The organism is Rathayibacter sp. AY2B5, assembly GCF_002931645.1.
Classification (GTDB): Bacteria; Actinomycetota; Actinomycetes; order Actinomycetales; family Microbacteriaceae; genus Rathayibacter.
This window is the reverse complement of the sequence record NZ_PSUE01000026.1, coordinates 1-49,421: the sequence shown is the minus strand read 5'-3', so window position 1 is coordinate 49,421 and position 49,421 is coordinate 1. Positions and strand designations below refer to the sequence as shown.

The following is a 49,421-nucleotide window of genomic DNA, read 5'->3' as shown; positions in this document are numbered from 1 at the left end:
GAGCGCACGGGAGACTCGCAGCATGACAGGACAGAGCACGACCCCGCCGGGCTCCGGGATCCGTCCCGATCGGCGTCGTCGCTGTGCCTGCCGCCTCCGTGCCGTCCGGCTCCCCGGAGCCCGGCGGGGTCGTGCTCTGTCCTGTCATGCTGCGAGTCTCCCGTGCGCTCCACGGCCCGGACCATCGGGGGAACCCCTGATCCGACCCCGAGAGCACCCCCGATCGTGCGGCCGACCTGTTTGGATGCAGGGGTGAGCACAGTCCCCGGCACCGCCGTCCGCCCCCCGCTGCAGCGGCCGCGGACGATGCTGCTCGGCGGAGTGTGCACCGCGGTCGCCGACCACCTCGGCTGGAGCGTGCGGAGGACCCGCCTCCTGGCCGCCCTCACGACCGCGCTCGGCGGGGGCGGCGCGCTCCTCTACCTCTGGCTCTGGGCCCTGGTGCCCCTCGCGCCGCTCGACTCGCGCGACGCGGATCCGGCCGTCCGCCGCTCCGCTCCCGTGGCCGGCCTGCTGACCCTCGCCGCCGCCGTCGCGGCGCTCGCCGTGCTGATCGCCGTCGACAGCGGCGACGACGCCGACATCACGCGCGCGCTCGTCGCCGTCGGCCTGCTCGCGGGAGGAGCCGTCGGCTGGAGCCTCGGGCTCGACCGCGGCGACGCCGTCCGCCCCGCCCGGTACGGCTCCGCAGTGCGCCTCGCCTCCTGCGCGCTGCTGGTGCTCGCCGGAGCGGCCGTGCTCACCGGCCGCCCGAGCGCGCTCAACGCGGTGCTCGCCGTGGGCGTGCTGCTGATCGCCGCCGGCGTGCTGGCCGCGCCCCGGGTGGTGACCCTCTGGTCCGAGCTGATGGGCGAGCGCGCCGCCCGCGTGCGCGAGGAGCAGCGGGCCGAGATCGCCGCGCACCTGCACGACTCCGTGCTGCAGACCCTCGCGCTCATCCAGAACCGCGCCGGAGCCTCGAGCGAGGTCGCCCGCATCGCCCGCGCCCAGGAGCGGGAGCTGCGCGACTGGCTGTTCGAGCGCGACGTCCCGGTCGCCAACGACCTGGCCGCCGAGGTCCGGGCGATCGCCGCCGCCGTCGAGCTCGACTACCCCGTGCACCTCGAGGTGGTGGCTGTCGGAGCGTCCGTCCCCGGCGCCGCCGCGCTCCTCGCCGCGACCCGCGAGGCCGTGCTCAACGCGGCCCGGCACGCGGGCGGCGACGTCTCGGTGTACCTCGAGTCCTCCGTGCAGGGCGTCGACGTGTTCGTGCGCGACCGCGGCCCCGGCGTCGTCCTCGACGAGGTGCCCGGCGACCGCCTCGGCATCCGCGAGTCGATCATCGGCCGGATGGCGCGCGCGGGCGGCAGCGCGACCGTGCGCCCCGGAGTCGGCGGCACCGGCACCGAGGTGCATCTGCGGCTCCCCGCGGAGGTCGAGCGGTGACCCGCGTGCTGCTGGTCGACGACCACTCCATCTTCCGCTCCGGCCTGCGGGCCGACCTCGCCCCCGAGCTCGAGGTCGTCGGGGAGGCGGCCGACGTCGACTCCGCCGTCGGCCTGGTCGCCTCGCTCGCGCCCGAGGTGGTGCTGCTCGACGTGCACCTGCCGGGCGGTGCGGGCGGAGGCGGGGCCGAGGTGCTGCGGCGCAGCGCCGGGTCGTCGTCGCGCTTCCTGGCGCTCAGCGTCTCGGACGCCGCGGAGGACGTGGTCGGCGTGATCCGCGCGGGCGCCCGCGGCTACATCACCAAGGCCAGCTCCGGAGCCGAGGTGAGCCGGGCCGTGCTCGCGGTGGCGGGCGGGGACGCCGTGTTCTCGCCGCGCCTGGCCGGCTTCGTGCTCGACGCCTTCGGGGCGCTGGCGGGCGAGCAGGCGGAGTCGGTGGACGAGCTCGACCGGCTCTCGGCCCGCGAGCGCGAGGTGATGCGCCTGATCGCCCGCGGCTACGCCTACAAGGAGGCGGCCGCCGAGCTCTTCATCTCGGTCAAGACGGTCGAGTCCCACGTCTCCGCCGTCCTCCGCAAGCTGCAGCTCTCCTCCCGCTACGAGCTCACCGCCTGGGCCTCCGCGCGCCGCCTGCTCTGAGGCGCGCGCGAGCAGTCAACCCCGTCCCTCCTCCCGCTCCTGCCGTCCGACACTGTCGGGACACGACAGGAAAGGACGACCCGATGGTGACCACCACCCCCGCTCTCCCGACCCTGGCCGAGCTCCTCCGCGACTCCCGGCCCGTGTCGCAGCTCTACGTCGACCTCGCGATCGACTCCGGCGATCCGCCGGACATCTCGCTCGAGCGCGCCACGTCCCTCGGAGACGAGCTCGCCCGCCAGGGTGCGCCGCAGGCCGACATCCGGGCCCTCACCGCTCTGCTCGAGGGGGCCGGGCGCCCCCAGGGCGGCTGCTGCCTCTTCGCGGTCGCCGTGGACGGGAGGGTCGTGCTGAACGAGGTGCTGCCGGGTCGGCCGGTCGCGCCCGAGGGCGTCTCCTACAGCCCGCTCCCCGACATCGTGCCGCTGCTGCAGCACCGGCCCGACCTGCGCGTCCTCGTCGTCGAGACCTCGCGGGACGGCGGCGACATCCGCCTGCACCGCCTGGGCGCGCAGCGACCCGAGGCCGAGCAGGCCGTGCAGGGCCGCACCGACACCCTCCACAAGGCGCAGGCCGGCGGCTGGCGGCACGACCGGTTCCACCACCACGCGGAGGAGATCTGGCGGCGCACGCAGGCCGAGCTCGCCGCCGCGGTGGACGAGCTCGTGCGCGTGCACCGGCCGTGCCTGCTGGTCGTCGCGGGGGACATCCACGCCCGGCAGCTGCTCGCGCAGCAGCTCTCGCCGAGCAGCGCCGCGATCCTGGCCGTCGAGCCCGTGAACACGCGGGCCGCCGGCAGCGAGGAGGGGGCGCTGGAGCGGTTCGTCGACGAGCAGCTCGACCGCATCCTGTTGCGCGAGAAGGAGGACGTGCTCGACGCCCTGCGATCGGGGAGCCGCGCCGCACCGTCGAGTACTCGCTCGGCGCGATCGTCACGGCGCTGGCCTCGGCACAGGTCGAGACGCTGGTGCTCGACCCCGGCCGGCTGCGCGAGCGCGCTCTGCTGGCGCTCGCCGCGGAGCCGTGGGTCGCGTCGGCCCCGGAGGAGGCGCTGGGCGCCGAGGTGATCGACTCCGTCGACGCCGCCCTCGCGCTGGCCCGCGCCGCCGTGCTCACGGACGCGCGCGTGCTCGTCACCGACTCCCGCACCGCTCCGGAGGGGGTCGACGTGGTGACGCTGCCGCACGACGCCGACGCCGCGGCGATCCTCCGCTGGCGCACCGGCCCGCCGGTCCCGGGGGCCTGAGCGGCGGGTCCCCGAGCGTGGCAGGGCCCGGGCCCCGATCCTGTGATCGGTCCCGGGCCCTGTCCGGCCTCACGCCTGCTGGTCGTCCTCGCCCTCGGCGGCCGCGCGGCGGCGCGCTCCGAGTCCGAGCGCGGTGGCGCCCGCGGCCAGGAGCGCGGTGGCGCCCGCGATCAGGCCGACGCTCTCGACTCCGGTCGAGGCCAGCCCGCCGCCCGAGCCGCCGACGGGCAGCGGGGTCGGCGTGCCGGTCGGCGCGGTCGTGGGCACCGGGGACGGAGCAACGGTGGGCGCCGCAGTCGGCCCGGCGGTCGGTGCCGTGGTGGGAGTCGCCGTGGGCGCGGTGGTCGGCGGGGTCGTCGGTGCCGTGGTCGGCCCGGCGGTCGGCGTCGGAGTCGGCGCCACGACCTGCGACGCCGGCAGGATCTGCACGATGGTCGGACGCGGTGCCGCCACCGCTCCCGCCGCCGTCGATCCGTAGTCCGGGAAGAACGAGGTCGGCGCCTCGAAGGTGCCCTCCTCGCCCGGGTGCTGCACCGCCACGAACACGTGCTGGTCGAGGTCGTGGACGATCGGTCCGCAGGTCTCGGCGTCGCGGGGCACCGAGAGGAACTGCTCCACCCTGCCGCGCGTCGCGCCCTCGAGCGCGACCTTGAAGAGCCCGTCGTTGTAGCCGATGCCGCTCGGGGCGCCGTCGGTCGAGATCCAGAGGTTCCCTACCGAGTCGAAGGCCAGGTTGTCCGGGCACGAGATCGGCGAGACCTGGTCCGCCGGGAAGCCGGAGAAGTAGACGACGTCGCCCTGCGCCTGGTCGCCGCAGAGCATCAGCAGGTTCCAGGTGAAGGTGCGGCCGGTCTGGTCGCCGCCGTCCTCGATGATCTCGACGATGTGGCCGTCGCGGTTCTCGGTGCGCGGGTTGACCTCGGTCGCGCCCTCCTTGCCGCCCTCGGTGCCGCGGGCGGAGTTGTTGGTGCAGGCCACGTAGATCCGGCCGCTGACCAGGCTGGGCTGCACGTCCTCGCAGCGGTCCATCTTGGTCGCGCCCGCGGCGTCCGCCGCCTGGCGGGTGTGGACGAGCACCTCGGCGACGCTCATCCCGGCGATCGTCGAGGCGCCGTTCAGCACCAGGGGCAGCCACTCGCCGATCCCGTCGAAGCCGCCGTCCGAGGGGACCGCCCCGGTGCCGGTGATCTCGGCCACGGGGGAGTCGCCGGTGAAGCGGGCGACGTAGAGGTCGCCCTCCTCCAGCAGGGTCTTGTTGTGGGCGCGGTCGCCCTCGATGTAGCGCTTCGTCGAGACGAACTTGTAGAGGTAGTCGAAGCGCTCGTCGTCCCCCTGGTACGCGACCACGCGGCCGTCCGGGGCGATGATGACGTTCGCGCCCTCGTGCTTGAGCCGGCCGAGCGCCGTGTGCTTCTTCGGCGTGGAGTCGGGGTCGAAGGGGTCGAACTCCACGATCCAGCCGAAGCGGTTCGGCTCGTTCTCGTAGCCCGGGGTGCGGGCGTCGAAGCGGGGGTCGTCGAGCTCCCAGAGGCGCGAGGTCTCGGAGTCGGCGAGGCCGTAGCGCTTCTCGGCGTCGCTCGTGCCGACGGCGCGGAAGTAGCCGTTGAAGTTCTCCTCGCCCGAGAGGATCGTGCCCCACGGCGTCGTGCCCCCGGAGCAGTTGCCGAGCGTGCCGAGCACGGTGCGGCCCTCGGGGTCGGCGACCGTCTTCAGCAGGTCGGTGCCGGCGGCGGCGCCGGTCACCTCGTAGGGGGTGTCGAGCAGGTAGCGGCGGTTGCGCTCGCCCCCGCGGACGTAGGCCCACGGGCGGTCGACCGCGGTGCGGACCAGCTCGACGACGCTGAGGCCGTGGGCGGCGCGGCCGACGGCCCGCACGCGCTCCGGCTCCGCCTCGAGCTGCGCGGCCGGGAACATGATGCTCTCGTTCGTGTACTCGTGGTTCACGACGAGCAGGGCGCGGAGGCGCTTCGAGCCCGGGATCTCGACGATGTCGGTGTAGTCGTTGTTGTAGCCGAACTGCGCGGCCTGGGCGGCCTCCGTCTGGTCGGCGATGTCGAAGGCGGGGCTGTCGGCGAAGAGCGGGTCGCCCCAGCGGATGATCGGCTGCCAGGCGAAGCCCTCGGGGACGGTGAACCGGTCGACCGTGTACGGCACCGGAGCGATCGGAGTGAAGGCGAGCGGCGAGCCGTCGGCCGAGGTCGCCACGGCCGCCTCGGCGGCGGGCGCTCCTCCGGCGGAGGCGACGGCGACGGTGACCGCGCCGGCCAGGCCGAGGCCGAGGGCGCTGCGGCGGGAGAGCTGCGACGAGACGATGTCGCGGAAGTAGCTGTTGTGCGACGTGTTGCAGGTCGCGGTGGAGCAGGCGTTGGCGCACTTCAGCGCGCAGGTGACGGGGCTGCGCTTGCCGCGCACGTGGCCGGCCATCGGGAGGAGGAGCGGGCGGCGGGCGGCGTCTGACATGGAGGTCCTTCGATCACGAGCAGGAGACGCGATCGAGGCAAGCAGGGGGAGGGGGCGCCGATGCCGCCGGGTGGAGGCTCCTCCCTGAACGGATTGTGAACGTTCTCACAAGAAGGTGAGGCTCACCTTCCCTCCCGGCGGCCCTCCGAGCGCGCCTCCAGGACCGCCCCGACGTTCCCCGCGATCCACTCGACGACCGGCAGCAGCCGATCCGCCAGCTCCGCTCCCAGCGGCGTCAGCCGGTACTCGACGTGCGGCGGGACGACCGGCCGCGCCTCGCGGTGCACGAAGCCGTCCTCCTCCAGGATCCGCAGCGTCTGAGCGAGCATCTTCTCGCTGATCCCGCCGATCCGGCGCCGCAGAGCGCCCCAGCGCAGCGTGCCCGGAGCGAGCGCCGCGAGCACCAGGACGCCCCACTTGCTGGTGACGTGGCCGAAGACCTCGCGGCTCGGGCAGTCGGCGGAGTAGACGTCCCCGGCGAGCAGGGAGGAGTCGGCGATCGTCATGGGTGCTCCTCGGGACAGGGGTGATGACAGTACTAACGAAATAGTGGGTACTGCATTCCGGGAAGCAGGAGGAGGATGCGCCGGTTGCACCCTCCTGGCGGCGGACCCCGCCCGCCCCACCCGTCAGGAAGGACCCCTCATGACCCTCGTCGTCACCGGAGCCACCGGCCACCTCGGCCGTCTCGCCGTCGAGCACCTGCTCGCCCGCGGCACCGCCGCCTCCGACATCGTCGCCACCGGCCGCGACGCCGCGAAGCTCGAGGCGCTCGCCGCCGACCTCGGCGTCCGCACCGCCGTCGCGGACTTCGACGACCCCGCCTCGCTCGACGACGCCTTCTCCGGCGCCGAGGCCGTCCTCCTCGTCTCGGGCTCCGAGGTCGGCAGGCGCGTCGCGCAGCACACCGCCGCGATCGACGCCGCCGTCCGCGCCGGCGCGCGCCTGGTCTACACGAGCGCCCCGAAGGCGACCACGAGCGCGCTCATCCTCGCCCCCGAGCACAAGGCCACGGAGGAGGCGATCGCCGCCAGCGGCGTCCCCGCCGTCGTCCTCCGCAACGGCTGGTACAACGAGAACTACGAGCAGACCGTCGCCGAGCTCGCCTCCACCGGCAGCACCCTCTCGAGCGCCGGCGAGGGCCGCGTCGCCAGCGCCGCGCGCACCGACTACGCCGAGGCCGCAGCGGTCGCCCTGACCGACCCGTCCCTGGTCGGCACCGTGCACGAGCTCTCCGGCGACACCGCCTGGAGCTTCGACGAGCTGGCCGCGATCGTCGCCGAGGTCGCCGGACGCGACGCCGCGATCAGTCACGTCTCCTCCGACGAGCACGCCCGCGTCCTCACCGGCGCCGGCGTCCCCGAGGGCGGAGTCGGCTTCGTCGTCGGCCTCGACGCGAACATCGCCGACGGCCTCCTCGGCGGGACCGACGGCTCGCTCGCCCGCCTGATCGGGCGGCCGACCACGCCGATCCGCGCGTACGTCGAGGAGCAGCTCGGGCGCTGACGCTCCGGCGTCCCCGTCGGCCACCGTCCGGCTCGCAGGAGCAGTCCGCCCCCGCGAGCCGGACGGTGGCGCGCCCGGCCCTCCCGCGGCTCCGCGCCCGCCCTCCGCGGCTCCGCGCTCGACCCGCCGCACCTCGCGCCACCGTGTCGGCGCCCCGACGTAGGCTGTCCGCCATGACCTCGACGACGCCTCGCTCCGGTATCGACCGCTCCGAACTCGACCCCGCGACGCGCCCGCAGGACGACCTCTACCGGCACGTCAACGGGCTCTGGATCGACCGCACCGAGATCCCCGCCGACAAGGCGCGCTACGGCTCCTTCCACCTCCTCCAGGAGGAGGCGGAGAAGGCCGTGCGCGACATCATCGTCGAGGCGCAGACCGCGCAGCACGGCACCGAGGAGCGCCTGTTCGGCGACCTCTACGCCTCCTTCATGGACGAGGAGCGGGCCGAGGAGCTCGGCGCCGCCCCGATCGCCGACGACCTCGCCGCCGTGCAGCGGGTCGACTCGATCCCCGGCCTGCTCCGCGCGGTCGGCGCCTTCGAGCGCACCGGCGTCCCCGGGCTCTTCGGCCTCTTCGTCGACAACGACCCGGGAAGCCCTGAGCGCTACCTCGTCTTCGTCAACCAGGGCGGCCTCGGCCTGCCGGACGAGAGCTACTACCGCGAGGAGGAGTTCGCCTCCGTCCGCGAGGCCTACACGCCGTTCGTCGCGCGGATGCTGGCCCTGGCCGGCATCGACGCCGCCGAGGCCCGCGCCGAGCGCATCGTCGCCCTCGAGACCGACCTGGCCGCCGCGCACTGGGACAAGGTCCGCAGCCGCGACAGCCAGGCGACCTACAACCTCCGCTCCTGGTCCGAGGTCGAGGAGCTCGCCGCGGGCGTCGATCTCGGCGTCTGGCTCACCGCGATGGGCGCTCCGGAGGGGGCGCTCGCCGAGGTGGTCGTCCGCCAGCCGAGCTTCCTCCAGGGCCTCGCGGGCCTGCTCACCGAGGACCGCCTCCCGGCCTGGCGCGACTGGCTGTCCTGGCAGGTGATCCGCGGAGCCGCGGCCTACCTGTCCAGCGGCTTCGTCGACGCCAACTTCGACTTCTACGGCCGCACCCTCACCGGCACCCCGCAGAAGCGGGAGCGCTGGAAGCGCGCCGTCTCGCTCGTCGAGGGGTCGCTCGGCGAGGCGGTCGGCCGCACCTACGTCGCCCGCCACTTCCCCGAGACGGCGAAGGCCGCGATGGACGTGCTGGTCGCGAACCTCATCGAGGCGTACCGCCGCTCCATCGTCGACCTGGAGTGGATGAGCCCCGCCACCCGCGAGCGCGCGCTCGAGAAGCTCGCGAAGTTCACGCCCAAGATCGGCTACCCGGTGCGCTGGCGCGACTACTCCGCCCTCTCGATCGACCCGGCCGACCTGCTCGGCAACGCCCGCCGCGTGGCCGAGTTCGAGTTCGCCCGCGAGCTCGGCAAGATCGGCCGCCCGCTCGACCGCGACGAGTGGTTCATGACCCCGCAGACGATCAACGCGTACTACAACCCGGGCTTCAACGAGATCGTCTTCCCGGCCGCGATCCTGCAGTTCCCCTTCTTCGACGAGGCCCGCGACCCCGCCGCGAACTACGGAGCGATCGGCGCCGTCATCGGCCACGAGATCGGCCACGGCTTCGACGACCAGGGCTCGCGCTTCGACGGCGACGGCCGCCTCACCGACTGGTGGACCGAGGAGGACCGGGCCGCGTTCGAGGAGCGGACGAAGGCGCTCATCGCGCAGTACGACGCGCTCGCTCCCGCGACCACGCCCGGGCACCACGTGAACGGCGCCCTGACCATCGGCGAGAACATCGGCGACCTCGGCGGTCTCGGCATCGCCTGGAAGGCGTACCTGCTCTCGCTGGACGGCGAGGAGCCGCCCGTCGTGGACGGCCTGACCGGCGCCGAGCGCTTCTTCCTCTCCTGGGCGCAGGCCTGGCAGCAGAAGTCCCGCGACGAGGAGACGATCCGCCTCCTCGCCATCGATCCGCACGCTCCGGCCGAGTTCCGCTGCAACCAGATCGTCCGGAACATCGACGAGTTCTACGCTACTTTTGACGTCTCCGAAGGCGACGCCCTCTGGCTCTCCCCGAGCGAGCGCGTCACCATCTGGTAGTCGCCGCCGACCACCTCCGCAGCACGGACGAGGAGCCCCGGGCATCGAGAGCCGACCGATGCCGCGGGGTCGTCCGTCGATCGCGCGTCCTGCCGGCGCGTGAGGACCCAGGTCCCCCCTCCGCACGACCGCACTCCCGACCCGTAGAGGGGCCGTACCCGTGGTGATCCCCACCAGCGAGACCCGCCGTGAGAGCCGACGCAACCGCCGGGGGCGCCACAAGGGCGGCGGTGACCGCGAGAACTTCCAGCGCGGCTTCGACGCCCTCGGCCGTCTCGCGATCGACGGGGTCGTCGTCTCGGCGCGCGCCGTCGACCTGGCGACCGGCCGCACCCTGTTCGCGGTCGACGACTCCGTCTCGATGCCCACCGCCTCCCTCGGCACTGTCGTGCTGCTGATCGAGGTCGCCGCCCGGCTGGCGAACGAGCCGCAGGAGAACCTGCGCCTGGTCGACCGGACTGCAGCGGACGCGGTCTCGGGCTCCGGGCTCTGGCAGCACCTCCAGGTGCCGTCGATGCCGATCGCCGACCTCGCCGCCCTCGTCGGGGCCTCGAGCGACAACCTCGCGACCAACGTCCTGCTGCGCCGCGTCGGCCTCGACGCCGTGCGCGAGCGGGCGGAGGCGCTCGGCCTCTCCCGCACCGCCCTGCTCGACGTCGTGCGCGACGAGCGCGGCCCGGACGACGCGCCGCAGCTCTCGATCGGCTCCGCCCGCGAGCTGACCTGGCTGCTCGCCACCCTCGCGAACGGCGAGATCGTCGACGCCGCCGTGAGCTCGCGGGTGATCGGCTGGCTCTCGCTCGGCACCGACCTCTCGATGGTCGCCGCCTCGTTCGGGCTCGACCCGCTCGCGCACCGCCACCCCGACCACGGCGTCCTGCTCGTCAACGCGACCGGCACCGACGTCGGCGTCCGCGCCGAGGCGGGCGTCCTCCGCGGCCCGCGCGCCGGAGTCGCCTACGCGGTCGCCACCCAGTTCGACGACACGACCCTGCACTACCGCCTCGCGGTGCTGGAGGGCATGCGCACCCTCGGAGCCGACCTGCTCGAGTACGTGCACTGACGGCTGCCGGGGCGGAGGCTCCTCCGGAGCAGGCCGACCCCGCGGCGCCCCTCGGGTGCCCCGTCAAGTCCGTGACCGCCTCCGGGGGCGCGACCTAGGCTGCCCGCAGCGGCGCCGCCTCCCGGGCGCACCGCGGAGAGGGAACCTTGAGCAGCTTCGGCTTCGACGCCCCCGAGGACGTCACCGACACCACCCGCCCCGACGGCGACTCCCTGCCGGTCCCGCCGGAGGACCCGGCCGAGATCGACGACCCCGAGTCGATCGACGAGGCGCTCGACCAGGGCGCCGACGCCCGCCTCGGCGACGACCAGGACCCGCCGGAGCACCCCTTCATCCCGTCGCCCAGCTGATCGGCCGGCCGGGCGCCCCAGCGGCGCCCGGCCTTGTCCGACCTGGCTGCTCCTCCGAGCCGACTACTCCTCCGAGCCGACTACTCCTTCGACCCCGGCTTCAGGCGACTCGCGAGGCGCTTGATCGGGTGGGCGGGCTCGCGCTCCGCCGGATCCTCGACCTCGAGGCCGTAGAACGTGCCGATGTCGCCGACGAACGCCTTGCGGCGGGCCTTGTCGTAGGCGCGGATCTCGCGGCGGAAGGCGATCACCGTCGCGACGCACATCAGGATCATCACGACGCTGAACGGCAGGGCCGAGAGGATCGCGGCGGTCTGCAGGGCGTCGAGGCCGCCGGCGACCAGGAGCGACAGGGCGAGCAGAGCGGTCGCGACGGCGAAGAACACGCGGATGCGGTTGCGCGGCTCCGGCTCGCCGCCGGTCGCGATCATCGACATCACCAGCGCTCCGGAGTCGGCGGAGGTGACGAAGAAGACGCCGATCAGGAGGATCGCGCCGATCGTCAGCACCGAGCCCGCGGGCAGTCCCTGCAGCATCGAGAAGAGCGCCAGGTTGGTGTCCACCGAGCCGTCGGCGCCGACGAGGCCGCCGTCGCCGTAGAGCTCCCGGTAGATGGCGGTGCCGCCGAGGACGCTGAACCAGAGGAAGGTCATGATCGTCGGCACGAGCAGCACGCCGCCGACGAACTCGCGGACCGTCCGGCCCTTCGAGACGCGGGCGATGAAGATGCCGACGAACGGCGCCCACGACATCCACCAGCCCCAGTAGAACGTGGTCCACGAGGCCTGCCACTGCTCGCCCTCGCGGCCGGCGTAGGCGCTGACCGTGAAGGTCAGGCCGATGAAGTTCTGCAGGTAGTTGCCGAGCGACTGCACGAACTCGCGGAGGAGGAACTGGGTCGGGCCGGCGACGAGCACGAAGACGAGGAGCGCGGCGGCGAGCAGCAGGTTGCCGGTCGAGAGCCACTTCATGCCCTTGCCCACGCCCGAGATCAGCGAGAAGACGGTCAGGCCCGTGACCACGGCGATGACCACGATCTGCACGGTGAGCGACGACTCCACGATGCCGCTCGCCTCCAGGCCCGCCGAGATCTGGGTGACGCCCAGGCCGAGCGAGGTCGCGACTCCGAACATGGTGCCGACCAGGGCGACCACGTCGATCGCGTTGCCCCAGCCGCCGCGGACCCGGCGGCCCAGCAGCGGCTCCAGCGCCCAGCGGATCGACACCGGCCGCTTGCGGCGGTGGATCGCGTACGCGAGGGCGAGGCCGACCACCACGTAGATGGACCAGGCGTGGACGCCCCAGTGCAGGTAGGTCTGCGAGATCGCGCTCTGCGCGAGCTGCGTCTCGGTGCCGGTGACGCCCGGGCGCGGAGTGGCGAAGTGGGTGAGCGGCTCCGCGACGCCGTAGAAGACGAGGCCGATGCCCATGCCGGCGGCGAAGAGGAGCGAGATCCAGGCGAGCATCGAGAACTCGGGCTCGTCGTCGTCGGCGCCGAGCTTGATGTCGCCGAAGCGGCTCACGCCCATCCAGATGGCGAAGGCCACGAAGACCGCGGCGATCAGAACGTAGTACCAGCTGAACGTGTTGACGACGGTGGTCTGCAGTGTCGAGAACACGGAGGTCGCGGCGTCGGGCGCGAGGATCGCGAAGGCCGCGATCGACAGCGTGAGGACGGCGGCGGGCCAGAAGACCCACCGCGCGAGGCGGTGCGGAGGGGCGGTCGTGCCCGCGGTGGCGGGGGCGGTGTCCGGGGAGGACGGGTGCTCGGACATGGGGTCCTCTCGTCGGCGGCAACCGTCCACGGTACACGGGGGCCCGTCGGCGGCCCCGGCCGGGGGAGCCGGGCTGGCATGATCCGGCCCCGGTGCGGGAGGCTGGACCCGTGCAGTTCAGAGTCTTCACCGAACCCCAGCAGGGCGCGAGCTACGAGGACCTCCTCGCCGTCGCGCAGGCCGCCGAGAGCCTCGGCTACGACGGCTTCTTCCGCTCCGACCACTACCTCCGGATGGGAGACGGCGACCCCGGCGTGGGCCCGTCCGACGCGTGGACGACGCTCGCCGGCCTCGCCCGCGAGACCGAGCGGATCGCGCTCGGCACCCTCGTCTCCTCCGTCACCTACCGGCCGCCGGGGATCCTCGCGATCCAGGTCGCCCAGGTCGACGCGATGTCCGGGGGCCGTGCCGAGCTCGGCCTCGGCACCGGCTGGTTCGAGGAGGAGCACGCCGCGTACGGCATCCCCTTCCCTCCGCGCCGCTTCGACCTCCTCGAGGAGCAGCTCGAGATCGTGACCGGCCTGTGGTCGACGCCGGTCGGCGAGCGCTACTCCTTCGCCGGCGAGCACTACACGCTGACCGACTCCCCGGCCCTGCCCAAGCCCGCCCGCCTGCCGCTGCCGGTGATCGTCGGTGGCGGCGGCCCCAAGCGGACCCCGGCGCTCGCGGCGCGGTTCGCGAGCGAGTTCAACCTGCCCTTCCCCGAGTTCGATGCGATCCCGGGGGCCTTCGAGCGCGTCGACGAGGCGTGCCGGGCGATCGGGCGCGAGCCCTCGTCGCTCGTGCACTCGGTCGCGCTGATCGCGGTCGGCGGAGGCGACGAGGCGGAGTTCACGCGCCGTGCCGCGGCGATCGGCCGCGAGCCCGCCGAGCTGCGCGAGCACGGAGTGGCCGGCGGCGTCGACGAGGCGGTCGACCGCCTCGAGTCCCTCCGCGAGGCCGGCTGCGAGCGCGTCTACCTGCAGTTCATGGACCTGCAGGACCTCGACCACCTCGACTTCTTCGCCCGGGAGGTCCTGCCGCGCCTGTCGGCGTAGGGCGGGCGCCGCTGCTGACTCTGCTCCGACCGTCCAGGAGTCGTCGCACTCGCGCTCGACTGCGACGACTCCTGGCTTCTCGCGGTCTCGTCCTCGCGGCTCCGCGCCGAGTGCGACGACTCCTGGTCACTCGCGGGCTGCGGGCAGCACGCTCCGGCCCGCGCGCCCGGGCGTCCGTCCGCGCTGCGGCCTACGCTGGAGGGATGGCGGACACGATCGAGCGCGCGGACGAGCGCCTGGCGACCCGCTCGGCGGCCGAGGTCCCGTGGATCGTGCTGGTCTGGGACGATCCGGTCAACCTGATGTCGTACGTCTCGTACGTCTTCCGCAGCTACTTCGGCTTCGGCCGGGCCGAGGCGGAGCGGCTGATGCTGCAGGTGCACACCGAGGGGCGCGCGGTCGTCGCGACCGGCAACCGCGAGGAGATGGAGCGGCACGTGGAGGCGATGCACGGCTACGGCCTGTGGGCGACGCTGCAGAAGGCCGACGCGTGAGCGCCCCGCTGCTCCCCGCCGCCGCGGAGACCGGAGAGCACCCCGCTCGCGGCATCCGAGGACTCGGCTGATGCGCGCGTTCCGCCGCGACTCCTCCGGAGCGGCCGTCGCCCGCTTCGACCGCGAGGAGGCCGGGATCCTCCGCCACCTGGCCGGCGAGATGCTCGAGCTGCTCGACCGCGGGGCGTCCTCGGAGGAGGCCCGCTCCGATCCGGCGCTCGCGCGCCTCCTGCCCGACGCCTACCGCGACGACGCCGAGGCGGCCGACGAGTTCCGCCGCTTCACCGCTCCGGACCTCGCCGCCCGCAAGATGGACGACGCCCGCGCCGTCACGGCGGCCCTCGACGCCGGCGACGGCACGAGTCACGGCCGGATCTTCGAGGGGCTGGGCGAGGTCGCGGTCCGTCTCGAGGAGCCGCAGGCGATCGCCTGGCTCCGCGCACTGACCGACATGCGGCTCGCTCTGGCCGTGCGGCTCGGCATCGACGACACCGACGACGTCGTCCCGGAGGAGGGGAGCGCGGCCGCGATCCGCAGCGTCTACGACTGGCTGGGCGGCGTGCAGGACGGACTCGTCCGCGCCGTCGACGTGTGATCCGCTCGTCCCTCCAGCGATTCCACAGCTGTGGACAACCCTGTGGAAAGGTGTGGAGAACCGGCTCCGGGAGCACCTCCGAACGGCGGAGCGCCGGGCGCGGGGGTGTGGAAACGCGTAGCGTCCACCCTGTGAACACTCCGAGCACCGCCGACGCCCAGCGCACCGCCGACGACATCCAGGACTCCCGGGCGGTGCGGACCCTCGCCCGCGGCGGCTTCGCGGCGAACGGCCTCGTCCACCTCCTGATCGGAGTGATCGCCCTCGGCGTGGCCCGCGGCGGCGGAGGCGAGGCCGACCAGAGCGGTGCTCTCGGCGCCCTCGCGGCGCAGCCCGGCGGTCTGGTGATCCTCTGGATCTGCACGGTCGGCCTCTTCGGCCTGGCGCTCTGGGGGCTGCTCGAGGCGTTCCTCGTCCGCCCGCGCGAGAGCGCCCTGAAGACCTGGGGCAGCCGGCTGAAGGAGGCGGGCAAGGCCGTCGTCTACGGCGCCCTCGGCGTGACGGCGCTGAAGTTCGCGACGGGCGGCGGGTCGAGCTCGTCCGAGTCGTCCGAGAGCGCGAGCGCGCAGGTGCTCTCGGCGCCGGGCGGAGTCGTGCTGCTCGTGATCGCGGGACTGGCCGTCCTCGCGGTCGGCGGCGTCTTCGTGTACCGCGGAGCGAGCAGGAAGTTCCTCGAGAACGTCGCGGAGCCGGGCGGTACGGCGGGCACCGTCGTCACCGTGCTCGGCGTCGCCGGCTACGTCGCCAAGGGCGTGGTCCTCGGCGCTCTCGGCGTGCTGCTGATCGTCGCCGCCGTCACCCATGATCCGGAGCAGGCGGGCGGGCTCGACGAGGCGCTGAAGTCGCTCGTGGAGCTGCCGGCAGGTGTGCTCCTCCTCGGCTTCGTCGCCGTCGGGCTCATCGCCTACGGGCTCTTCTGCTTCGCCCGCGCGCGCTGGCCGCGCCTCTGATGTCGGATAGCGGATCCGCTCCTTACATGTCACCCCCCTTCCGCGCAACTGGTCCCGCCGTCCCGGAGTCGGTGACACGCTGAGGCCTGTGAGTGCTGGAGGCGAGGACGCGACCGGAGGACGGGTGCGTCCGCCGCTGACGCAGGACGCCGCCCGTCTGCTGGCCCGCTCCGCCACGGGGGACGCCTCCGCTCTGGGAGAGCTCGTCGACCGCTTCGGCGGCCTCGTCTCGGCGTGCGTCGGCACGGTCCAGGCCGACCCGGCCGGCCGCGACCGGCTCTGCACCGACGTCTTCACCGCCGTCTGGCGCCGCTCCCGCGAGGGCGCCCGCTCGCCGGAGCCCGTGCTGTGGGTGCTCGAGGTCCTCTGCGAGACCCTCGGCACCGCGCACGAGCTCGCCCGGCGTCCGCTCGGCAGCGGCCTGCTCGCCCTCGACTGCCCGGACCGCGAGCTCCTGCTGCTGGCTGCGGCCGGCGGCTTCTCGCAGGCCGAGATCTCGGCGCTGACCGGGATCGACGAGTTCCGGCTGCGCTCGATCCTCCGGAACGCGCTCGAGACGCTCCAGGGCCGCGACAGCGATCTTCTGACGGCCTGACCGCCGGAGCCGTCGCGGGAGTAAAGTTGAGTCCGTCGAACTCAACTTTCGAGCCACGGAGGAGACCACCATCATGCAGGCCGGTCGGATGCCCCAGCAGGACGAGAAGTCCGCACTCGAGCAGTACGGCGTCAACCTGACCGCCATCGCGGCGAGCGGCAAGCTCGACCCGGTGATCGGGAGGGACGCCGAGATCCGGCGCGTCAGCCAGGTGCTCACGCGCCGCACCAAGAACAACCCCGTCCTCATCGGCGAGCCCGGCGTCGGCAAGACCGCCGTCGTCGAGGGGCTCGCCCAGCGGATCGTCGCGGGCGACGTCGCCGAGAGCCTCAAGGGCAAGCAGCTCGTCAGCCTCGACCTCTCGGCCCTGATCGCCGGAGCGAAGTACCGCGGCGAGTTCGAGGAGCGGCTGAAGGCCGTGCTCCAGGAGATCGAGGAGTCCGACGGCCGGATCATCACCTTCATCGACGAGCTGCACACGCTGATGGGCGCGGGCGGCGGCGAGGGGTCGGTGGCGGCCGCGAACATGCTCAAGCCCATGCTGGCGCGCGGCGAGCTGCGGATGATCGGCGCGACGACGCTCGACGAGTACCGCCAGTACATCGAGAAGGACGCCGCTCTCGAGCGCCGCTTCCAGCAGGTCTTCGTCGGCGAGCCGACCGTCGAGGACACCGTGGCGATCCTCCGCGGGCTGAAGGAGCGCTACGAGGCGCACCACAAGGTGGCGATCGCCGACTCCGCCCTGGTCGCCGCCGCGTCGCTCTCGAACCGCTACATCACCTCCCGCCAGCTGCCGGACAAGGCGATCGACCTGATCGACGAGGCCGCGTCGCGGCTGCGCATGGAGATCGACTCCGCTCCCGTCGAGATCGACGAGCTGCGCCGCTCCGTCGACCGGCTGAGGCTCGAGGAGCTGGCGCTGAAGAAGGAGAAGGACGAGGCCTCGAAGGCGCGGCTCGAGAAGCTGCGCGAGGACCTGGCCCGCCGCGGCGCCCAGCTCGAGGAGCTGCAGGAGCGGTGGGAGCGCGAGCGCGCCTCCCTCAACCGCGTCGGCGAGCTCAAGAACCGGCTCGACGCCCTGCGGATCGCCGCCGAGCGGGCGCAGCGCGAGGGCAAGCTCGAGCGCGCGTCGAAGCTGCTCTACGGCGACATCCCGGTGATCGAGCGCGAGCTCGCGGCCGCCGAGGCGGAGGAGGAGCCGGCCGAGGGCCGCATGGTCAACGAGCAGGTGACGGCCGACGACATCGCCGCGGTGATCGCCGCCTGGACGGGGATCCCCGTCGGGCGCCTCCTGCAGGGCGAGACCGAGAAGCTGCTGCACCTCGAGACCGAGCTGCACCGCCGACTGATCGGCCAGGACGAGGCGGTGTCGGCCGTCGCGGACGCGGTGCGCCGCACCCGCGCGGGCATCTCCGACCCCGACCGGCCGACCGGCTCCTTCCTCTTCCTCGGGCCGACCGGCGTCGGCAAGACCGAGCTGGCGAAGGCGCTCGCCGACCACCTCTTCGACGACGAGAAGGCGATGGTCCGCATCGACATGTCGGAGTACGGCGAGAAGTTCGCCGTCTCGCGGCTGGTCGGCGCCCCTCCCGGCTACATCGGCTACGAGCAGGGCGGCCAGCTCACGGAGGCGGTCCGCCGCCGCCCGTACTCGGTGGTGCTCCTCGACGAGATCGAGAAGGCGCACCCCGAGGTGTTCGACGTCCTGCTCCAGGTGCTCGACGACGGCCGGCTCACCGACGGCCAGGGGCGGACGGTCGACTTCCGCAACACGATCCTCATCCTCACCTCCAACCTGGGGTCGCAGTTCCTCGTGGACCCGGCGCTGTCGCGGCCGCAGAAGGAGGAGGCGGTCCAGCAGATGGTGCGCCAGGCCTTCAAGCCCGAGTTCGTGAACCGGCTCGACGACATCGTGATCTTCGACGCGCTCGACCGCACCGAGCTCGGCGAGATCGTGTCGCTGTACGTCGACCGGCTGTCGAGGAGGCTCTCGGAGCGACGGCTCGACCTGGCGGTGACGCCCGCGGCCCGCGGGTGGCTGGCCGAGCGCGGCTACGACCCGCAGTACGGCGCGCGGCCGCTGCGCCGGCTGATGCAGCGGGCGATCGACGACCAGCTGGCGACGGCGCTGCTCGGCGGCACGGTGCGCGACGGGGACGTGGTGCTGGTGGACGTGGCGCCGGACGGCGAGAGCCTGTCGGTGACGGCCGGGATGCCCGCGTCGGACTGACCGGGGTGCTCGACCCCTGTCGCGAGTCCGCAGAGGTCGCGGTGGTCGCGGTCGACGCCGACGTCTAGGGGGACGGGAAGGAGCGCGCCGGCGGTGACGGGAGGTCCCTCCACAGGGCGCTCGCGGGCGGTACTCGTCCACAGTGGCGGGATCCGCGGGCGGCGCGTCCGGCGGGCTCCGTAGCGTCGGCGGCATGTCCTTCGAAACGCCCGGCCCCCGCATGGCCGACCTCCCTCCCGAGGAGCGGCCGAGGGAGCGCCTCCGCGCCTACGGACCGGAAGCGCTCACTGACGCCGAGACCCTCGCCGTGCTCATCGGGGCCGGCGTCCGCGGCGCCAACGCGACCGTCGTCGCGCAGCGCCTCCTCGCGCGCTTCGGCGGCATCGACGCCGTCGCCCGGGCCGGGGTGGGCGATCTGATGCGGCACCGCGGAGTCGGCGAGGTCGCCGCCTGCCGCCTGGTCGCCTCCTTCGAGCTGCGGCGGAGGATGAACCGCGCCTCGCGCGCCGCCCGCGTGACCGACGCCGCCGGCCTGGCCGGGCTCGTCGCTCCGCTGCTGGCCGCCCGGCCGGTCGAGACCGTGCTGGCGGTGGCGCTCGCCGAGTCCGGAGCCGTCCGCGACGTCCTGACGCTGGCCGACGGAGCCCCGGCGCACGCCGAGATCCCCGTCGCCGCCGTGCTCGCCGAGGTGCTGGCGCGCGGCGCGGCGGGCATCGGCCTGGCGCACAGCCACGCGGGCGAGGCCGTGGTGCTCCCCTCCGACCGTGCGGCGACGCGGGCGGTCGCCGACGGGGCAGAGGCGTGCGGCCTGCGGTTCCTCGCGCACGTCGTGATCGGGCGCGACGGCTGGGCGGAGGCGCAGCCGTGACGCGGCGCAGGGCTGCTGCGGGGCTGCTCCGTTCCGGCACGACGCCTCCCGCCCCGCGCCGGACCGCCCCCGGCCGTGCCCCGGCTCTCCACCCGTGCCGCGTCGGCGCGCGTTCGTGCAAGCCCCCGCCTCTCCGGCACCCGCGGCCGGTCGCGGGCGTACCGTGGACGCCGACCCCACCCCCCTCCCGACCAGGAGCACCCATGCGAGCAACACTCATCCACGGCGAGCGCGACATCCGACTCGAGGAGGTCCCCGACCCGCAGCTCTCGACGGGGCGCGACGCGATCGTCCGCGTCACCGCGGCCTGCGTCTGCGGCTCCGACCTCTGGCCCTACCGCGGCGTCACTCCCACCAAGGAGGCGCACCGCATCGGCCACGAGTTCGTCGGCGTCGTCGAGGAGATCGGCGACGACGTGCACGACGTCGCGGTCGGCGACTTCGTGATCGCCCCGTTCTACGTCTGCGACGGCACCTGCGCGAACTGCGCCAACGGCGTCTCCACCTCGTGCCTCACCGGCGGCTGGTGGGGCGCCGAGGTCCGCGAGGAGGGCTTCGCGGACGGCGCCCAGGGCGAGAAGGTGCGCGTGCCCCTCGCCGACGGCACGCTCTTCCGCGTGGGCATCGATCCGGACCCGGCGCTCATCCCCAGCCTGCTCACCCTCGCCGACGTGATGGGGACCGGCCACCACGCCGCGGTCTCGGCCGGCGTCACCGCTGGCTCGACCGTCGCGGTCGTCGGCGACGGCGCGGTCGGCCTCTGCGCCGTCCTGGCGGCCAAGCGCCTCGGCGCGACCACGATCATCGCGATGTCGCGGCACGAGTCGCGGCAGAACCTCGCCCGCCGCTTCGGGGCGACCCACATCGTCGAGACCCGCGGCGACGAGGGCGTCGCGCGCGTCCGCGAGCTGACCGGCGGGATCGGCGCCGACTGCGTGCTCGAGTGCGTCGGCACCAAGGAGTCGATGCAGCAGGCCCTCGACTCCGCCCGCCCCGGCGGCATGGTCGGCTACGTCGGCGTCCCCAACGGAGGCCCCGAGCTGCCCGTCCGCCAGATGTTCGGCTCGAACGTGGGCGTCAACGGCGGAGTCGCGCCGGTCCGCGGCTACATGGCCGAGCTGCTGCCCGACGTGCTCAGCGGCGCGATCGAGCCCGGTCTGGTCTTCGACCTCGAGCTGCCCCTCGAGGAGATCGCCGAGGCGTACGCCGCCATGGACGAGCGCCGCGCGATCAAGACCCTCGTGCGTCCGTAGTCCCGCCGAGGGGCGCCGGCACGGTCGCGAGGAGTAGCCTCCCGCGCATGACCGCGTCAGCCCGCACCGCCGCGACGGCGCCCCTCTTCCACCCCGACCTCGCGCTCGGTCGCTTCCTCCCACCGATCGTCCTCGGCCCGCGACTGCTGCGCCTCGCCACGCGTCGCGTCGCCGAGGGAGGTGAGGCTCCGCCCGACATCGTGGTCGACGACCTCGAGATCCCCGTCGCCGGAGCCGCTCCCGTCCGGGCCCGCAGCTACCGGCCGAGCATCCTCCGCGGTACCGCTCCCGCGCTCCTCTGGGTGCACGGCGGTGGCATGGTGCTCGGCAGCCACCTCCAGGACGAGGTGTCCTGCATCGACGTCGCCCGCACCCTGGGCATCACGGTCGTCTCCGTCGACTACCGCCTCGCGCCCGCGCATCCGACCCCGGCTGCCGTCGAGGACGTGCTGGCCGCGTTCGACTGGCTCGTCGAGCACGCGCAGGAGCGCGGCGTCGACCCGGCGCGCATCGCCGTCGGAGGCGCGAGCGCGGGCGGCGGCATCGCCGCGGGTGCGACCCTCCTCGCCCACGACCGCGGAGGAGCGCAGCCCGCGTTCCAGCTGCTCGTCTACCCGATGCTCGACGACCGCACCGTCACCCGGCCCGGTCCTCCTCCGCGCGGAGTCCGCGTCTGGACCCCGGGCAGCAACCGCTTCGGCTGGACCGCCTACCTCGCCGGCGAGCCCGGCGGCCCCGGCGTCACGGCCTACGCCGCCCCCGCCCGCCGCGACGACCTCACGGGCCTCCCGCCGGCCTGGATCGGCGTCGGCGGCCTCGACCTCTTCCACGACGAGGACGTCCGCTACGCCGAGCGCCTGCGCGCGGCCGGAGTGCCGTGCGGGCTCGAGATCGTGGAGGGCGCCTTCCACGGCTTCGACGCCCTGTTCCGCCGGACCGGCGTGGCGAAGCGCTTCTGGGCGGCGCAGGCCGCGGCGCTCGGCCAGGCCCTCCTCGCCTGACCTCCGCGTCGACCCGCCGGGCCGATTCCGTCTCCGGCGCTCGGCACTGCGAGGCTGACGGGCGACGGCCGCCGCCGCCCGCGCATCACCCGTGCCGCACCTGCCGCGCATCCGTTTCCGCCCAGCCCCGCCCCGTCTCCCGGAGGACCCATGGACATCGACCGCCTCGCCACCCGCTACGAGATCGCCCTGCCCGCCTGGATCGGTGACGCCCTCCGCGACGTCCCCGAGGTCCTCCCGAGCCTCGAGGACCGGATGGCCCTCGTGCACGCGCTCGCCGACCGCAACTTCCGCGAGGGGAACGGCGGCCCGTTCGCGGCGATCGTCGTCGAGCGCGACTCCGGTCGTCTCGTCTCGGTCGGAGTGAACGTCGTCCTCGGCAGCGGGGTCTCGTCCGGCCACGCCGAGGTGACGGCGCTCGGTCTCGCGCAGACCGCGCTCGGCACCTGGGACCTCGGCGGCGAGGGCCTCCCCGCTCACGACCTGGTCGTCAACTGGCGCCCGTGCGTGCAGTGCTACGGAGCGACGATGTGGTCGGGGGTGCGCCGCCTGGTCGTCGCGGGCTCCGGCCCCGAGCTCGAGGAGATCAGCACCTTCGACGAGGGGCCGATGCGCGAGGACTGGGCCGCCCAGTTCGAGGCCCGCGGGATCGAGGTCGTCGACGGCGTGCTCCGCGACGAGGCCCTCGACGTGTTCCGCGCCTACCGCGCCTCCGTCGACTCCGGCGAGGTGCTCGTCTACAACGCCCGCGCCGACTCCTGATACCGCCGCGGGTCCGGTCCTCGCATCGGTTCCGCGCCGGACGCACGGGAGCCCCGCCTCAGCGGGGCCCCGTGCGGTCCTGAGCTGCCGGCCGCTGGAAGCGGTCAGCGGCGGCTCAGCGCCACCAGTCGTCGAACATCGACAGCGGCACCTGGCGCTTGTGCTCGGTCGCGGCGTACCGCGCCTCGATGGCCTCGGCGACGGCCCGGTCGACCTCGCCGCCCTCGAGGTACGTGTCGAGGTCGGCGTAGGTGAGCCCGAGGTTCGTCTCGTCGGTCTGGCCGGGGTTGTCGTCGAGCAGGTCCGCCGTCGGCGCCTTCTCGTAGAGCCGGGCCGGTGCGTCCAGGTGCTCGAGGAGCGAGCGCCCCTGCCGCTTGGTGAGGCCGGTGAGCGGGAGGACGTCGGCGCCGCCGTCGCCGTACTTCGTGAAGAAGCCGGTGACCGCCTCGGCCGCGTGGTCGGTCCCGACGACGAGCATCCCGGCCTGGCCGGCGATTGCGTACTGCGCGATCATCCGCATCCGCGCCTTCACGTTGCCCTTCACGAAGTCGCTGATCGGCTCGTCGACCGCGTCGCCGAACGCTGCGGCCACGCCGTCGACGCCCTGGTGGATGTCGAAGACGACCTGGCGGTCCGGGCGGATGAACGTGAGGGCGAGCTGGGCGTCCTCCTCGTCGGCCTGCACCTTGTACGGCAGGCGGACCGCGATGAAGGAGGCGTCGCCGCCGCTCCCGCGGACCTGCTCGACCGCGAGCTGGCAGAGGCGCCCGGCGAGGCTCGAGTCCTGGCCGCCGCTGATGCCGAGGACGAGGCCCTTCGCGCCGGTGCTGCGGAGGTAGTCGGCGAGGAATCCGCTGCGCCGTTCGACCTCGACGGCCGGATCGACGGCGGGGGAGACGTGGAGCTCGGAGATGATCTGCTGTTGGACGTCGCGCACGGCTTCACGCTACTCCGGATGCTCCCCGGCGGCCCCTCCTCGCCGCGGACGCGCAGGCTCCCGACGCCTCCCCGAAACAGGGTCCGCCCGCCGCGTCCGACTGGCGCGGCGCCTACCCGCGCTCGGCGACGATGCGGGCGATGCGCGCCGGGACGGTGTCGTCCTGGAGGCTCGTCACGTCTCCGAGCGGGCGGCCGTCGCGGATGTCGCCGAGCAGCCGCCGCATGATCTTGCCGGAGCGGGTCTTGGGCAGATCCGGCACCACCACCACGTCGCGCGGCTTGGCGATCGGACCGATCGCGACCGCCACGTGGTCGCGCAGGAGCACCGAGAGCGTCGTGCCGAGCGCGGCCCAGTAGGCCGGGTCCTCCTCGCTGCGGTCGACGGCCTCGTCGGAGGGGATGACGAACGCCGCGATGGCCTGGCCGGTCGTCGCGTCGGCGACTCCGACGACTCCGGCCTCGCCGACGGCCGGATGGGCGACGAGTGCCGACTCGATCTCGATCGTGGACAGGCGGTGCCCGGAGACGTTGATGACGTCGTCGACGCGGCCGAGCACCCAGACGTCGCCGTCGGCGTCGTACTTCGCGCCGTCCCCGGAGAAGAACCACCCCTGGGACGCGTAGCGGGCCCAGTAGGAGTCGCGGTACCGCTCCGGGTCGCCCCACACGGTGCGGGCGAGCGCCGGCCCGGTCCGGTCGACCACGAGGTAGCCGCCGGAGCCGTTCGGCACCCGCTCGCCGTGCTCGTCGACCACGAGGACGCCGAGCCCGGGCAGGGCTCCGAGAGACGAGCCCGGCTTGAGGGTCGAGACGCCCGGCAGCGGGCACATCACCGCGGCGCCGGTCTCGGACTGCCACCAGGTGTCGACGATCGGGCAGCGTCCGCCGCCGATCGCCTCGTGGAACCAGACCCAGGCCTCGGGGTTGATGGACTCGCCGACGGTGCCGAGCAGGCGCAGGCTCGACAGGTCGTACCGGGCGGGCACGCCCTCGGGGAACCAGGTCATCAGCGTCCGGATCAGCGTCGGCGCCGTGTAGTAGACGGTCACCCCGTACCGCTCGATGATCTCGAAGTGCCGGGCCGTGTGCGGGGTGCTCGGGGTGCCCTCGTAGATCACCTGGGTGAGCCCGTTCGAGAGCGGTCCGTAGATCTCGTAGGTGTGCGCGGTGACCCAGGCGAGGTCGGCGGTGCACCAGTGCACGTCGTCCGGCTTCGCGTCGAACACGGCCCAGTGCGTCCAGGAGGCCTGCGTGAGGTAGCCGCCGCTGGTGTGCACCAGCCCCTTGGGCTTCCCGGTCGTGCCGGAGGTGTAGATGATGAACAGCGGCGTCTCGGAGTCGAAGGCCTCGGCCTCGTGGACGTCGCTCTGCGCATCGACCAGCTCGTGCCACCAGACGTCGCGGCCCGGGGTCCACGGGACGTCGGTCTCACCGGTGCGGCGGACGACGAGGACGTGCTCGATCGACGCGACGCCCTCGACCGCCCGGTCGGCGCTCGCCTTGACCGGCACCGCCGCTCCGCGCCGGAACTGCCCGTCCGTGGTGACCAGGAGCTTCGCGCCGGTGTCCTCCACGCGGAACCGCACCGCCTCGGCGGAGAAGCCGCCGAAGACGAGCGAGTGGATCGCGCCGATCCGCGCGATCGCGAGCGTGATGGCGATGGTCTCGGGGATCACCGGGAGATAGACGACGACGCGGTCGCCCTTCCCGATCCCGAGCGCGGTCAGCGCGTTCGCGGCGCGGGAGACCTCGCGCTGGAGCTCGGCGAAGGTGATCGACCGCCGGTCGCCGCGCTCGCCCTCGAAGTGGAGGGCGGTCTTCGCGCCGCGTCCCGCGTCCACGTGGCGGTCGACGCAGTTGACGGCCACGTTCAGCCGTCCGCCCTCGAACCAGGTCGTGCGCGGCACCGAGAGCGAGCCGTCGGGCAGCGGAGCGGCAGGCTCCCAGCTGTGGGCGGTGTGCCACGGCTCCGCCCACTCGAGGCGGCGGGCCGCCTCCTCCCAGAACGCGACCGGATCGGCGGCGGCGCGCGAGTACTCCTCCGCGCCCGCGTTCGCCTGCGCGGCGAAGGCCGCGGGCGGGGGGAACCGGCGGTGCTCGTCGAGCAGGTTGGCGATCGTCCCGCTCACGCTCGGAGCTCCCTCCCCGGCGCTCACGCCCACTTCCTCACGGCGTAGCGCTGGAACACGCCGACGACGGCATCGGTGAGCTTGCCCAGCACGGCCAGCAGGACGATCGCCAGGAACACCCGGTCGATCCGGCCGTTGTTCTGGCTGTCGATGAGGCGGAAGCCGAGGCCCATCGAGGAGGCGATGAGCTCGGAGGCGACCAGGAACAGCCACGACTGGGCGAGCGCGAGGCGCAGCCCGGAGATCACGGAGGGGATCACCGCGGGCAGCTGCACCGTCGTGAAGAGCCGGACGCCCGAGAGGCCGAAGGCGCGGCCCACCTCGACGAGGTGCCGGTCGACGTGGCCGAGCGCCGTGGCCACCGTGGTGAAGACGGGGAAGAACGCGCCGATCGTGATCAGCGTGATCTTCGACTCCTCGCCGATGCCCATCCAGAGCAGCAGCAGCGGGACCCAGGCCAGCGACGGGACCGCCCGGATCGCGCCGAGGGTCGGCCCGAGGACGACCTCCCAGACGCGGGAGAGCCCGAAGAGCGCGCCGACCACGAGCCCGAGCGCCGAGCCGAGCGCGAACCCGATGAGCACGCGCTGCGTCGAGATGGCGACGTCCTGGCCGAGGTCGCCGCGCTGGGCGAGGTCGACGCCGGCCGCCCAGACCATCGCGGGCGAGGGGAAGACCGCCACCGAGACCATCCCGGTCGTCGTCGCGATCTGCCAGGCGGCGAGCAGCAGCACGGGCAGGACCGCGCCTCCCGCGACCACGAACCACCGTCGCGTGGTGAGCGGGTGGGAGCGGTCCTCGCGGAGGCGGCGCTGGGAGGCCGCGACCGACGGGCCCGCCGTCACGAGTCCGGGCTCACCCGGCATCGGCGCGGACAGCGCGCTCCGCCGCAGCACATCGGCGTCGGTCGCGGTGTCGTCGTCGCGGATCGTCATCGTCGGTCTCCTCGGATCACGGGGTCGGGGGCGGAGGGCCGGACCCTCAGGCGCCGATGGCGCTCGGGTCGGCCGCCGAGGCGTAGGTGTCGTCGAGCAGCGAGTCGAGCGCGTCGTCGACCTGCTGCTGCGAGGCGACGTCGCCGTTCTCGACGAAGATCGGGCCGATCACGGCGAGCACGTCGGTCTGCGCGGAGCCGGGGACGTTGTCGACGTCGAGGTTGCTGCGCTCGGTGATGACCGTCGTCGCCACCGCCACGTCGAGGCCGGCGACGGAGGCGAGGATGCTCGCCGTCTCGTCCTGGTTCTCGAGCGCCCAGGCGCGGGCGTGCTCGTACGCGTTCACGACGGTCTGCGCGAGGTCCGGCTTCTCGGCGAGGAAGCTCTCGGTCGCGTTGAGCAGACCGTAGGAGTTGAAGTCGACGTTGCGGTAGAGCAGGGTCGCCCCGGCCGCCTCGGCGCCGGCCATGATCGGGTCCAGGCCCGCCCAGGCGTCGACGGAGCCGTTCTGCAGCGCCGCCCAGCCGTCGGCGTGCTGCAGGTTCTGCACCGTCACGTCGCCGATGCCCAGCCCGGCGGCCTCGAGCGCCTGCACCAGGAAGAAGTACGGGTCGGTGCCCTTGGTGGCCGCGATCTGCTTGCCCTTGAGCTGCTCGACCGACGTGATCGCCGAGCCGGCGGGGACGACGAGGGCCGACCACTCCGGCTGCGAGAAGATGTCGATCGTCTTGATCGGCGAGCCGTTCGAGCGGGCGAGCAGCGCGGCGGAGCCGGCGGTGGAGCCGACGTCGATCGCTCCGGCGCGCAGGGCCTCGTTGGCCTTGTTGGAGCCGGCCGACTGCACCCAGGCGACGGTGACCTGCTGCTCGGCGAGGGCGGCCTCGAGCCAGCCCTTCTCCTTGATGACCAGGCTCAGCGGGTTGTACGTCGCGAAGTCGAGCGTGAGCGTGCCGCCCTGAGTTCCTCCGGAGGCGGCGTCGGCGGTCGCGGCCGCCGCTCCTCCTCCGCCCTCGCCCTGCACGCAGCCCGCGAGGAGCGGGACGGCGGCGGCGGTGAGCAGACCGGCGAGAGCGGTGCGGCGGGTGAGCGGGGAGCTGGTGAACGACATGGGGGCCTCGGCTTCGGGGATGCGGTGACAGCGAGTGTGGACGCTGCAGGGGAGGGGCGGTGCGGGGAGGTGCTCGTGCGGTGGAGAGCGGGAGGAGGAGGCGGCTGGGGAGGGAGGTCGTGCCGCCCGGACCGTGCCGCCCGGACCGTGCCGCCCGGGTGGAGGGATGCGGGTCGATCCGCCCGGGGTCAGTGCCGCTCGATGCCCAGCCCCGCGAGGAGCTCGGCCCGGTGCTCGGCGAGCTCCGCCGAGCCGCGGTCGCGCGGCCGCGCTCCGGGGACGGTGACGATCCGCTGGATGCGCGAGACGCCTCCGGGCTCGTCGCGCCCGAGGAGCACGATGCGGTCGGCCAGCTGGAGGGCCTCGTCGACGTCGTGGGTGACGAGCAGGATCGTCGCCGGAGCCGCCGCGTGCACGTCGAGCAGCAGGTCCTGCATCCGCAGGCGGGTCAGCGCGTCGAGCGCCCCGAAGGGCTCGTCCAGGAGGAGCACGCCGGGGTTCCGGGCGAGGGCGCGGGCGAGGGAGGCGCGCTGGGCCATGCCTCCGGACACCTCGCGGGGCCGCGAGCGGGCGTGCGCGGTGAGGCCGACCAGCGAGAGCAGCTCGTCGACGGCGGCGCGGGCCGCCGGGCGCGGGGTGCCGCGCGGCAGGCCGAGCGCGACGTTGTCGGCGATGCTCCGCCAGGGCAGCAGCCGCGGCTCCTGGAACGCCACCGCGCAGCGCGGGTCGATGCCGGAGACGGGGGCGCCGTCGATGAGGACGGACCCCTCGGAGGCGGTGTCCAGGCCCGCCGCGATGCGCAGCAGCGTGGACTTGCCGCAGCCGCTCGGGCCGAGGATCGCGATGACCTCGCCCGCGGCGGCCTCGAGCGTCACGTCCGTCAGCACGGGGGCCCCGGGCGCGAAGGTGCGGCCGACCCCCTCGAAGCGCACGGGGAACGCCGACTGGCCGAGCTCGGCGTCGAAGGCCAGGCTCGTGCGGGCGGCGGGGGTGGCGGGCATGTCTCTCCGGGCAGCGGGACGGGCGGGCGGATCGTCCGATCGTACGGAGAGGCTCCCGGCGGCACAGCGGGGACCGACACGGGGAGTAACACAGGGGGTGGGACGCGGAAGGCCTCCCCGGTCCGCGGACGGGGGAGGCCTTCCGCCGGAGGGCTACGCCTGGACGAGCACGAGCTCCTCGAGGGGCAGGCGGGTGCGCGGCGCGGTCTCGCGCTCGCGGAGGGTCTCGTTCGCCAGCGCGTCGGCGTCGGCCGCGACTCCCACCGCGGCGATCGTCACCGGGTCGAAGCGCTCGTCGACGCCGAACGCGGCGCGGACGGCGTCCTTGTCGAAGCCGGCCATCTGGTGCACGTGCAGGCCCTCGTGGTGCGCCTGGACGCTGAGGTGGGCGATCGACTGGCCGAGGTCGTAGACGGCCCAGGGGCGCGGCTTCCCCTCGGAGTCGACGGTCTCGGCGAGCGCGACGACCAGGACGGCGGCGGAGCCGGCCCAGGCGCCGTTGAAGCCGGCGAGCGTCGCGACGATGCGGTCGAACTCGTCGGTTCCGCGGCGGGCGACGATGAAGCGCCACGGCTGCGAGTTGCTGGCGGACGGGGACCAGCGCGCGGCCTCGAGGAGGGACGCGAGGGTCTCGTCGGAGACGGTCGCGGACGCGTCGTAGGAGCGGGGGCTCCAGCGCTCCGCGAGGACGTCGAGGATCGGGGCGCTGGTGCTGGCGGTGCGGGAGGCGGTGGCGGACATCGCGGGGCTTCTTCCGTGCGGGGGACTGGGGGAGGGGCTCCGTCGCCCGTGGAGCCCAACCGTCCTCGCCCCGCGGGCATTCCCGCGCGCGCACGGCAGGCGCCCGCACGCGCGTTCGCCCACGGAGGAGCGGGCCGCCTCCGAGCCCCGGAACGGTACGGTGGGAGACGGCGTGGTCACCCCGCGCACCACCATCCACGACTCTGGAGGATCATCCATGGCCCAGCACTTCGACGTCGTCGTCCTGGGGGCAGGCCCCGGCGGATACGTGGCCGCGATCCGCGCCGCCCAGCTCGGCAAGTCCGTCGCCGTCGTCGAGAAGCAGTACTGGGGCGGTGTCTGCCTCAACGTCGGCTGCATCCCGTCCAAGGCGCTGCTGCGCAACGCGGAGCTCGCCCACCTCTTCCACACCCAGGCGAAGCAGTTCGGCATCTCGGGCGACGTCTCGTTCGACTTCGGCGCGGCGTTCGACCGCAGCCGCTCGGTCGCGGACGGCCGCACCAAGGGCGTCCACTTCCTGATGAAGAAGAACAAGATCGCCGAGTTCGACGGCGTCGGCTCCTTCACCGGCCCGCAGGGCCTCGACGTGCAGCTGAGCAAGGGCGGCACGGAGTCGCTGACCTTCGACGACGCGATCATCGCGACCGGCGCGAGCGTCCGCCTCCTGCCCGGCGTCGAGCTCTCCGAGAACGTCGTCACCTACGAGACCCAGATCATGACCCGCGAGCTCCCCGACACGATGGCCATCGTGGGCGCGGGCGCGATCGGCATGGAGTTCGCCTACGTCCTCAAGAACTACGGCGTCGACGTGACGATCATCGAGTTCATGGACCGCGCCCTCCCCAACGAGGACCCGGACGTCTCCAAGGAGATCCAGAAGCAGTACAAGAAGCTCGGCGTCGAGATCCTGACCTCGACCAAGGTCGAGTCGGTCGTCGACAAGGACGGCTACGTCACGGTCACCTACACCGCGAAGGACGGCACGCAGTCGACCCTCGAGGTCGACAAGGTGCTCATGTCGATCGGCTGGGTCCCCCGCACCGAGGGCTTCGGCCTCGAGAAGACGGGCGTCGAGCTCACCGAGCGCGGCGCGATCGCGATCGACGACCACATGCGCACCAATGTGCCGCACATCTACGCCATCGGCGACGTCACCGCGAAGCTGCAGCTCGCGCACGTCGCGGAGGCGCAGGGCGTCGTCGCCGCCGAGACCCTCGCCGGTGCCGAGACCCAGACCCTGGGCGACTACCGGATGATGCCGCGCGCGACGTTCTGCCAGCCGCAGATCGCCTCCTTCGGCCTCACCGAGAAGCAGGCGACGGACGAGGGACACGAGATCACCGTCTCGACCTTCCCCTTCATGGCGAACGGCAAGGCCCACGGCCTCGGCGAGCCCACCGGCTTCGTGAAGCTCATCGCGAGCAAGAAGTACGGCGAGCTCCTCGGCGCCCACATGATCGGCCCGGACGTCTCGGAGCTGCTCCCCGAGCTCACGCTCGCCCAGAAGTGGGACCTCACGGCGACCGAGCTGGCCCGCAACGTGCACACCCACCCGACGCTGTCGGAGGCGCTGCAGGAGGGCTTCCACGGCCTCAAGGGGCACATGATCAACATGTAGGGCTCGTCCCTCCACGGCCTCCGGCCCGCAGGATCCCGCTCGGCTCGTCCGCGGCGGATCCTGCGGGCCGGAGCCGTTTCCGGGGGCGTCCACAGGGCTCCGGCGCCGCTCCCGCTACCGTGGCCCGATGGATCCGCGCCTGCTCGACCGCCTCGCCGCCGACGCCTGGCCCGCGCTCGTGCGGCGCCCCCTCGGCGCGTGGGAGCTGCGCGCCTCCGCAGGAGTCACCAAGCGCGCGAACTCGGTGCTCGCGTCCGGCGACGTCGTCGACCAGGAGGCGGCGCTCGACGCGGCGGAGGCGTTCGCCCGCGAGCACGGGATCGCGCCCCTCGTGCAGATCGGGCCGCCGAGCCCCGCCGGTCTGACCGGGCTGCTCGCCGAGCGGGGCGCCGCGCCGATCGACCGGACGCTCGTGCTGACGGGTTCGGTGCAGGAGGCGCTCGCCGCCCTGTCCACGACGTCGGGGTCCGCGCCGTCGAGGCCAGTGCCGCCGAGGCCCGCGCCGCAGCCTCGCGTCCGCCTCGCCCCGGCTCCCGACGAGGACTGGCTCGCCCTCTGGTGGTCGGTGGACGGTCGCGGTGGAGCGGAGGAGCGCGCGGTCGCCGAGCGCATCCTCGCGGGCTGCCCCTCCTCCTACGCGCTCGCCGTCGACGGGGACGGCCCGGCCGCGACCGGCCGCCTCGCACTCGTCACGGCGCCGGACGGCGAGCTCTGGGGCGGCCTCTTCGCGCTGGCGACCCGGCCGGACGCCCGGCGCCGCGGGCTCGCCTCCGCCGTGATCCGCGCCCTCCTCGAGGACGCGTCCGGCCGGGGCGTCGCGCGCTTCTGGCTCCAGGTGCTCGCCGAGAACGTCGGCGCCCGCCGCCTCTACGCGTCCCTCGGCTGCCGCGAGTCGTCCTGGTACGAGTACTGGCGCTGACCCGCTCGCGGAGGAGGAGCGGGGTGCCCGGGTCAGGCGTTCGCGAGCACGGCGCGGGCGACGGCCTCGGCCTTCGCCGCGTCGCCGGTGACGGTCACGCGCCACCACACGTCGTCGGCGAGCGCGTCGATCTCGCAGACGCCCGCCGCGCAGCCGGTGAGGGCCTTCTCGCCGAAGCCGTCGAGCGGCTCGAGCGGGATCGCCAGGCCCGAGGTCAGCGAGAGGTTCCGCCAGCCGTCGTCGCCGTTCGGGAGCGCGTCGACCGTCACGCCCGAGTAGGCGGCGCTGGAGGCGTCGCTCCAGCTGCAGGAGGCGTACCCGGCCCGGGCGGCGGCAGCGGCCGACGCGGTGGTCGGCGTCCCGGTCCCCGTCCCCGCGGTCGCCTGCGCGAGACCGGCGGCACCGGACAGCTGCTCGGCCGTCAGGACCTCGGTGCAGACGGGCGCCGTCGCGGTGACCGGCTCGTCGAGGGTGCCGAGCGCGGCGGAGGCGGTGCCGGTCGCCAGCGCGGCGAGGTCGACGGCCGCGGGGGCGCCGCGCAGCTGCAGCGTCACCCAGGTGGCGCCGGCGAGCAGGTCCAGGTCGCAGCTGCCGTCGGTGCAGGAGCCGTAGGCCTCGACGGCGGTCTCGAGGCGCGGGCCCGGACGGCCGGCGAAGGCCTCGGCGGCGTCGTCGACCGCGGCCGCGGTGATCGAGGCGTCCTCGTCGTACCAGGCGCAGCGGAGCACTCCGCCGTTCTCCTCCGCGGCCTCGCGGATCAGCTCGCCCGAGGAGCGCGTCGTCACCTCGCGGCTGCCCTCGAGAGCGCTGCGGGAGACCCCCAGCGCCGAGGCCGCCCGCGTGGCGGGGAGGAGGGAGTCGCAGCCCAGGCGGGTCGAGGCCGTGGGCGTGGGCGAGGGCGTCGGAGTCGCGGAGGGAGTCGGAGCGGCGGTCTCGGACGCCGACGGGGTGGCCGCGACGTCCGAGCGCTCGGCCGACGTGCAGCCCGTCAGCGCGACGAGAACGGCGAGCGCGGCGCCGACCGTCGCCAGGCGCGGGAGGCGGGCCCTCACGCGGCCAGCTCGCGCTCGATCGCGGCCGTGAACGCGTCGATGTCGTCCTCCGTCGTGTCGAAGGAGCAGACCCAGCGGACCTCGCCGGTCGCCGGGTTCCAGTCGTAGAAGCGGTAGGCGGCGCGGAGCCGGTCCGCGACTCCGGGCGGCAGCGTCGCGAACACCGCGTTGGCCTGGGTCTGCTGCGTGAACTCGAGCCCGGTGATCCGGCCGGCGGCGATCGCCTCCTCGAGCCCCGAGCGCAGGCGCGCCGCCATGGCGTTCGCGTGCCGGGCCGAGCGGAGCCACAGGGGCTCCTCCTCGCCGCCGTCGCCGAGCAGGGCGAGCAGCTGCGCCGAGATGAAGCGCATCTTGGAGGAGAGCTGCATGTTGGTCTTGCGGAGGAAGGTCAGCCCGGTCGAGGCCGCGGGGTCGAGCACGACGATCGCCTCGCCGAGCAGGATGCCGTTCTTGGTGCCGCCGAACGAGAGCACGTCGACGCCCGCGTCGGTCGTGAAGGAGCGCAGGGGCAGGCCGAGGGCGGCCGCGGCGTTCGCGATGCGCGCCCCGTCCATGTGCAGCCGCATGCCGAGGCCGTGCGCGTGGTCGGCGAGCGCGCGCACCTCCTCCGGGGTGTAGACGGTGCCGAGCTCGGAGGACTGGGTGATCGAGACCACGAGCGGCTGGGCGCGGTGCTCGTCGCCGAAGCCCCACGCCTCCTGGTCGACCAGCGCCGGGGTCAGCTTGCCGTCGGGCGTGGGGACCGTGAGGATCTTGATCCCGCCGACCTTCTCCGGCGCTCCGCCCTCGTCGGAGGTGATGTGCGCGGTGCCCGCCGAGACGACGGCGCCCCACCGCGGCAGCATCGACTGCAGGCCGGTGACGTTGGCGCCCGTGCCGTTGAAGACGGGGAAGGCCTGGGCCTGCTCGCCGAACTCGCGGCGGAACGCCTCCTGCAGGCGCTCGGTGTAGACGTCCTCGCCGTAGGCGATCTGGTGCGCTCCGTTGGCCGCGGCGATCGCGGCCAGGACCTCGTCGTGCACTCCGGAGTAGTTGTCGGAGGCGAAGCCGCGGACGTCGGGATCGTGCAGGGCGCTCATCCCTCCATCTTCGCAGCCCGCCGCCCGGAGGAGCCCCGGAGGCGCCCGCCGAGACACCCCTCCTGCCTCCCGCATGTTTCGGGCAGGTGAAAGGACGACGACCCGAAAGCCGATCTCCGTCAAGAAGTTGGTATCGGCTGGGAGGCAGGCCACTCTTGACGTATGCGCATGGACACGACGGGAGCTGTCCGCGACATGCCCGCCCCTCCCGGGGTGGACGAGATCGCGGCTCGCTTCGGCGATCCCGTCCTCGCGTTCGCGCCCCAGCCGAGGCTGGAGGAGTTCGCCGCGGCGCAGACGATGGCGCTCGGCCGCTTCGTCGAGATCTCGCTCTCGTACTCGTTCTACAAGAACCCGCGCAACCGCGCCGACCCCGTCAACCACGTCCCGCTGACCCCCGAGCAGAAGCGCGCGATCGAGCGCGCCGAGAACGACCACCTGCCGCCGTGGATGGTCGACCAGGTGACGCGGATGCGGTACCCGGTGCTCTGGGAGGCGGTCCGCACCTCCGTGCCGATCCCCGCCGAGCGCAGCCGGCCCCTGGAGTCCCGCCTCGCGGCCCACATGGGCGACGTGCTCCGCAACACCTTCCCGGGCCGCGTGCGCAGCCGCCGCGGCGGGATGCCGGTGGTCGCCGCCGCCCTCCGCGACGAGGACGTCGTGCGGGGCGTCCCGGTGATCGTGGACGGGGAGGCGCTGCGCGGCTACCGCGTGGACACCGATCCGGACGTGGTCGCGATCGGCGCCCGCGTCGACGGCCGCTACATGACGGTCGTGCTCGACCGGAAGATCGTGCCGGAGATCCGGATGGAGTTCGTCCGCCGCACCCCGCCGCGCCCGGCCTCGAGCCAGTCCCGGCGCTGACCGCCCCGGCGTCGAGCACCTCCGAGCCGTCCACCACGGTGCCGACCGCTCAGGGGCGCCCCGGTACCGCGATCCCGTGCTCGTAGGCGAACACGACCGCCTGGATCCGGTCGCGCACGCCGAGCTTCATCAGGATCTTCGAGACGTGCGTCTTCACGGTCGCCTCGCCCACGAACAGCTCGGCCGCGATCTCGGCGTTCGACCAGCCCCGCGCCAGGTGCACGAGCACCTCCCGCTCGCGGTCCGTCAGGTCGGCCACTCCGGAGTGCTCGGCCGCGGCCGGCGTGTGCTCGGGCACGGACGCGAACCGCTCGATCACGCGCCGGGTGACGTCGGGGGCGAGCATCGCGTCGCCGCGGGCGACCACCTGCACGGCCTCGACCAGCTCCTCCGGCGACGCGTTCTTGAGCAGGAACCCGCTGGCGCCGGCCGAGAGCGCCTCGAAGAGGTAGTCGTCGCGGTCGAAGGTGGTGAGGATGAGCACCCGCGAGCACAGGCGCGGGTCGGCCACGATCTCGCGGGTCGCGGCCAGGCCGTCGAGGCCGGGCATCTGCACGTCCATGCAGATCACGTCGGGGCGCAGCTCGGAGGCGCGCTGCAGGGCCTCGAGACCGGTGCGGGCCTCGCCGACCACCTCGATCCCCGGCTCCGACTCGAGGATGATGCGGAAGCCCACGCGGACGAGCTCCTGGTCGTCGACGAGCAGCACGCGCACGTGCTCGGTCATGGGCGGCCCCCGCTCGCTCGCTCCTGACGCCCCCGCGACGTCTCCGACGACGGTACCGGGTCGTCGGCGTCCGGCACGCTCGCCCGGACGGGGGACAGCGGCACCCGGGCGTGCACGAGGTAGCCTCCGCCCCTCGGCCCCATCTCGATCCAGCCGCCGACCGCGGCCGCGCGCTCGCTCATGCCGGTGTGCCCCAGTCCGCAGGAGGCGGGAGCGCTCGGGTGCGGGCCGGACCCGCCGTCGTCGGCGATCTCGAGCTCGACCGCGTCGGGGGCGTAGCGGAGGCGCACCTCGGCGTGCGCGCCGCGCCCCGCGTGCTTGCGGACGTTCGTGAGCGACTCCTGCGCGATGCGGTAGAGGCTGAGCCCCACCGTCGCGGGGATCTCGCGGGGCGTGCCGAGGGTGAGGAAGACGGTGGGCAGGCCCGACCCGCTGGACGCCGCGACCAGCTCCTCGAGCTGGGCCACCCCGCGGGTGGACGCGGCGTCGGTGAGCGGATTCGGGACCGCGTCCTCGGCGCGCAGCGCGACCAGGATGCGGTGCAGCTCCTCGATCGCCGAGCGCGCGTCGCCCTCGATGGCGCTGAGCGATGCCGCCGCCCGCTCCGGATCCCGCGCCAGCACCCGCCGCGCCGCTCCCGCCTGCACGCCCATCACGCTGACGTGGTGCGCGACCACGTCGTGCAGCTCGCGCGCGATCCGCAGCCGCTCGGAGGACACGGCCTGCCGCGAGGAGCGCTCCCGCTCGTCGTCGAGCTCGGCCGTGCGCGTCTCGAGCGCCTCCAGCCGGCGGGCCGACTGCCACGACGCCTCGCCGAAGACGTAGGCGCTGCCGAAGTAGAGCAGGTTCGACACGACCGCGAGGGCCGACTCCGCCGCGTAGGGCGAGAGCAGGCCGGGGGAGTCGTCGACCGGCACGGAGCTGCCGAAGTACTCGCCCGTGGCGAGGGTGGTGAGCAGCCAGCCCAGCATCCCGACCGCGATCGCCACTCGGACGACGAGCGCCGTGCGCCGGTTCCGGCCCCACGCGCCGACCGTGTAGAGCGCGAGGAACAGGCAGATCTGGCCGAAGAGCGACTCCGGCACCTGGAGCACGATCCCGAGCGCGTAGACGACGGAGAGCCCGGCCGCCACGCTCGCGGGGAACCGGCGGCGCAGCGCGAGGGGAAGGGTCATCAGGACGGCCCAGTGGGCGCTGACGACGGGGTGCGCCGCGTCCGGGAAGCCCGCCGAGGAGTACAGCGCGACGGAGACGATCGTCGCCACCAGCAGGATCCCCGCGGTGACCGCGTCGCGCACGTATCCGGCCCGGCTCGGCGCTCGCCGGATCCAGCCCGCGTCGAGCGGGTCCGCGGCTCCGTCACCTGAGGGCATGCGCCCCACGCTAACCGACGCCGGTCGGACGGGGCCCCGGGAGGCGGAGGAGCGCACCCCGCCACCTCCCGGGCGCGACGTCAGTACCGGCCGGTGATGCCCCGGGTCGAGGCGATGACGTCGCCCATCTTCTTCCCGAGGGCCTCGTAGAACATCGACAGCGGGAACTCGTCGTCCAGCACCGCGTCGGTGAGCCCGCGCGGGGCGCCGAGCAGCACCTCGTCCGGGAGCCCGCGGGCCCAGGCGGAGGCGGGGTGCGGAGCGAGAGTGGCCGCGATCAGCTCGTGCGCGGCCAGCCAGTGCGCCGTCTTCGGCCGGTCGATCGATCGCCAGTAGAGCTCGTCGATCGCGTCCGAGAGGGCGACGACCACGTCGGCGACGCCGTCCCACTCGAACGCCAGCCGGGTGTCGGTCCAGTGCAGGACGCCGTGCTGGTGCAGCCAGGCGAAGAGCAGCTGGCCGCCGAGGCCGTCGTAGTTGCGCACCCGCGACCCGGTGAGCGGGAAGCGGAAGAGCCGGTCGAACAGGATCGCGTACTGCACGAAGCGCGAGCGCTCGGCCAGCGCCTCCTCCTCGTCGTCGCGGCGGTCGAGCGCGCCGAGGCGGCGCTCGATGGCGACGGCCTCGCGGAAGGCGGTGAGGTCGCACCGCAGCTCCTCCAGCGAGTAGAGGAAGAAGGGCATCCGCTGCTTGATCATGAACGGGTCGAACGGCAGGTCGCCGCGCATGTGGGTGCGGTCGTGGATGAGGTCCCACATCACGAAGGACTCCTCCGCCAGGCGCTGGTCGGCCACCAGGCGCTGCGCGTCCTCCGGGAGCTCGAGACGGGTGATCCGGGCCGCCTCCGTGACGACGCGGCGGAACCGGGCCGCCTCGCGGTCGGCGAAGATCGCGCCCCAGGTGAAGGACGGGACGGAGCGCATCGCGACCGTCTCGGGGAACAGCACAGCGCTGTCGGTGTCGTAGCCGGCGGTGAAGTCGACGAAGCGCACGGGCAAGAAGAGGGCGTTGGAGTAGTCCCCGGCCTCCAGCTCGGCGACGAACCGCGGCCAGACGACCTCGACGAGGACGGCCTCGACGTGGCGGTCGCGGCTGCCGTTCTGGGTGTACATGGGGAAGACGACGAGGTGGCGGCGGCCGTCGACGCGCTCGAGCTGCGGCTGGAACGCGGTGAGCGAGTCGAGGAAGTCGGGCAGGCCGAGTCCGCCGGCGCTCCAGCGCTCGAGGTCGACGACCAGCGCGTCGAGGTACGCGGCGTCGTGCGGGAACGCGGGGGCGAGGGTGCGGACGCCGGCGACGATCCGCTCGACGAGGGTGCGCGCCTCCTCGAGCCGCTCGGGATCGGCGAGCGAGCCGTCCTGGGACTGGAGCGGCTGCAGCCCGGCGGCGGCCGCCTTCAGGTCGAGCCAGGCGGCGGACTCCTCCACGCGGTCCTCGACGACCTCGGGTTCTCCGACGACGGTGCTCTGCACGGCTTGCGACATGGTGATCCTCCTCACGCTGGTGATACGGGGCTGCAGGAGCGGAACGCGCTCCGACTCCGAGCGTATGGGCTCGTGCGCGCGCTTTTCTTGCGTCTCAGCGGAGCGAAGCGGCGATCTCGCGGGGGCGGGCGCACGTCTCCGCCGCCCCTCGGAGGCCCCGCGGTCAGCGGCTGCCCAGGTGTTGTGCAGGTGCCACCCCCCGTCCGGGGCTAGATTCCTCACCGCTTCCGTTTCCCTCCCCTGATCGGGTCGAAAATGGGGCGACACCGTGTCCGCATCCCGAGTGCGGAGACATCCGATCGGACAGGCGCGCCGAACACCCTGGCGGCGCGCTCGATCGGCGAGCCATCCTGAGAGAGAGGATCGGAGCGCGTGACGGGACCCGAACCCGGAAGCGACCAGAGAACAGCCAGCATCGACCACCACCCCGAGAACCTCCGCCTGCTCCCCTGGCCGCAGGCGGACGCCTCCGTCCTGCGCGACACCCTCGCGCACGCGGGCGGCGGACTCGAGAGCGAGAGCGAGATCCTCGTGCGCCACGACCGCTACCTGCGCGGTTGGGCGGACGGCGACGCGTTCTTCTACGTGGTCGAGCTGGACGGACTCTCCGTCGGCTCCATCGGCTATTGGTACGGCTGCTCGCGCGGCGTCGTCGCCTACGAGGCGGCGTGGAGCATCGCTCCGCACGCCCGCGGCATCACCGCGGCCTCCGTGCGGATGCTGCTCGAGGAGGCGGCGGCGTTCCCCGTGCCCCGCTTCGTGCACGCCTTCGTGGCGGAGAGCGACCTGGACGCGGGCGCGACCTGCGTCGAGGCCGGCTTCGACCGGATCGACCTCGTCGAGCAGGGCGAACCGCCGGAGCTCTACGTGGACTGGGCGTTCGACCTGGCCGCCGTGGCCTGATCAGATCCCGTGGCGCTCCAGCCACGGCCGCAGCACCGCGAGGAACTCCTCGGGGTGCTCGAGGCCGGGCAGGTGCGCCGCGTCCTCGAGCACGTGCAGCTCGGCACCGCCCACCTCGGCGGCGAGGTGCTCGCAGACCGGCAGCGACTCGGAGAGGTCGTGCGCGCCCGCCACGACGAGGGTCGGCACGGCGATCTCCCCGAGCCGCTCGCCCGCCGGCCCGGAGGGATCGATCGGGCGGGGGGCCTCCGCCTCGTGGCCGACGCCCGTGAGCGCGAGCTCCCGGACCCGCGCGAGGAACTCCGGAGCCACGTCGTCCGCGGAGCGGTCGGGACCCACGGCCCAGAGCTCCGCCTCGACGATCGCCGCGGCCTCCCGCTCGCCCGCGAGCTCCAGCGCCTCGACCTCCCCGAAGCGCCGCTCCTCCTCCGCCGTCAGCGCGGGGTAGTCGAAGCCCGCCAGGCCCGGCGCGATCACGACCAGGCCGGTCACCCGCTCCGGATGCTCGAGCGCCAGGTCGAGCGCGAGCGTCCCGCCCCGCGAGCAGCCGACGACCACCGCGCGCTCGACCCCGAGGTGGTCGAGCACGTCCAGGGCGTCCCGGCGCGGGTCGTACTCCACGTCCTCCGTGCTCGTTCCGCCCGCGCCGCGGACGTCGTAGCGGACCACCAGCCGGTCGCGCGAGAGGTCGGGGACGAGCGGGTCCCACATCCGCAGGTCGGCGATGCCCGCGTGCACGAGCAGCAGGGCGGGCGCGGAGGCGTGGCCGTCCGCCTCCCAGTAGAGGCTCGCGCCGGGGACCTCGAGATGCGGCATGCCGCACACCGTAGGCGCGTCCCGCCGGCGCTGCAACGCCCGGCCACTGCCTAGGGTGGAGGCGCGACAGCGGACGGGCCGCGGCGGGGAGGCGGTGGCGTGGAGGGCGTGCTCACCGGCTTCTCGATCATCGGGGTCGTCATCGCGGTCGGCTACCTGATCGCGCGGTTCCGGATCGTCCCGCCCGAGAGCCGGCTGATCCTGTCGCGGATCGCCTTCTTCGTCACGACGCCGGCGCTGCTGTTCACCGTGCTGTCGCGGGCCGACGTCTCCGTCCTCTTCTCCTCGTTCCTGCTCGTCTCGCTCCTGACGGTGCTGACCGTCGCCCTGCTCTACGTGCTGGCCTCGCGGCTGCTCTTCCCCCGCCCGCTGCCGGAGACGGTGATCGGGACCGCGGCCTCCTCCTACGTCAACGCCAACAACATCGGGCTGCCGGTCGCCATCTACGTGCTGGGCGATCCGCAGTGGGTGGCCCCGACGCTCCTCCTGCAGCTGATCGTCCTCGCGCCGACGATCCTGACGCTGCTCGACGTCTCGACGAGCGGGCGGACCTCGGTCGGCGCGATCCTCACGCAGCCGCTGCGGAACCCGATGATCATCGCCTCCGCCCTCGGCCTCGTCGTCGCCCTCACCGGCGTCGAGCTGCCCGCGCCCGTGCTGCAGCCGTTCTCGATCATCGGCAACGCGTCGATCCCGCTGGTGCTGATCGCCTTCGGGATGTCGCTGCGCGGGCAGCGGCCGCTGGAGGCGGGGCCGGCGCGGGTCGAGGTGGTCGTCGCCTCCGTGCTCAAGTCGCTGGTGATGCCGGCGGTCGCGCTGCTGCTGGGGCGCTTCGCGTTCCACCTCGACTCCGAGCACCTCTTCGTGGTGACGGTGACCGCCGCGCTGCCGACCGCGCAGAACATCTTCACCTTCGCCTCGCGCTACGACCGGGGCGTCGCCGTCGCCCGCGACACGGCCCTCGTGACCACGGTCGCCGCGGTGCCCGTGCTCATCGGGGTGTCCCTCCTGCTGGGCTGAGCGGAGCAGCATCCCCGGCTCCCGCTCGGGCCCGGCGGAGGCGCCGGACGGCCCGCGCATCCGCGTCGCGTGTCCCTCGTCCTGGGACGGGGCCGGTGGCGCGGGCCCGGTCGCACTCCGCCGACCGTCGCTTAGGCTCTCTCGAATGAGCACCACCACGTCCGCCGACCGCTCCGCCCGCGGCAGGCCGCGCCGCCGTCGCGGCCTCTGGATCACGCTGATCGTCCTCCTGGTCCTGCTGATCGGCGCCGTCGTCGCGGTGCTCCTCGGCGTGCGCACCTACGACAAGGCGATGACCGTCCGCGACAAGCTGACCGAGGCGATCCCGCTGGTGTCGCAGGTGACGGACAGGCTGACGACGTTCGACACCTCCGGGGCGGAGGAGACCGCGGGCCGGATCGCGACCCTCACCGGCGAGGCGCGCGACGAGACCGAGGACCCGGTGTGGCGGGTGATGGAGGTGGTGCCCGTCCTCGGGCCGAACCTGTCCGCGGTCCGCGCCGCGACCGAGATCGCCGACGACGTCTCCGGCCGGATCGTCACGCCGCTCTCCACGACCTCGCTCGACATCCTCAAGCCCGTCGACGGCAGGGTCGACCTCGCGGCGATCACCGAGCTGTCGCAGAAGATCACCGTCGCCAAGGAGGTCGTCGACGCGGCGCAGACCCGCGTCGAGGGCATCGACCGCGGCCCGCTGGTGCCGCAGGTCGCCTCGGCCCTCGACTCCTTCGCTCCGCAGCTGGCCACCGCGACCGCGGCGATGGAGCAGGTCGAGCCGCTCACCGCGATCCTCCCCGACTCCCTCGGAGCGTCCGGTCCACGCCACTACCTGGTGATGTTCCAGAACCTGGCGGAGTCGCAGGCTCTGGGCGGCGGCGCGTCGTCGGTGATGCAGCTCGACGTCGACGGCGGCGCGATCTCGATCGGCCGTCAGCTGGGCAGCGGCGACTTCCGCGGTCTGGCGCCCGTCACCGTCGACCAGAGCGCGCTCGACACCATCGGCGAGAACATGGCGACGACCTTCAACGTCTCGACCAGCCGCCCCGACTTCCCGACGGCCGCCTCGATCGCCTCGCAGTTCTGGGCGCAGAAGTTCCCCGAGCAGAGGATCGACGGCGTCCTCGCGATCGACCCCGTCGCCCTCTCCTACCTCCTCGGCTCGACCGGGCCGGTGACCCTCACCGACGGCACGGTCCTCACGAGCGAGAACACCGTCTCGACCCTGCTCAACGAGGTCTACTTCCGCTACCCGGAGTCGGTCGTGGCCGAGCGCACCGACGAGTTCTTCTCGGAGGCGAGCGCGACGGTCCTGAGCAAGATCCTCGGCGGGGAGATGGAGCCGACGAAGATGCTCCCGGCGATCGTGAAGGCGGTCGACGAGAGCCGCATCCTCGCCTACAGCTCCGACGCCGACGAGCAGGCGCTCCTCGCGCCCACGCCGATCGCGGGGGTCCTGCCGCAGACGACGACCGACGGCACGACCACCGGAGTGTTCTTCCAGGACGCCTCGGGCGGCTCGAAGATGGACTACTACCTGAGCACGGCGGTCACGCAGTCGAGCGCGGGCCGGTGCGCCGCCTCGGGCGCGGTCTTCACCACCTCCGTCACCGTGACCAACACGATCTCGAAGGCGGTCGCTCGGACGCTGCCCGGCTACGTCGCCGCGGCCGGCGGGCGCGGTGCGTACCCCCTGGGCGACTTCGTCACCAACATCTACGTCTACGGCCCTCCCGGGACCACGGTGTCGAGCGCGGCCTGGGCCGACGGCACGGGGTACGGACCCGAGAGCCTCGACGACCTCGGCCGTCCCGTCTCGAAGGTCGCGGTGCAGCTCTCGCCCGGCCAGTCCGAGACGTTCGACGTGCAGTTCAGCGCCGGCGACGCCTCCGGCTTCGGCGACCAGACCGTGCGGGTGACCCCGATGATCAACCCCACCGCGGTGACGCTGAACGACGAGCCCGCCTGCGGCTGACCTCGCCGGCGGTCGGCGCCCCGGGTCGGTGCTGGACCAGCGCTGACCGCGCCGACCGCTGACGCGCCCCCGGGTCGGTGCTGGACCAGCGCCGACCGCGCCGACCGCTGACGCGCCCCCCGGGTCGGTGCTAGACCAGCGCCGACCCGGGGATCGAGCTCGTCACGAGCGAGGAGGCGAGGAACGCGGTGGCGATGCAGAGCACGAACCCGATGACCGGCACGAGGAACGCGCGACGGCCCACGAGGTAGCGCACGACCGTCACGGCCACGGCGATCAGCGTCAGCGCGGGCGGCCCGATCAGCGCGATCGAGACGCCCCAGTCGATCCGGTCGAAGTCGCAGGCGAAGTTCTGGCCCTCGCACTGCGCGGGGAAGACCGAGAGGATCGCGGCGAGGTAGCCGAGCACGATCGTCAGCAGGCCGAGGGCGAGGCAGCCGAGGATCGAGAGCACGAGGTCCCAGCGGCGCCGGCGCGGCTTCCCGGCGGCGATGATCTCGCCCACCGAGCGGTAGGCGTCGGACCGGAACTCGTCGTGCGCGGCTCCGGGACGGGCGGTCGCGGGGCGGGCGGTCGCAGGGCGTGCCGTCGCGGGTCGGGCGGCGGGGCGGGAGGCGCCGGCCGAGGCGGCCTGGGCCCGCGCGCGCTTCTTCTTCGACGAGGCCATGCTCAGAAGATCATCGGGCGGTCGTCGTCGAGGGTCGTCTCGAGGTCGAGGTCGACCACCACCGGGACGTGGTCGCTCGGGGCGTCGCCCTTGCGCTCGTCGCGGTGGATCGAGGCGCCGGTGACGAGCTCGCCGAACGCGGGGGAGCCGAGCACGAAGTCGATCCGCAGCCCCTCGTTGCGCGGGAAGCGGAGCTGCTTGTAGTCCCAGTAGGTGTAGCCCTCGGGCACGAGCGGGCGGACGACGTCGCGCAGGCCCGCGTCCTCGAAGGCGGCGAAGGCGGCGCGCTCGGGGATCGAGACGTGCGTGGATCCGGGGCCGAGGCTCGGGTCGCCCACGTCGCTGTCGAGCGGCGCGACGTTCCAGTCGCCGACCAGAGCGAGCGGCAGGTCGGGCTCGGCGGCCAGCCACTCGCGGGTGCTCGCCTCGAGGGCCGCGAGCCACTCGAGCTTGTAGAGGTAGTGCGGGTCGTCGACCGCGCGGCCGTTCGGGACGTAGAGGCTCCAGACGCGCACGCCGTCGACCGTGGCGCCGATCGCGCGGGCCTCGAGCGGGAAGGAGCCGTCGGCCGCCGCCTCCTTCGCGAAGCCGGGCATGCCCGGGAAGCCGATCTGCACGTCGTCCATCGGCAGGCGCGAGGCGATGCCGACGCCGTTCCACTGGCTGAGCCCGACCATCTCGACGTGGTAGCCGGCGTCGGCGAAGGCCTCGTGCGGGAACTGCTCGGGCTTGCACTTGAGCTCCTGCATGGCGAGGACGTCCACGTCCTCGCGCACGAGCCAGTCGACGACGCGGCCGGTGCGGGCCCGGATGGAGTTCACGTTCCAGGTGGCGATGCGCATCCTGGAAGTGTAGGAGCCGCCGCCGACACGTCTCCTGCGCGTCCTCCGCGCGTCCCGGCGGCCGCGGGCCGGGGGAGTCATCCCCTCGGCGGATTGCGGAACCGGTGTCGGTGGTCGATGGTTGTCTAGCGCCGTCCCGACCGGCCGTTCGTTGTGCCGTCCGGACGCCGCCGCCGCCCGCGCCGTGCGGGCCCGACGGGCTCCCCGGCGCTCCGCGCTCCCCAGCCCGGTCCACTCCCCTCCCGCTCCTGCTCCGCCCCTCCGGAGGACCCATGATCCTGCTCCGCCTCGCCTCCGCCTACGCGAAGCCCTACGCGCGCTGGGTGGCCGCCGTCGTCGTGCTGCAGCTCGTCGCGACGCTCGCCGCGCTCTACCTGCCGAGCCTCAACGCCGAGATCATCGACCAGGGCATCGGCCGCGGCGACACCGACTTCATCTGGGGCACCGGCATGACCATGCTCGGCGTCTGCGTCGTGCAGGTCGCCGCGGCGATCGGAGCCGTCTACTTCGGCGCCCGCACCGCCATGTCCGTCGGCCGCGACCTGCGCCGCGACGTCTACCGCCGCGTCGACTCGCTCAGCGGGCTCGAGGTCGGCGGCTTCGGCACGGCCACCCTGATCACCCGCGGCACGAACGACGTGCAGCAGGTGCAGATGCTCGTGCTGATGACCCTCAACTTCATGGTCTCCGCGCCGATCATGTGCGTCGGCGGCATCGTCTTCGCCCTGCGCGAGGACGCCGGCCTCTCCTGGCTGGTCTGGGTGTCGGTGCCGCTGCTGTTCGTCGTGGTCGGCTTCCTGGTGTTCCTGCTGCTGCCGCTGTTCCGCCTCATGCAGGACCGGATCGACGGGATCAACAGCGTGCTGCGCGAGCAGATCACGGGCATCCGCGTGGTGCGCGCCTTCGTGCGCGAGCCGTTCGAGTCCGAGCGGTACCGCAAGGCCAACGCGGCGATCACCGAGGTGTCGATCAAGGTCGGCAACATCTTCGTGCTGATGTTCCCCGCGATCATGATGATCCTGCACCTGGCCACCGCGGCCGTGCTGTGGTTCGGCGGGCAGCGGGTCGACGCAGGTCAGATGCAGGTGGGCTCGCTCACCGCGTTCCTGCAGTACCTCCTCCAGATCCTCACCGCCGTGATGATGGGCGTCTTCATGGTGATGATGATCCCGCGCGCGGTCGTCTGCGCCGAGCGGATCCAGCAGGTGCTCGACGCCCGCACCAGCCTCACCACGCCCCAGGGCGGAGTCCCGACGCCCGCGCGCGGCCGCGTCGAGTTCTCCGGGGTCGTCTTCGGCTACCCGGGCGCCGAGCGCCCCGTGCTCTCGGGCATCGACATCGTCGCGGAGCCGGGCCGCACCACGGCCGTCGTCGGCTCCACCGGCGCCGGCAAGACGACCCTGCTCGGCCTCGTGCCGCGCTTGTTCGACCCGCAGGAGGGCAGCGTCACGATCGACGGCGTGCCCGTCTCCTCCCTCGACCGGGCGCAGCTCGCCGAGGTGATCGGGCTCGTGCCCCAGCGCCCCTACCTCTTCTCGGGGACGATCGCCTCGAACCTGCGCTTCGGCCGCCCCGACGCGACGGACGCCGAGCTGTGGGAGGCGCTGCGCATCGCCCAGGGCGAGGACTTCGTGCGGAGCAAGGAGCACGGGCTCGACGAGCCGGTCTCGCAGGGCGGCACCAACGTCTCCGGCGGGCAGCGCCAGCGGCTCTGCATCGCGCGCGCCCTCGTCGCGAAGCCGCGGGTCTACCTGTTCGACGACTCGTTCTCGGCGCTCGACGTCGCGACCGATGCGCGGCTGCGGGAGTCGCTGGCCGACGCCACCACCGACGCGACCGTGATCATCGTGGCCCAGCGGGTGTCGACCATCCGCCACGCCGACCAGATCGTCGTGCTCGACGCGGGCCGCGTCGTCGGCCGCGGCACGCACGACGAGCTCCTCGAGACGAACGCGACCTACCGCGAGATCGTCGAATCCCAGCTGAGCGTCGAAGGAGTGTCCTGAGATGGCGCGCCCACGCGACACCACCGTCCCCGAGGAGACGACGTCCCCCGAGCCCGAGTTCGAGCCCGGCGAGGGTGACGGCGGCATGTTCGGGGACGGGCCGCCCGCCCGCAAGGCGCAGAACTTCTGGCCCTCGGCCAAGCGCCTCTTCTCGCTGCTCGGCCCCGAGCGCGCTCGGATGGTCCTCGTGGTCGCCCTGGTCTCGCTGTCGGTCGTCCTCACCGTCATCGCGCCCAAGATCCTCGGGCAGGCGATGGACACGATCTTCAACGGCGTGATCGGCTCGCAGCTGCCCGCCGGCGTCCCGCTCGAGCAGATCATCGAGCAGCAGCGCGCCTCGGGCAACGGCACCTTCGCCGACATGCTGGCCAAGACCGACATCGTGCCCGGCGCGGGCATCGACTTCGTGGTCCTCGGCCGCCTGATCATCATCGTGCTGCTGATGTACGTCGTCGCGTCGGTGATCATGTGGGCACAGGGCTACATCCTCAACGGCCTCGTGATGCGGGTGGTCTTCGACCTCCGCCAGGACATCGAGGCGAAGCTCAACCGCCTCCCGCTGCGCTTCTTCGACACCCGGCAGCGCGGCGACGTGATGTCGCGCGTCACGAACGACGTTGACAACATCCAGACGGCGCTGCAGCAGGCCTTCTCGCAGCTGGTGCAGTCGGTGCTCACCATCATCGGCATCGCCGCGATGATGTTCATCGTCTCGTGGCAGCTCGCGCTGATCGCGCTGATCTCGATCCCGCTCTCGGGCGTGATCGCAGGCGTGATCGGCGCCCGCTCCCAGAAGCTCTTCGCCGCCCAGTGGAAGAACACGGGCGCGCTCAACGGCCACATCGAGGAGACCTTCTCCGGGCTCGAGATCGTCCGCGCCTTCGGCCGCGACCGCGAGATGCTCGAGGAGTTCGACCGCCGCAACGACAGCCTCTACACCGCCTCGTTCGGCGCCCAGTTCGTCTCGGGCATGATCATGCCCGCGATGACCTTCGTCTCCTACCTCTCCTACGTGCTCATCGCCGTGGTCGGCGGCCTGCGGGTCGCCTCCGGTCAGCTGACGCTCGGCGACGCGACCGCGTTCATCCAGTACTCGCGCGAGTTCACCCAGCCGGTGACCCAGCTGGCGAGCATGGCGAACATGCTGCAGTCCGGCGTCGCCTCGGCCGAGCGCACGTTCGAGCTGCTCGACGCCGAGGAGCAGGAGCCGGAGACGGCGACCGCGTCGCTCCCGCAGCGCACCGACGGCCACGTGGAGTTCGAGGGCGTCTCGTTCTCGTACGACCCGGAGCAGCCGCTGATCGAGGACCTGACCTTCTCCGCGCAGCCCGGGCAGACGGTCGCCATCGTCGGTCCGACCGGGGCGGGGAAGACCACGCTGGTCAACCTGGTCATGCGCTTCTACGAGCTCACCGGAGGGCGCATCCTGCTCGACGGCGTCGACATCACGAGCCTCGCGCGCGGCGATCTGCGCTCGCGCGTGGGCATGGTGCTGCAGGACGCATGGCTCTTCCAGGGCACCATCCGCGAGAACATCCGCTACGGGCGCCTGGACGCGACCGACGAGGAGATCGTCGACGCGGCGAAGGCCACCATGGTCGACCGCTTCGTGCGCCAGCTGCCCGACGGCTACGACACGGTGCTGGACGCCGACGGCGGCAGCGTCTCGGCGGGCGAGCGGCAGCTGATCACGATCGCGCGCGCGTTCCTCGCGAACCCGTCGCTGCTGATCCTCGACGAGGCCACCTCCTCGGTCGACACCCGCACGGAGCTGCTCGTGCAGCACGCGATGAACGCGCTGCGCACCGACCGGACCTCGTTCGTCATCGCGCACCGGCTCTCCACGATCCGCGACGCCGACACCATCCTGGTGATGGAGTCGGGCCGGATCGTCGAGCAGGGCGCGCACGAGGCGCTCCTGAAGCAGCGCGGTGCCTACTACGAGCTCTACATGACGCAGTTCCGCGGAGGAGGCGACGAGGCGGGCGAGCACGCCGCAGCGGGCGCGCTCCCGAGCGGGGGAGGGGTCGCCCCGTAGAGTAGGCGCGTGACCGACGCACGCCAGCAGCTCATCGAGTACATCGGCTCCGACGCCGTCTTCCACGGGGACTTCACCCTCACGAGCGGCAAGAAGGCGTCGTACTACGTCGACCTGCGCCGCGTGAGCCTCGACCACCGGGTCGCGCCGCTGATCGGGCAGGTCATGCTCGACCTCATCGCGCCGCTCGAGCGCGTCGACGCCGTCGGCGGCCTCACCATGGGAGCCGACCCGATCGCCGCCGCGATCCTCCATCAGGGCGCCGCCCGCGGTCTCGCCTACGACGCGTTCGTCGTGCGCAAGGAGCCCAAGGACCACGGCCGCGGCCGGCAGGTCGAGGGCCCCGACCTCGAGGGCAAGCGCGTCGTCGTCGTCGAGGACACGTCCACCACCGGCGGCTCGCCGCTGAAGGCGATCGAGGCCCTGCTGAAGGTCGGCGCCGAGATCGCAGGAGTCGCCGTCGTCGTCGACCGCGCGACCGGTGCCCGCGAGATCATCGAGGACGCCGGCTACCCGTACTTCGCCGCGATCGGTCTGGCCGACCTCGGCCTGAGCTGATGGTTGACGAGGGGGGACGCGGCGGGGGCCCGGGAGGCGGCGAGCACCCGGAGCCGGAGGGCCGCGGGTCCGAGGGCCGCGAGCCGGAGGGCCGCGAGCCCGAGCTTGCCGGATCGGAGACCTCCGAGCCGGAGCGTGCCGAGCCGGAGCGACCCGAGCCGGAGCGACCCGTCGGCAGCAGCGAGTGGCTGCTCCAGCAGCTCAGCGGCGGTCGCCTGAAGAGCATCTTCGACTCGCCCCGCCC

45 protein-coding genes are annotated in these 49,421 nt (G+C 73.4%); 28 read left to right on the top strand and 17 right to left on the bottom strand.

Annotation, left to right across the window (positions count from 1 at the left end; translation table 11 throughout):
* Positions 1-252: 252 nt before the first annotated feature.
* From C5C30_RS14460 to C5C30_RS14445, 4 genes are all read left to right on the top strand, one after another.
* Positions 253-1,425 carry a sensor histidine kinase gene (locus tag C5C30_RS14460; RefSeq protein ID WP_104288862.1) on the top strand — a complete coding sequence of 391 codons (1,173 nt, stop codon included), beginning with the start codon at positions 253-255 and terminating at the stop codon, positions 1,423-1,425.
* Positions 1,422-2,063, top strand: a complete 642-nt coding sequence (locus C5C30_RS14455; RefSeq protein WP_104225749.1) for a response regulator transcription factor — start codon at positions 1,422-1,424, stop codon at positions 2,061-2,063. Before C5C30_RS14460 ends, C5C30_RS14455 begins: the two co-directional genes overlap by 4 nt.
* Positions 2,064-2,146: 83 nt before the next feature.
* A complete protein-coding gene (locus C5C30_RS14450; protein ID WP_104333987.1) occupies positions 2,147-3,130 on the top strand; it encodes a Vms1/Ankzf1 family peptidyl-tRNA hydrolase in 984 nt (327 codons plus the stop codon).
* Complete coding sequence (locus tag C5C30_RS14445; protein WP_181131592.1) at positions 3,127-3,309, top strand: hypothetical protein; 183 nt, start codon at positions 3,127-3,129, stop codon at positions 3,307-3,309. The genes C5C30_RS14450 and C5C30_RS14445 overlap by 4 nt, the downstream gene beginning before the upstream one ends.
* Positions 3,310-3,378: 69 nt before the next feature.
* Here C5C30_RS14445 and C5C30_RS14440 read toward each other — a convergent pair whose 3' ends face one another.
* Both C5C30_RS14440 and C5C30_RS14435 read right to left on the bottom strand, forming a co-directional pair.
* Positions 3,379-5,769: a PhoX family phosphatase gene (locus tag C5C30_RS14440; protein WP_104333985.1), complete on the bottom strand. Its 2,391-nt coding sequence runs from the start codon at positions 5,767-5,769 to the stop codon at positions 3,379-3,381.
* Positions 5,770-5,891: 122 nt separating this feature from the next.
* A complete protein-coding gene (locus C5C30_RS14435) occupies positions 5,892-6,275 on the bottom strand; it encodes a helix-turn-helix domain-containing protein (protein WP_104333984.1) in 384 nt (127 codons plus the stop codon).
* A 139-nt stretch (positions 6,276-6,414) separates the two neighbouring features.
* Between C5C30_RS14435 and C5C30_RS14430 the strand changes: the two genes are divergently transcribed.
* The 4 genes from C5C30_RS14430 to C5C30_RS14415 all read left to right on the top strand — a co-directional run bounded on the left by C5C30_RS14430 (position 6,415) and on the right by C5C30_RS14415 (position 10,826).
* Positions 6,415-7,275, top strand: a complete 861-nt coding sequence (locus tag C5C30_RS14430; protein WP_104262604.1) for an NmrA family NAD(P)-binding protein — start codon at positions 6,415-6,417, stop codon at positions 7,273-7,275.
* Between the two features lie 173 nt (positions 7,276-7,448).
* Complete coding sequence (locus C5C30_RS14425; RefSeq protein ID WP_104260965.1) at positions 7,449-9,413, top strand: M13 family metallopeptidase; 1,965 nt, start codon at positions 7,449-7,451, stop codon at positions 9,411-9,413.
* 160 nt (positions 9,414-9,573) lie between these two features.
* Positions 9,574-10,476 (top strand): serine hydrolase, encoded by a 903-nt coding sequence (locus tag C5C30_RS14420; protein WP_104222833.1) that lies wholly within the window; start codon positions 9,574-9,576, stop codon positions 10,474-10,476.
* Between the two features lie 146 nt (positions 10,477-10,622).
* Positions 10,623-10,826: a hypothetical protein gene (locus tag C5C30_RS14415; RefSeq protein WP_104222832.1), complete on the top strand. Its 204-nt coding sequence runs from the start codon at positions 10,623-10,625 to the stop codon at positions 10,824-10,826.
* 80 nt (positions 10,827-10,906) lie between these two features.
* Here the strand turns inward: C5C30_RS14415 and C5C30_RS14410 are convergent, their stop codons facing one another.
* Positions 10,907-12,601, bottom strand: a complete 1,695-nt coding sequence (locus tag C5C30_RS14410; protein WP_104333983.1) for a BCCT family transporter — start codon at positions 12,599-12,601, stop codon at positions 10,907-10,909.
* A 110-nt stretch (positions 12,602-12,711) separates the two neighbouring features.
* Here C5C30_RS14410 and C5C30_RS14405 point away from each other — a divergent pair, with 110 nt between their 5' ends.
* From C5C30_RS14405 to C5C30_RS14360, 10 genes are all read left to right on the top strand, one after another.
* Entirely contained in the window at positions 12,712-13,638 is a 927-nt protein-coding gene (locus C5C30_RS14405) for an LLM class F420-dependent oxidoreductase (RefSeq protein WP_104234367.1), read from the top strand.
* Between the two features lie 203 nt (positions 13,639-13,841).
* A complete protein-coding gene (gene clpS / locus C5C30_RS14400) occupies positions 13,842-14,132 on the top strand; it encodes an ATP-dependent Clp protease adapter ClpS (protein WP_104222829.1) in 291 nt (96 codons plus the stop codon).
* Between the two features lie 70 nt (positions 14,133-14,202).
* Complete coding sequence (locus C5C30_RS14395; RefSeq protein ID WP_104225742.1) at positions 14,203-14,727, top strand: DUF2017 domain-containing protein; 525 nt, start codon at positions 14,203-14,205, stop codon at positions 14,725-14,727.
* Between the two features lie 131 nt (positions 14,728-14,858).
* On the top strand, positions 14,859-15,677 hold the full coding sequence (locus C5C30_RS14390) for a DUF1206 domain-containing protein (RefSeq protein WP_104225741.1): 819 nt from the start codon (positions 14,859-14,861) through the stop codon (positions 15,675-15,677).
* 88 nt (positions 15,678-15,765) lie between these two features.
* Positions 15,766-16,272, top strand: a complete 507-nt coding sequence (locus C5C30_RS14385; protein WP_146079687.1) for an RNA polymerase sigma factor — start codon at positions 15,766-15,768, stop codon at positions 16,270-16,272.
* Between the two features lie 88 nt (positions 16,273-16,360).
* Positions 16,361-18,502, top strand: coding sequence for an ATP-dependent Clp protease ATP-binding subunit (locus C5C30_RS14380; RefSeq protein ID WP_374952925.1), 2,142 nt, complete (start codon positions 16,361-16,363; stop codon positions 18,500-18,502).
* Between the two features lie 193 nt (positions 18,503-18,695).
* Positions 18,696-19,370, top strand: coding sequence for a RadC family protein (locus C5C30_RS14375; RefSeq protein WP_104327642.1), 675 nt, complete (start codon positions 18,696-18,698; stop codon positions 19,368-19,370).
* 203 nt (positions 19,371-19,573) lie between these two features.
* Positions 19,574-20,623 carry a zinc-dependent alcohol dehydrogenase family protein gene (locus tag C5C30_RS14370; protein WP_104222823.1) on the top strand — a complete coding sequence of 350 codons (1,050 nt, stop codon included), beginning with the start codon at positions 19,574-19,576 and terminating at the stop codon, positions 20,621-20,623.
* A 47-nt stretch (positions 20,624-20,670) separates the two neighbouring features.
* Positions 20,671-21,624: an alpha/beta hydrolase gene (locus tag C5C30_RS14365; protein ID WP_104333982.1), complete on the top strand. Its 954-nt coding sequence runs from the start codon at positions 20,671-20,673 to the stop codon at positions 21,622-21,624.
* Between the two features lie 150 nt (positions 21,625-21,774).
* The gene (locus tag C5C30_RS14360) at positions 21,775-22,386 is read left to right on the top strand and encodes a nucleoside deaminase (RefSeq protein ID WP_181027247.1); all 612 of its coding nucleotides are present in this window, start codon (positions 21,775-21,777) and stop codon (positions 22,384-22,386) included.
* 115 nt (positions 22,387-22,501) lie between these two features.
* Here C5C30_RS14360 and nadE read toward each other — a convergent pair whose 3' ends face one another.
* The 6 genes from nadE to C5C30_RS14330 form a co-directional block, all read right to left on the bottom strand.
* Positions 22,502-23,323, bottom strand: coding sequence for an ammonia-dependent NAD(+) synthetase (nadE, locus tag C5C30_RS14355; protein ID WP_104333981.1), 822 nt, complete (start codon positions 23,321-23,323; stop codon positions 22,502-22,504).
* A 112-nt stretch (positions 23,324-23,435) separates the two neighbouring features.
* Complete coding sequence (gene acs / locus C5C30_RS14350; RefSeq protein WP_104333989.1) at positions 23,436-25,454, bottom strand: acetate--CoA ligase; 2,019 nt, start codon at positions 25,452-25,454, stop codon at positions 23,436-23,438.
* A gap of 23 nt (positions 25,455-25,477) precedes the next feature.
* Complete coding sequence (locus C5C30_RS14345; protein WP_258065978.1) at positions 25,478-26,389, bottom strand: ABC transporter permease; 912 nt, start codon at positions 26,387-26,389, stop codon at positions 25,478-25,480.
* A 46-nt stretch (positions 26,390-26,435) separates the two neighbouring features.
* Positions 26,436-27,497, bottom strand: coding sequence for an aliphatic sulfonate ABC transporter substrate-binding protein (locus C5C30_RS14340; protein WP_104269041.1), 1,062 nt, complete (start codon positions 27,495-27,497; stop codon positions 26,436-26,438).
* Positions 27,498-27,685: 188 nt separating this feature from the next.
* A complete protein-coding gene (locus C5C30_RS14335) occupies positions 27,686-28,498 on the bottom strand; it encodes an ABC transporter ATP-binding protein (protein WP_104239205.1) in 813 nt (270 codons plus the stop codon).
* A gap of 153 nt (positions 28,499-28,651) precedes the next feature.
* Positions 28,652-29,239 carry a nitroreductase family protein gene (locus C5C30_RS14330; RefSeq protein ID WP_104222819.1) on the bottom strand — a complete coding sequence of 196 codons (588 nt, stop codon included), beginning with the start codon at positions 29,237-29,239 and terminating at the stop codon, positions 28,652-28,654.
* 217 nt (positions 29,240-29,456) lie between these two features.
* On the opposite strand from C5C30_RS14330, the gene lpdA reads away from it, so the two are divergent.
* Positions 29,457-30,857, top strand: coding sequence for a dihydrolipoyl dehydrogenase (lpdA, locus tag C5C30_RS14325; RefSeq protein ID WP_104222818.1), 1,401 nt, complete (start codon positions 29,457-29,459; stop codon positions 30,855-30,857).
* A gap of 127 nt (positions 30,858-30,984) precedes the next feature.
* Positions 30,985-31,776: a GNAT family N-acetyltransferase gene (locus tag C5C30_RS14320; protein ID WP_104333980.1), complete on the top strand. Its 792-nt coding sequence runs from the start codon at positions 30,985-30,987 to the stop codon at positions 31,774-31,776.
* Positions 31,777-31,808: 32 nt separating this feature from the next.
* On the opposite strand, the gene C5C30_RS17785 is transcribed toward C5C30_RS14320, so the two are convergent.
* Both C5C30_RS17785 and C5C30_RS14310 read right to left on the bottom strand, forming a co-directional pair.
* Positions 31,809-32,828, bottom strand: coding sequence for a hypothetical protein (locus C5C30_RS17785; protein WP_181027246.1), 1,020 nt, complete (start codon positions 32,826-32,828; stop codon positions 31,809-31,811).
* Positions 32,825-33,907: a low specificity L-threonine aldolase gene (locus tag C5C30_RS14310; RefSeq protein WP_104222816.1), complete on the bottom strand. Its 1,083-nt coding sequence runs from the start codon at positions 33,905-33,907 to the stop codon at positions 32,825-32,827. The genes C5C30_RS17785 and C5C30_RS14310 overlap by 4 nt, the downstream gene beginning before the upstream one ends.
* 168 nt (positions 33,908-34,075) lie before the next feature.
* On the opposite strand from C5C30_RS14310, the gene C5C30_RS14305 reads away from it, so the two are divergent.
* On the top strand, positions 34,076-34,771 hold the full coding sequence (locus C5C30_RS14305; protein ID WP_104225730.1) for a hypothetical protein: 696 nt from the start codon (positions 34,076-34,078) through the stop codon (positions 34,769-34,771).
* 49 nt (positions 34,772-34,820) lie between these two features.
* On the opposite strand, the gene C5C30_RS14300 is transcribed toward C5C30_RS14305, so the two are convergent.
* The 3 genes from C5C30_RS14300 to C5C30_RS14290 all read right to left on the bottom strand — a co-directional run bounded on the left by C5C30_RS14300 (position 34,821) and on the right by C5C30_RS14290 (position 38,355).
* Complete coding sequence (locus C5C30_RS14300) at positions 34,821-35,498, bottom strand: response regulator transcription factor (RefSeq protein ID WP_104250690.1); 678 nt, start codon at positions 35,496-35,498, stop codon at positions 34,821-34,823.
* Positions 35,495-36,871, bottom strand: a complete 1,377-nt coding sequence (locus C5C30_RS14295) for a sensor histidine kinase (protein WP_104260958.1) — start codon at positions 36,869-36,871, stop codon at positions 35,495-35,497. The genes C5C30_RS14300 and C5C30_RS14295 overlap by 4 nt, the downstream gene beginning before the upstream one ends.
* A gap of 80 nt (positions 36,872-36,951) precedes the next feature.
* Entirely contained in the window at positions 36,952-38,355 is a 1,404-nt protein-coding gene (locus C5C30_RS14290; protein ID WP_104333979.1) for a DUF6421 family protein, read from the bottom strand.
* Positions 38,356-38,727: 372 nt separating this feature from the next.
* On the opposite strand from C5C30_RS14290, the gene C5C30_RS14285 reads away from it, so the two are divergent.
* The gene (locus C5C30_RS14285; protein ID WP_104222811.1) at positions 38,728-39,258 is read left to right on the top strand and encodes a hypothetical protein; all 531 of its coding nucleotides are present in this window, start codon (positions 38,728-38,730) and stop codon (positions 39,256-39,258) included.
* On the opposite strand, the gene C5C30_RS14280 is transcribed toward C5C30_RS14285, so the two are convergent.
* Positions 39,259-40,074 (bottom strand): alpha/beta fold hydrolase, encoded by an 816-nt coding sequence (locus C5C30_RS14280; protein ID WP_104273543.1) that lies wholly within the window; start codon positions 40,072-40,074, stop codon positions 39,259-39,261.
* Between the two features lie 99 nt (positions 40,075-40,173).
* Between C5C30_RS14280 and C5C30_RS14275 the strand changes: the two genes are divergently transcribed.
* A complete protein-coding gene (locus C5C30_RS14275; RefSeq protein ID WP_104222809.1) occupies positions 40,174-41,094 on the top strand; it encodes an AEC family transporter in 921 nt (306 codons plus the stop codon).
* Positions 41,095-41,239: 145 nt separating this feature from the next.
* Positions 41,240-43,066, top strand: coding sequence for a DUF4012 domain-containing protein (locus C5C30_RS14270; protein ID WP_104333978.1), 1,827 nt, complete (start codon positions 41,240-41,242; stop codon positions 43,064-43,066).
* A gap of 130 nt (positions 43,067-43,196) precedes the next feature.
* Here the strand turns inward: C5C30_RS14270 and C5C30_RS14265 are convergent, their stop codons facing one another.
* Positions 43,197-43,733: a hypothetical protein gene (locus C5C30_RS14265; protein WP_104225727.1), complete on the bottom strand. Its 537-nt coding sequence runs from the start codon at positions 43,731-43,733 to the stop codon at positions 43,197-43,199.
* A gap of 2 nt (positions 43,734-43,735) precedes the next feature.
* Positions 43,736-44,575, bottom strand: a complete 840-nt coding sequence (locus tag C5C30_RS14260; RefSeq protein WP_104225726.1) for an exodeoxyribonuclease III — start codon at positions 44,573-44,575, stop codon at positions 43,736-43,738.
* Between the two features lie 272 nt (positions 44,576-44,847).
* Between C5C30_RS14260 and C5C30_RS14255 the strand changes: the two genes are divergently transcribed.
* The 4 genes from C5C30_RS14255 to C5C30_RS17915 form a co-directional block, all read left to right on the top strand.
* Positions 44,848-46,581 carry an ABC transporter ATP-binding protein gene (locus C5C30_RS14255; protein WP_104297342.1) on the top strand — a complete coding sequence of 578 codons (1,734 nt, stop codon included), beginning with the start codon at positions 44,848-44,850 and terminating at the stop codon, positions 46,579-46,581.
* A 1-nt stretch (position 46,582) separates the two neighbouring features.
* Positions 46,583-48,619, top strand: coding sequence for an ABC transporter ATP-binding protein (locus C5C30_RS14250; RefSeq protein ID WP_104333977.1), 2,037 nt, complete (start codon positions 46,583-46,585; stop codon positions 48,617-48,619).
* Between the two features lie 9 nt (positions 48,620-48,628).
* Complete coding sequence (gene pyrE, locus C5C30_RS14245) at positions 48,629-49,177, top strand: orotate phosphoribosyltransferase (protein WP_104225724.1); 549 nt, start codon at positions 48,629-48,631, stop codon at positions 49,175-49,177.
* On the top strand, positions 49,177-49,421 hold a 245-nt coding region (locus tag C5C30_RS17915; protein ID WP_219827806.1), incomplete at its 3' end, for a hypothetical protein. The genes pyrE and C5C30_RS17915, both read left to right, overlap by 1 nt.

What these genes read in the sequence shown, in the direction of transcription:
- C5C30_RS14450 (WP_104333987.1), top strand. Translation starts at nt 2,147, where the DNA reads ATGGTGACCACCACCCCCGCTCTCCCGACCCTGGCCGAGCTCCTCCGC.
- C5C30_RS14440 (WP_104333985.1), bottom strand. Translation starts at nt 5,769, where the DNA reads ATGTCAGACGCCGCCCGCCGCCCGCTCCTCCTCCCGATGGCCGGCCAC.
- C5C30_RS14435 (WP_104333984.1), bottom strand. Translation starts at nt 6,275, where the DNA reads ATGACGATCGCCGACTCCTCCCTGCTCGCCGGGGACGTCTACTCCGCC.
- C5C30_RS14430 (WP_104262604.1), top strand. Translation starts at nt 6,415, where the DNA reads ATGACCCTCGTCGTCACCGGAGCCACCGGCCACCTCGGCCGTCTCGCC.
- C5C30_RS14425 (WP_104260965.1), top strand. Translation starts at nt 7,449, where the DNA reads ATGACCTCGACGACGCCTCGCTCCGGTATCGACCGCTCCGAACTCGAC.
- C5C30_RS14410 (WP_104333983.1), bottom strand. Translation starts at nt 12,601, where the DNA reads ATGTCCGAGCACCCGTCCTCCCCGGACACCGCCCCCGCCACCGCGGGC.
- clpS (WP_104222829.1), top strand. Translation starts at nt 13,842, where the DNA reads ATGGCGGACACGATCGAGCGCGCGGACGAGCGCCTGGCGACCCGCTCG.
- C5C30_RS14395 (WP_104225742.1), top strand. Translation starts at nt 14,203, where the DNA reads ATGCGCGCGTTCCGCCGCGACTCCTCCGGAGCGGCCGTCGCCCGCTTC.
- C5C30_RS14380 (WP_374952925.1), top strand. Translation starts at nt 16,361, where the DNA reads ATGCCCCAGCAGGACGAGAAGTCCGCACTCGAGCAGTACGGCGTCAAC.
- C5C30_RS14375 (WP_104327642.1), top strand. Translation starts at nt 18,696, where the DNA reads ATGTCCTTCGAAACGCCCGGCCCCCGCATGGCCGACCTCCCTCCCGAG.
- C5C30_RS14370 (WP_104222823.1), top strand. Translation starts at nt 19,574, where the DNA reads ATGCGAGCAACACTCATCCACGGCGAGCGCGACATCCGACTCGAGGAG.
- C5C30_RS14365 (WP_104333982.1), top strand. Translation starts at nt 20,671, where the DNA reads ATGACCGCGTCAGCCCGCACCGCCGCGACGGCGCCCCTCTTCCACCCC.
- C5C30_RS14360 (WP_181027247.1), top strand. Translation starts at nt 21,775, where the DNA reads ATGGACATCGACCGCCTCGCCACCCGCTACGAGATCGCCCTGCCCGCC.
- C5C30_RS14345 (WP_258065978.1), bottom strand. Translation starts at nt 26,389, where the DNA reads ATGACGATCCGCGACGACGACACCGCGACCGACGCCGATGTGCTGCGG.
- C5C30_RS14340 (WP_104269041.1), bottom strand. Translation starts at nt 27,497, where the DNA reads ATGTCGTTCACCAGCTCCCCGCTCACCCGCCGCACCGCTCTCGCCGGT.
- C5C30_RS14335 (WP_104239205.1), bottom strand. Translation starts at nt 28,498, where the DNA reads ATGCCCGCCACCCCCGCCGCCCGCACGAGCCTGGCCTTCGACGCCGAG.
- C5C30_RS14330 (WP_104222819.1), bottom strand. Translation starts at nt 29,239, where the DNA reads ATGTCCGCCACCGCCTCCCGCACCGCCAGCACCAGCGCCCCGATCCTC.
- lpdA (WP_104222818.1), top strand. Translation starts at nt 29,457, where the DNA reads ATGGCCCAGCACTTCGACGTCGTCGTCCTGGGGGCAGGCCCCGGCGGA.
- C5C30_RS14320 (WP_104333980.1), top strand. Translation starts at nt 30,985, where the DNA reads ATGGATCCGCGCCTGCTCGACCGCCTCGCCGCCGACGCCTGGCCCGCG.
- C5C30_RS14310 (WP_104222816.1), bottom strand. Translation starts at nt 33,907, where the DNA reads ATGAGCGCCCTGCACGATCCCGACGTCCGCGGCTTCGCCTCCGACAAC.
- C5C30_RS14305 (WP_104225730.1), top strand. Translation starts at nt 34,076, where the DNA reads ATGGACACGACGGGAGCTGTCCGCGACATGCCCGCCCCTCCCGGGGTG.
- C5C30_RS14300 (WP_104250690.1), bottom strand. Translation starts at nt 35,498, where the DNA reads ATGACCGAGCACGTGCGCGTGCTGCTCGTCGACGACCAGGAGCTCGTC.
- C5C30_RS14295 (WP_104260958.1), bottom strand. Translation starts at nt 36,871, where the DNA reads ATGCCCTCAGGTGACGGAGCCGCGGACCCGCTCGACGCGGGCTGGATC.
- C5C30_RS14290 (WP_104333979.1), bottom strand. Translation starts at nt 38,355, where the DNA reads ATGTCGCAAGCCGTGCAGAGCACCGTCGTCGGAGAACCCGAGGTCGTC.
- C5C30_RS14280 (WP_104273543.1), bottom strand. Translation starts at nt 40,074, where the DNA reads ATGCCGCATCTCGAGGTCCCCGGCGCGAGCCTCTACTGGGAGGCGGAC.
- C5C30_RS14270 (WP_104333978.1), top strand. Translation starts at nt 41,240, where the DNA reads ATGAGCACCACCACGTCCGCCGACCGCTCCGCCCGCGGCAGGCCGCGC.
- C5C30_RS14265 (WP_104225727.1), bottom strand. Translation starts at nt 43,733, where the DNA reads ATGGCCTCGTCGAAGAAGAAGCGCGCGCGGGCCCAGGCCGCCTCGGCC.
- C5C30_RS14260 (WP_104225726.1), bottom strand. Translation starts at nt 44,575, where the DNA reads ATGCGCATCGCCACCTGGAACGTGAACTCCATCCGGGCCCGCACCGGC.
- C5C30_RS14255 (WP_104297342.1), top strand. Translation starts at nt 44,848, where the DNA reads ATGATCCTGCTCCGCCTCGCCTCCGCCTACGCGAAGCCCTACGCGCGC.
- C5C30_RS14250 (WP_104333977.1), top strand. Translation starts at nt 46,583, where the DNA reads ATGGCGCGCCCACGCGACACCACCGTCCCCGAGGAGACGACGTCCCCC.